Source organism: Streptomyces sp. NPDC026575, from assembly GCF_055567415.1.
Genome location: NZ_JBVHQM010000002.1, coordinates 1 through 55,064, shown reverse-complemented (window position 1 = coordinate 55,064; position 55,064 = coordinate 1). Strand labels below are relative to the sequence as shown.

54 protein-coding genes and 1 riboswitch (1 of these 55 running past the window's edge) are annotated in these 55,064 nt (G+C 73.3%); of the genes, 30 read left to right on the top strand and 24 right to left on the bottom strand.

Annotated features, from left to right (window positions below):
- On the top strand, positions 1-323 hold the final stretch of the coding sequence (locus tag ACZ4NB_RS02600; protein WP_467657819.1) for an alpha/beta hydrolase. 964 nt of this gene lie to the left of the window's left edge; 323 of the gene's 1,287 nt are visible here — the last part of the coding sequence; its start codon lies beyond the left edge, outside the window; the stop codon is at positions 321-323.
- Positions 324-443: 120 nt separating this feature from the next.
- Here the strand turns inward: ACZ4NB_RS02600 and ACZ4NB_RS02595 are convergent, their stop codons facing one another.
- Positions 444-1,259, bottom strand: a complete 816-nt coding sequence (locus ACZ4NB_RS02595) for a polysaccharide deacetylase family protein (protein ID WP_467657818.1) — start codon at positions 1,257-1,259, stop codon at positions 444-446.
- Positions 1,260-1,536: 277 nt separating this feature from the next.
- Between ACZ4NB_RS02595 and ACZ4NB_RS02590 the strand changes: the two genes are divergently transcribed.
- The 3 genes from ACZ4NB_RS02590 to ACZ4NB_RS02580 are packed head-to-tail and all read left to right on the top strand — an operon-like array spanning position 1,537 to position 3,904.
- The gene (locus tag ACZ4NB_RS02590; protein ID WP_467657816.1) at positions 1,537-2,286 is read left to right on the top strand and encodes an ABC transporter permease; all 750 of its coding nucleotides are present in this window, start codon (positions 1,537-1,539) and stop codon (positions 2,284-2,286) included.
- Positions 2,283-2,957 (top strand): ABC transporter permease, encoded by a 675-nt coding sequence (locus tag ACZ4NB_RS02585; RefSeq protein ID WP_467657815.1) that lies wholly within the window; start codon positions 2,283-2,285, stop codon positions 2,955-2,957. Before ACZ4NB_RS02590 ends, ACZ4NB_RS02585 begins: the two co-directional genes overlap by 4 nt.
- The gene (locus tag ACZ4NB_RS02580; RefSeq protein WP_467657814.1) at positions 2,954-3,904 is read left to right on the top strand and encodes an ABC transporter substrate-binding protein; all 951 of its coding nucleotides are present in this window, start codon (positions 2,954-2,956) and stop codon (positions 3,902-3,904) included. Before ACZ4NB_RS02585 ends, ACZ4NB_RS02580 begins: the two co-directional genes overlap by 4 nt.
- A 161-nt stretch (positions 3,905-4,065) precedes the next feature.
- Here the strand turns inward: ACZ4NB_RS02580 and ACZ4NB_RS02575 are convergent, their stop codons facing one another.
- Positions 4,066-5,223, bottom strand: coding sequence for an ABC transporter ATP-binding protein (locus tag ACZ4NB_RS02575; RefSeq protein ID WP_467657812.1), 1,158 nt, complete (start codon positions 5,221-5,223; stop codon positions 4,066-4,068).
- An 81-nt stretch (positions 5,224-5,304) separates the two neighbouring features.
- The gene (locus ACZ4NB_RS02570; protein ID WP_467657811.1) at positions 5,305-5,982 is read right to left on the bottom strand and encodes a response regulator transcription factor; all 678 of its coding nucleotides are present in this window, start codon (positions 5,980-5,982) and stop codon (positions 5,305-5,307) included.
- A 320-nt stretch (positions 5,983-6,302) separates the two neighbouring features.
- On the opposite strand from ACZ4NB_RS02570, the gene ACZ4NB_RS02565 reads away from it, so the two are divergent.
- The gene (locus ACZ4NB_RS02565; protein ID WP_467657810.1) at positions 6,303-7,244 is read left to right on the top strand and encodes an NADP-dependent oxidoreductase; all 942 of its coding nucleotides are present in this window, start codon (positions 6,303-6,305) and stop codon (positions 7,242-7,244) included.
- A gap of 7 nt (positions 7,245-7,251) precedes the next feature.
- Here ACZ4NB_RS02565 and ACZ4NB_RS02560 read toward each other — a convergent pair whose 3' ends face one another.
- The 3 genes from ACZ4NB_RS02560 to ACZ4NB_RS02550 all read right to left on the bottom strand — a co-directional run bounded on the left by ACZ4NB_RS02560 (position 7,252) and on the right by ACZ4NB_RS02550 (position 10,191).
- Positions 7,252-8,235: a hypothetical protein gene (locus ACZ4NB_RS02560; RefSeq protein WP_467657809.1), complete on the bottom strand. Its 984-nt coding sequence runs from the start codon at positions 8,233-8,235 to the stop codon at positions 7,252-7,254.
- Between the two features lie 196 nt (positions 8,236-8,431).
- Positions 8,432-9,037, bottom strand: coding sequence for a hypothetical protein (locus ACZ4NB_RS02555; protein ID WP_467657807.1), 606 nt, complete (start codon positions 9,035-9,037; stop codon positions 8,432-8,434).
- A gap of 110 nt (positions 9,038-9,147) precedes the next feature.
- Positions 9,148-10,191 (bottom strand): cation diffusion facilitator family transporter, encoded by a 1,044-nt coding sequence (locus tag ACZ4NB_RS02550; RefSeq protein WP_467657806.1) that lies wholly within the window; start codon positions 10,189-10,191, stop codon positions 9,148-9,150.
- 273 nt (positions 10,192-10,464) lie between these two features.
- Here ACZ4NB_RS02550 and cbiT point away from each other — a divergent pair, with 273 nt between their 5' ends.
- From cbiT to ACZ4NB_RS02535, 3 genes are all read left to right on the top strand, one after another.
- Entirely contained in the window at positions 10,465-11,790 is a 1,326-nt protein-coding gene (gene cbiT / locus ACZ4NB_RS02545) for a precorrin-6Y C5,15-methyltransferase (decarboxylating) subunit CbiT (RefSeq protein WP_467657805.1), read from the top strand.
- Between the two features lie 159 nt (positions 11,791-11,949).
- Positions 11,950-12,711 carry a precorrin-4 C(11)-methyltransferase gene (cobM, locus tag ACZ4NB_RS02540; protein WP_467657803.1) on the top strand — a complete coding sequence of 254 codons (762 nt, stop codon included), beginning with the start codon at positions 11,950-11,952 and terminating at the stop codon, positions 12,709-12,711.
- A 114-nt stretch (positions 12,712-12,825) separates the two neighbouring features.
- A complete protein-coding gene (locus ACZ4NB_RS02535) occupies positions 12,826-13,194 on the top strand; it encodes a hypothetical protein (RefSeq protein ID WP_467657802.1) in 369 nt (122 codons plus the stop codon).
- A 130-nt stretch (positions 13,195-13,324) separates the two neighbouring features.
- Here ACZ4NB_RS02535 and ACZ4NB_RS02530 read toward each other — a convergent pair whose 3' ends face one another.
- On the bottom strand, positions 13,325-14,590 hold the full coding sequence (locus ACZ4NB_RS02530; protein WP_467657801.1) for a cobalt-precorrin-5B (C(1))-methyltransferase: 1,266 nt from the start codon (positions 14,588-14,590) through the stop codon (positions 13,325-13,327).
- Positions 14,591-14,607: 17 nt separating this feature from the next.
- Here ACZ4NB_RS02530 and ACZ4NB_RS02525 point away from each other — a divergent pair, with 17 nt between their 5' ends.
- Entirely contained in the window at positions 14,608-15,405 is a 798-nt protein-coding gene (locus ACZ4NB_RS02525; RefSeq protein ID WP_467657799.1) for a cobalt-precorrin-6A reductase, read from the top strand.
- Positions 15,406-15,537: 132 nt separating this feature from the next.
- On the opposite strand, the gene ACZ4NB_RS02520 is transcribed toward ACZ4NB_RS02525, so the two are convergent.
- Complete coding sequence (locus tag ACZ4NB_RS02520; RefSeq protein WP_467657798.1) at positions 15,538-15,765, bottom strand: hypothetical protein; 228 nt, start codon at positions 15,763-15,765, stop codon at positions 15,538-15,540.
- A 130-nt stretch (positions 15,766-15,895) separates the two neighbouring features.
- On the opposite strand from ACZ4NB_RS02520, the gene ACZ4NB_RS02515 reads away from it, so the two are divergent.
- Together ACZ4NB_RS02515 and ACZ4NB_RS02510 are read left to right on the top strand one after the other, a co-directional pair.
- Positions 15,896-16,717, top strand: coding sequence for a helix-turn-helix domain-containing protein (locus ACZ4NB_RS02515; protein WP_467657796.1), 822 nt, complete (start codon positions 15,896-15,898; stop codon positions 16,715-16,717).
- Positions 16,714-17,046 (top strand): DUF397 domain-containing protein, encoded by a 333-nt coding sequence (locus ACZ4NB_RS02510; protein ID WP_467657795.1) that lies wholly within the window; start codon positions 16,714-16,716, stop codon positions 17,044-17,046. The genes ACZ4NB_RS02515 and ACZ4NB_RS02510 overlap by 4 nt, the downstream gene beginning before the upstream one ends.
- Positions 17,047-17,082: 36 nt before the next feature.
- Here ACZ4NB_RS02510 and ACZ4NB_RS02505 read toward each other — a convergent pair whose 3' ends face one another.
- The 3 genes from ACZ4NB_RS02505 to cobG are packed head-to-tail and all read right to left on the bottom strand — an operon-like array spanning position 17,083 to position 20,614.
- Positions 17,083-18,627: a precorrin-2 C(20)-methyltransferase gene (locus tag ACZ4NB_RS02505; protein ID WP_467657793.1), complete on the bottom strand. Its 1,545-nt coding sequence runs from the start codon at positions 18,625-18,627 to the stop codon at positions 17,083-17,085.
- Positions 18,628-18,629: 2 nt separating this feature from the next.
- Positions 18,630-19,262 (bottom strand): precorrin-8X methylmutase, encoded by a 633-nt coding sequence (locus tag ACZ4NB_RS02500; protein WP_467657792.1) that lies wholly within the window; start codon positions 19,260-19,262, stop codon positions 18,630-18,632.
- Positions 19,259-20,614, bottom strand: coding sequence for a precorrin-3B synthase (cobG, locus tag ACZ4NB_RS02495; protein WP_467657791.1), 1,356 nt, complete (start codon positions 20,612-20,614; stop codon positions 19,259-19,261). The genes ACZ4NB_RS02500 and cobG overlap by 4 nt, the downstream gene beginning before the upstream one ends.
- A 168-nt stretch (positions 20,615-20,782) precedes the next feature.
- Positions 20,783-20,931, top strand: a riboswitch (cobalamin riboswitch).
- Positions 20,932-20,965: 34 nt separating this feature from the next.
- Here cobG and cobN point away from each other — a divergent pair.
- The gene (cobN, locus tag ACZ4NB_RS02490) at positions 20,966-24,595 is read left to right on the top strand and encodes a cobaltochelatase subunit CobN (RefSeq protein ID WP_467657790.1); all 3,630 of its coding nucleotides are present in this window, start codon (positions 20,966-20,968) and stop codon (positions 24,593-24,595) included.
- Positions 24,596-24,711: 116 nt separating this feature from the next.
- Here the strand turns inward: cobN and ACZ4NB_RS02485 are convergent, their stop codons facing one another.
- A complete protein-coding gene (locus ACZ4NB_RS02485; RefSeq protein WP_467657789.1) occupies positions 24,712-25,452 on the bottom strand; it encodes a DUF4097 family beta strand repeat-containing protein in 741 nt (246 codons plus the stop codon).
- Positions 25,453-25,683: 231 nt separating this feature from the next.
- Here ACZ4NB_RS02485 and ACZ4NB_RS02480 point away from each other — a divergent pair, with 231 nt between their 5' ends.
- Positions 25,684-25,941, top strand: a complete 258-nt coding sequence (locus ACZ4NB_RS02480) for a DUF1876 domain-containing protein (RefSeq protein ID WP_467658211.1) — start codon at positions 25,684-25,686, stop codon at positions 25,939-25,941.
- Positions 25,942-26,036: 95 nt separating this feature from the next.
- Here ACZ4NB_RS02480 and ACZ4NB_RS02475 read toward each other — a convergent pair whose 3' ends face one another.
- The 4 genes from ACZ4NB_RS02475 to ACZ4NB_RS02460 form a co-directional block, all read right to left on the bottom strand.
- The gene (locus tag ACZ4NB_RS02475; protein ID WP_467657788.1) at positions 26,037-27,368 is read right to left on the bottom strand and encodes an LCP family protein; all 1,332 of its coding nucleotides are present in this window, start codon (positions 27,366-27,368) and stop codon (positions 26,037-26,039) included.
- A 357-nt stretch (positions 27,369-27,725) separates the two neighbouring features.
- Complete coding sequence (locus ACZ4NB_RS02470; protein WP_467657787.1) at positions 27,726-27,920, bottom strand: hypothetical protein; 195 nt, start codon at positions 27,918-27,920, stop codon at positions 27,726-27,728.
- A 271-nt stretch (positions 27,921-28,191) separates the two neighbouring features.
- The gene (locus ACZ4NB_RS02465) at positions 28,192-29,157 is read right to left on the bottom strand and encodes a M56 family metallopeptidase (RefSeq protein WP_467657786.1); all 966 of its coding nucleotides are present in this window, start codon (positions 29,155-29,157) and stop codon (positions 28,192-28,194) included.
- A gap of 3 nt (positions 29,158-29,160) precedes the next feature.
- Positions 29,161-29,652 (bottom strand): BlaI/MecI/CopY family transcriptional regulator, encoded by a 492-nt coding sequence (locus tag ACZ4NB_RS02460; RefSeq protein WP_467658209.1) that lies wholly within the window; start codon positions 29,650-29,652, stop codon positions 29,161-29,163.
- Positions 29,653-29,852: 200 nt separating this feature from the next.
- Here ACZ4NB_RS02460 and ACZ4NB_RS02455 point away from each other — a divergent pair, with 200 nt between their 5' ends.
- Positions 29,853-30,428, top strand: a complete 576-nt coding sequence (locus ACZ4NB_RS02455; protein ID WP_384424110.1) for a TerD family protein — start codon at positions 29,853-29,855, stop codon at positions 30,426-30,428.
- 152 nt (positions 30,429-30,580) lie between these two features.
- Here the strand turns inward: ACZ4NB_RS02455 and ACZ4NB_RS02450 are convergent, their stop codons facing one another.
- Positions 30,581-31,036 carry a tellurite resistance TerB family protein gene (locus tag ACZ4NB_RS02450; RefSeq protein ID WP_467658208.1) on the bottom strand — a complete coding sequence of 152 codons (456 nt, stop codon included), beginning with the start codon at positions 31,034-31,036 and terminating at the stop codon, positions 30,581-30,583.
- Between the two features lie 244 nt (positions 31,037-31,280).
- On the opposite strand from ACZ4NB_RS02450, the gene ACZ4NB_RS02445 reads away from it, so the two are divergent.
- The 4 genes from ACZ4NB_RS02445 (at position 31,281) to ACZ4NB_RS02430 (ending at position 33,873) form a co-directional block, all read left to right on the top strand.
- A complete protein-coding gene (locus ACZ4NB_RS02445; RefSeq protein ID WP_467657784.1) occupies positions 31,281-31,511 on the top strand; it encodes a hypothetical protein in 231 nt (76 codons plus the stop codon).
- Positions 31,508-32,494, top strand: coding sequence for an acyl-CoA desaturase (locus ACZ4NB_RS02440; RefSeq protein WP_467657783.1), 987 nt, complete (start codon positions 31,508-31,510; stop codon positions 32,492-32,494). The genes ACZ4NB_RS02445 and ACZ4NB_RS02440 overlap by 4 nt, the downstream gene beginning before the upstream one ends.
- Positions 32,491-32,925 (top strand): DUF5994 family protein, encoded by a 435-nt coding sequence (locus tag ACZ4NB_RS02435; protein ID WP_467657782.1) that lies wholly within the window; start codon positions 32,491-32,493, stop codon positions 32,923-32,925. The genes ACZ4NB_RS02440 and ACZ4NB_RS02435 overlap by 4 nt, the downstream gene beginning before the upstream one ends.
- Before the next feature lie 423 nt (positions 32,926-33,348).
- Positions 33,349-33,873 carry a DUF6344 domain-containing protein gene (locus ACZ4NB_RS02430; protein WP_467657780.1) on the top strand — a complete coding sequence of 175 codons (525 nt, stop codon included), beginning with the start codon at positions 33,349-33,351 and terminating at the stop codon, positions 33,871-33,873.
- Positions 33,874-34,085: 212 nt separating this feature from the next.
- Here the strand turns inward: ACZ4NB_RS02430 and ACZ4NB_RS02425 are convergent, their stop codons facing one another.
- The 3 genes from ACZ4NB_RS02425 to fabI are packed head-to-tail and all read right to left on the bottom strand — an operon-like array spanning position 34,086 to position 36,931.
- Positions 34,086-35,615 carry a class I adenylate-forming enzyme family protein gene (locus ACZ4NB_RS02425; protein WP_467657779.1) on the bottom strand — a complete coding sequence of 510 codons (1,530 nt, stop codon included), beginning with the start codon at positions 35,613-35,615 and terminating at the stop codon, positions 34,086-34,088.
- On the bottom strand, positions 35,612-36,154 hold the full coding sequence (locus ACZ4NB_RS02420; protein ID WP_467657778.1) for a MaoC family dehydratase: 543 nt from the start codon (positions 36,152-36,154) through the stop codon (positions 35,612-35,614). The genes ACZ4NB_RS02425 and ACZ4NB_RS02420 overlap by 4 nt, the downstream gene beginning before the upstream one ends.
- Positions 36,155-36,160: 6 nt before the next feature.
- On the bottom strand, positions 36,161-36,931 hold the full coding sequence (gene fabI, locus ACZ4NB_RS02415) for an enoyl-ACP reductase FabI (RefSeq protein ID WP_467657777.1): 771 nt from the start codon (positions 36,929-36,931) through the stop codon (positions 36,161-36,163).
- A 371-nt stretch (positions 36,932-37,302) separates the two neighbouring features.
- Here fabI and ACZ4NB_RS02410 point away from each other — a divergent pair, with 371 nt between their 5' ends.
- Entirely contained in the window at positions 37,303-37,557 is a 255-nt protein-coding gene (locus ACZ4NB_RS02410) for an acyl carrier protein (protein ID WP_467657776.1), read from the top strand.
- 684 nt (positions 37,558-38,241) lie between these two features.
- Positions 38,242-38,763, top strand: coding sequence for a 4'-phosphopantetheinyl transferase superfamily protein (locus ACZ4NB_RS02405; RefSeq protein ID WP_467657774.1), 522 nt, complete (start codon positions 38,242-38,244; stop codon positions 38,761-38,763).
- 39 nt (positions 38,764-38,802) lie between these two features.
- Here the strand turns inward: ACZ4NB_RS02405 and ACZ4NB_RS02400 are convergent, their stop codons facing one another.
- Positions 38,803-40,074 (bottom strand): helix-turn-helix domain-containing protein, encoded by a 1,272-nt coding sequence (locus tag ACZ4NB_RS02400; RefSeq protein WP_467657773.1) that lies wholly within the window; start codon positions 40,072-40,074, stop codon positions 38,803-38,805.
- Positions 40,075-40,460: 386 nt separating this feature from the next.
- On the opposite strand from ACZ4NB_RS02400, the gene ACZ4NB_RS02395 reads away from it, so the two are divergent.
- Together ACZ4NB_RS02395 and ACZ4NB_RS02390 are read left to right on the top strand one after the other, a co-directional pair.
- Positions 40,461-41,702 carry an aldehyde dehydrogenase family protein gene (locus tag ACZ4NB_RS02395; protein WP_467657772.1) on the top strand — a complete coding sequence of 414 codons (1,242 nt, stop codon included), beginning with the start codon at positions 40,461-40,463 and terminating at the stop codon, positions 41,700-41,702.
- Complete coding sequence (locus ACZ4NB_RS02390) at positions 41,699-43,423, top strand: thiamine pyrophosphate-binding protein (RefSeq protein WP_467657771.1); 1,725 nt, start codon at positions 41,699-41,701, stop codon at positions 43,421-43,423. Before ACZ4NB_RS02395 ends, ACZ4NB_RS02390 begins: the two co-directional genes overlap by 4 nt.
- 289 nt (positions 43,424-43,712) lie before the next feature.
- Here ACZ4NB_RS02390 and ACZ4NB_RS02385 read toward each other — a convergent pair whose 3' ends face one another.
- Positions 43,713-44,465 (bottom strand): ABC transporter permease, encoded by a 753-nt coding sequence (locus ACZ4NB_RS02385; RefSeq protein WP_467658207.1) that lies wholly within the window; start codon positions 44,463-44,465, stop codon positions 43,713-43,715.
- 92 nt (positions 44,466-44,557) lie between these two features.
- On the bottom strand, positions 44,558-45,226 hold the full coding sequence (locus ACZ4NB_RS02380) for a DUF1707 SHOCT-like domain-containing protein (RefSeq protein WP_467657769.1): 669 nt from the start codon (positions 45,224-45,226) through the stop codon (positions 44,558-44,560).
- 337 nt (positions 45,227-45,563) lie between these two features.
- Between ACZ4NB_RS02380 and ACZ4NB_RS02375 the strand changes: the two genes are divergently transcribed.
- Positions 45,564-46,811, top strand: a complete 1,248-nt coding sequence (locus tag ACZ4NB_RS02375; RefSeq protein WP_467657768.1) for a helix-turn-helix domain-containing protein — start codon at positions 45,564-45,566, stop codon at positions 46,809-46,811.
- 60 nt (positions 46,812-46,871) lie between these two features.
- Here ACZ4NB_RS02375 and ACZ4NB_RS02370 read toward each other — a convergent pair whose 3' ends face one another.
- Positions 46,872-47,051 (bottom strand): DUF5708 family protein, encoded by a 180-nt coding sequence (locus ACZ4NB_RS02370; RefSeq protein ID WP_393485512.1) that lies wholly within the window; start codon positions 47,049-47,051, stop codon positions 46,872-46,874.
- Positions 47,052-47,602: 551 nt separating this feature from the next.
- Between ACZ4NB_RS02370 and ACZ4NB_RS02365 the strand changes: the two genes are divergently transcribed.
- The 7 genes from ACZ4NB_RS02365 (at position 47,603) to ACZ4NB_RS02335 (ending at position 54,741) form a co-directional block, all read left to right on the top strand.
- Entirely contained in the window at positions 47,603-48,862 is a 1,260-nt protein-coding gene (locus ACZ4NB_RS02365) for a beta-ketoacyl-[acyl-carrier-protein] synthase family protein (protein ID WP_467657767.1), read from the top strand.
- Positions 48,863-48,955: 93 nt separating this feature from the next.
- On the top strand, positions 48,956-49,663 hold the full coding sequence (locus tag ACZ4NB_RS02360) for a GNAT family N-acetyltransferase (protein WP_467657765.1): 708 nt from the start codon (positions 48,956-48,958) through the stop codon (positions 49,661-49,663).
- Positions 49,660-52,317, top strand: a complete 2,658-nt coding sequence (gene lanKC, locus ACZ4NB_RS02355) for a class III lanthionine synthetase LanKC (protein ID WP_467657764.1) — start codon at positions 49,660-49,662, stop codon at positions 52,315-52,317. The genes ACZ4NB_RS02360 and lanKC overlap by 4 nt, the downstream gene beginning before the upstream one ends.
- Positions 52,318-52,404: a class III lanthipeptide gene (locus ACZ4NB_RS02350; RefSeq protein WP_199812551.1), complete on the top strand. Its 87-nt coding sequence runs from the start codon at positions 52,318-52,320 to the stop codon at positions 52,402-52,404. It abuts the gene before it with no gap.
- 118 nt (positions 52,405-52,522) lie between these two features.
- Entirely contained in the window at positions 52,523-52,618 is a 96-nt protein-coding gene (locus tag ACZ4NB_RS02345) for a class III lanthipeptide (RefSeq protein ID WP_393485503.1), read from the top strand.
- A gap of 67 nt (positions 52,619-52,685) precedes the next feature.
- On the top strand, positions 52,686-52,772 hold the full coding sequence (locus tag ACZ4NB_RS02340) for a class III lanthipeptide (RefSeq protein WP_199812551.1): 87 nt from the start codon (positions 52,686-52,688) through the stop codon (positions 52,770-52,772).
- 94 nt (positions 52,773-52,866) lie between these two features.
- Positions 52,867-54,741 carry an FAD/NAD(P)-binding protein gene (locus tag ACZ4NB_RS02335; RefSeq protein WP_467657763.1) on the top strand — a complete coding sequence of 625 codons (1,875 nt, stop codon included), beginning with the start codon at positions 52,867-52,869 and terminating at the stop codon, positions 54,739-54,741.
- Positions 54,742-55,064: the final 323 nt, after the last annotated feature.

Genomic DNA, 55,064 nt, shown 5'->3' with positions numbered 1-55,064 from the left:
TCTCCGCGCTGGTGGCCAGCAGCCGCAAGGGCGAGGCCAATTACGGCCCCACCATGAAGTTCCTCCATGCGGCCAAGTCGCCGATGACGGTCGACTCGATCATCCTGCCGCAGGGCAGCCACCAGTTCGCGACCTGGCGGCGCGAGGTCGTACCGGCCCTGGAGTGGCAGAGCCAGCAGCTGACGTTCCCGCAGGACACCGAGGCCGTCGTGCCGCCGCGCAAGCAGGGCGCCAAGCCGGGGCAGGGCGGATCGCCGGGCCAGGCGCCGACGTCCCAGGAGAGCGGCCGCCGCCGTGTGGAGGCCGAGCGCCCGCAGGGCTGACCGCCCCCCCCGCGAGGCCGCTCGCGACCGCCGGACGTTCCCGAGCCCGGCCCACGCCCCCGTGCGCGGGCCGGGCTCGCGCGTACCCGCACGCGGGCCCGGGAGCCGGTGGGCCTCCCGTCACTCCGGCCGGTAGACCATGCCCGGTTCCGGCTTCGCGGGGGAGAGCAGCTGGGAGACCGTGACGACCGTGTAGCCGCGCTTCTTCAGCTCCTTGAGGATGCCCGGGACGGCCGGCACGGTGCCCTTGTAGATGTCGTGCAGCAGGATGACGCCGTCCCGCTCGGTCTGTTCGAGGACCCGCTTGGTGATCAGGGCCGAGTCGTTGGTCTGGTAGTCCTTGGCGGTCACGCTCCACAGGACCTGGGCCAGGCCGAGGTCCTTGCTGATCTTGGAGACCTCCCCGTCGGTCCTGCCCTGCGGCGGGCGCATCAGCCGGGGCGCCTTGCCGGTGATCTTGCGGACCGCGTCCTGCAGGCGGGACAGCTCCCGCTTGGCCTCTTCGGGCTCGATCTCGGTCAGGATCTGGTGCGACCAGGTGTGGTTGGCCAGCTCATGGCCCTCGGCGTCGATCCGCTTCACCTCGGCCGGGCGCTTGGCGACGTGGTTCTTGCCGAGCATGAAGAAGGTCGCATGCACCTTCTCCTTCTTGAGGATGTCCAGCAGGCGGTCGGTGTTCTCGCTGGGGCCCGCGTCGAAGGTGAGCGCGACGCACTTGGCCTTGGCGCAGTCGACGTGTGCGTCGCCCCCGGCGCCCCCGTTCTCCGTCGCCTTTCCGTCGCCCGACTTCCCCTCCGCCGCCGAGGCGTCGGCGCGGGCGTCGGCCGGTGCGGTGACGTCGTACGTGGCGCAGCCGCTGAGGGCCAGGACCAGGGACGTGGCCGCCAGCAGCCCGGCTGTGGACAGGCTGCGGGCCGTGGACTTCTGCTTCGGCATGCGGGTCTCTCTTCGGGCGCGGATGGTCGGCAAGGGGCCCGTGACCTGCACTTTCGGGCATGGCGAGGCCGACGCGTACAGGGGCGTGCCCTGCCGCGCCGACCACCGGGTCGCACCGGGCCGACGGACTCCGGGGAACTATACATAGGCAGTACACACTGCATGTATACGTGGGGTGTCTACATCCGGTGCGGAGGTCTGGGAGGGGTGGGCGAAGGGGTGCCCGATCGGACGCGTCCGCCGCGACACCCCGCCCCCGCCGGGGTGGACTCGTACCGTGACCGCACCGCCGCCGGACGACTGCCTGGCCCGTAACGAATGGATCTGCGGCGACTACCTGAGCACCCGCCGGCAGATCCTGCTCGACGCGGTCGTCCAGCACATCCAGCTGACGGTGGTCTCGGTGGCGCTGGGGCTGGTGATCGCGGTCCCGCTGGCGGTGCTGGCCCGCCGCCGGCGGTGGACGGCCGGGCCGGTGCTCGGCATCACCACGGTCCTCTACACGATTCCGTCGCTGGCGATGTTCTCGCTGCTGCTGCCGGTCTACGGGCTCTCCGCCACGCTCGTCGTGGCCGGCCTCGCCCTCTACTCCCTCACCCTGCTCGTACGGAACATCCTGGCGGGGCTGAACGGCGTCCCGGCCGAGGCCAGGGAAGCCGCCCGCGGTATGGGGTACGGGCCGCTGCGCCAACTGCTGACCGTCGAGTTCCCGCTGGCCGTACCCGCCGCGATGGCCGGGCTGCGGATCGCCACGGTCTCGGCGGTCGCCCTCACCACGGTCGGCGCGATCGTCGGCTACGGCGGGCTGGGCAACCTCATCTACGCCGGGATGAACGGGTACTTCAAGGCGCAGGTGCTCACCGCGTCCGTGCTGTGCGTGCTCATCGCCGTCGTCTTCGATCTGCTGCTGCTCGGCGCGGAACGGCTGCTCACGCCCTGGCGGCGGGCCGGCCGGCGGGCGCGGGTGCGGATCCGGGCCACCGCGGGGACCCAGCGGCCGGTCGCGGCTCCCGGGCGGCGGGCGTGAACACCCTCTTCGAGGTCTGGGCCTGGCTGACCACCGGCGCCAACTGGTCCGGTGAGAACGGCGTCTGGCACCGCCTCGCACAGCACCTGGTCCTCACCTTCGCCTGCCTGGTCATCAGCGCCCTGATCGCGCTGCCGATCGCGCTGACCCTCGGCCACCTCGGACGCGGCGGCGCGCTGGCGGTCAACCTCGCCAACGTCGGGCGCGCGGTGCCGACCTTCGCCGTACTCGTCCTGCTGCTGCTCACCCCCCTCGGGCGGCACGGGCAGTGGCCGACGATCATCGCGCTGGTGCTGTTCGCCATCCCTCCGCTGCTGACCAACGCCTACGTCGGGATGCGCGAGGTGGACCGGAGCGTGGTGCGGGCCGCGCGGGGCATGGGGATGACCGGGTGGCAGCTGGTGTGGCGGGTGGAGGCGCCGCTGGCCTTTCCGCTGGTGCTGACCGGCGTACGGATCGCCGCGGTCCAGCTCGTGGCCACCGCCACGCTCGCCGCACTGGTCGGCGGCGGGGGCCTCGGCCGGATCATCACCGCGGGGTTCAACCTGGCCAGTACCCCGCAGGTGGTCGCCGGTGCGGTGCTGGTCGCGGTGTTCGCGCTGCTGATGGAGGCCGGTTTCGAGCTCGTGGAGCGGTTCGCGCCGGGGTGGGCGCGCGGGCGGGCCGGGTGAGGGCCGCCGGCGCGGCCGTCGCGGCCCTGGCGGCCCTCGGGCTCACCGGGTGCGCCACCGGCCCTTCCCTGGAGACCCGCTCCGCGATCACCGCCTCGCCCGGGGACAGCAGCGAACTGGCCATCGGCTCGGCCGGCTTCACCGAGAGCGAGCTGCTCGCCCGGATGTATGCGGCGCTGCTCGACCACGCCGGCTACCGGACCCATGTCCTGACCGTCGGCAACCGCGAGTTGTACGAACCCGCGCTGGAGGCCGGGCAGATCGATGTCGTCCCCGAGTACGCCGCGACCTTCGCGGACTGGCTCAACGCCAAGAACGAGGGATCCAAGGCGCCTCCCGTCGCCTCGCCCGACCTCGGCGCCACTGTGGCCGTCCTGCGCCGGCTCGCCGCTCGCCGCGGTCTGACCGTGCTCCCGCCCGGCCGGGCCGTCGACCAGAACGCCTTCGCGGTCAGCGCCGCATACGCCCGCAAGCACCACCTCAAGACGCTCAGCGACCTGGGCCGCGCCAAGCTGCCGGTGCGGCTCGCGGCGGGCGACGAGTGCGTTCAACGGCCCTTCTGCGCGCCGGGGTTGCGCAAGCGGTACGGGATCAACGTCACCGCCATCGACCCGAAGGGGGTCGGCACCACGCCCGCCAAGCAGGCCGTGCAGAACGGACAGGACCAGATGGTGCTGACCACCAGCACGGACGCCACCCTCGACCAGTTCGGGCTGGTGCTGCTCGCCGACGACAAGAAGCTGCAGAACGCCGACTACGTCCTCCCCGTCGTCAACCGCGCCCGTGCGGGCGGCCCGCGCCCCGCCGCGGCGCTCAAGCGCCTCAACACGGTCCTGACCACCGCCGATCTGGCGCACCTCAACGAACAGGTGGACAGCTGGCGACGGCTCCCGGCGGACGTGGCACGCAACTACCTCATGGCGAAGGGGCTGCTGCCGAAGGGCTGAGCCGCGCCATGTCCGCTGGGCGGGCCGGTGTTGCACGGGGATCGGCGTACCCGCGAACGGGCCGCTGTTTCACGTGAAACACCGCGCGGGCAGGCACAGCGGACGTTTCACGTGAAACACGCGCAGGGCCCCTTCGCGCGCGGCGCCTCCTGCGCTCCCCCTCACTCCGTAGGCACCGAGTCCACCTGCGCCCGCTCCCGCGGCACCCCCCGCTCGTCCGAGTCGATGGCGCGGCGGAGCGCCTCATGGAGCCTGGTCGGGGTGAGGACGCCGAGGAACCGCCCGCCGTCCAGGACCGCGACCCAGCCGGCATCGTGCTTGAGCATCTCGCTGAAGGCGGACTTGAGGGTGCCGGTGACCGGTACCCACGCCTCCATGCGGCGGGCGTGTCCGGCGACCGTGCCGGCGGCACCGGCCAGCTCCTCCGCGCCCACCCAGCCGTGCAGTTCGCCGTCCTCGTCCAGCACCACCGCCCAGCGGGCCCCCTCGGCCCGCAGCCGTCCCGCCGCCTGCGCGGCCGGCTCGCCGAGCCGGGCGAACGGCGGGCGTTCGAGGTCGCCGCGGTCGATACCGGTCACCGAGAGCTGCTTCAAGGCCCGGTCGGTGCCGACGAATTCGGCGACGTACGGCGTGGCCGGGGCGCCGAGGACGCTCGCGGGGGTGTCGTACTGCTCGATGCGCCCGGCCCCGTAGACCGCGATCCGGTCGCCGAGCCGGATGGCCTCCTCGATGTCATGGGTGACCAGCAGCACCGTCTTGTGGAGGGTGGACTGCAGCCGCAGGAACTCCTTCTGCAGCCGGTCGCGCACGACCGGGTCGACCGCGCCGAACGGCTCGTCCATCAGCAGCACGGGCGGATCGGCGGCGAGCGCACGGGCCACCCCGACGCGCTGGCGCTGGCCGCCGGAGAGCTGCTCGGGATAGCGCGCGCCGTAGACGGCAGGGTCCAGCCCGACCAGGTCCAGGAGTTCGGCTGCCCGCTCGCGTGCCGCGGCCTTCTTCCAGCCGGTCAGAAAGGGCACGGTGGCCGTGTTGTCCAGGACCGTGCGGTGCGGGAAGAGGCCGGTCTGCTGGATGACATAGCCGATACGGCGGCGCAGCCGGACCGGGTCGACGCCGGCGATGTCCGCACCGTCGACGTAGATCCGCCCCCGAGTGGGGTCGATGAGCCGGTTGACCATCATCATCGTGGTCGTCTTGCCGCAGCCGGACGGTCCGACGAGGGTGACCAACTCCCCCTCGCCGACCTCGAAGGAGAGGTCGTCGACGGCGGTGGTCCCGTCGGGGTAGCGCTTGGTGACCGACTCGAACCGGATCATTGGGTCATTGAATCCCGCCGCCCGCGACCGGTCCCGTCATGCGGGCAATCGGGTGTGCGGTGCCCCTCGGGCGGGCACCGTTCACCGGCGCCCGCCCGGCGCGTCGCTCATGCGGTATCCGGCGCCGGGCACGGTCTCGATCACCGGTGGGTCGCCGAGTTTGGCGCGCAGCGTGCCGAGCGTGACGCGGACGGCGTTGGTGCGGTAGCTGGTGTGCTCCTCCCACACTTCCTCGATCAGGTCGTCGCCGCTGACCACCGCCCCCTGGGCGCGCAGCAGGACCTCCAGCACCCCGAACTCCTGGCGCGTCAGGGCCAGGGGACGGCCGCCGCGGACCGCCAGCCGGCGCGCGGTGTCGACGGTGACGCCGGCCCGTTCGATGACCGGCGGCAGGGCGGGCCGGGCCCGCCGGCCCAGCGCCAGGACCCGGGCGAGCAACTCCTCGTACGCGAACGGCTTGGCCAGACAGTCGTCGGCGCCCGGCCCGGGACCGGCCGCCCGGTCGTGGACCGTGCCGGACGCGGTGAGCATCAGCACCCGCGTCGGCAGCCCCTGCTCCACCACGTGCCGGCACACCTCGTCGGCGTGCGGCCCGGGCAGCTCACGGTCCAGGACGAGCACGTCGTAGCCGCCGAGCCGCAGCTTGGCCAGCGCCTCGCGGCCGTCGTGCGCGATGTCCACCGCGAGCGCGTCGCGGCGCAGCCCCGCGCCGATCATGTCCGCGAGGAACTCCTCGCCCTCCACCACCAGCACACGCATGCGGTCATGTGTACCCGAGGGCCGCCCTTCCACGACGTAAAGCGCTTCCGCCGCGACGCCCCGGACCAGGGAATTCACCACGCTGGAGCCGGACGCCGCCGAGCGGCCGGAGAAACGGGGGGCGGCCCCGGGCTCCGGCGCCACCGGCGACTCACCACGGTGGTGCCGCGCCCCGGGGCGGGGACGACTTTTCCGTCCGACCCGGGGGGCCGTACGAGTTGCTTCCGCCGCACCGCCTTTGCACCTGCCGCGTCCGGCCGCACCGGCGTGCTTACGATCCACTTCGGCCACCGGTCGGAAGGGTGGAAGGGAACGCCACGATGAGAGCCGTAGCAGTCAACGCATTCGGCGCACAGCCGCAGCTCATGGAGCTGCCGCAGCCCGATCCAGGGCCTGGTGAGGTCCTGGTGCGGCTGTCCGCCGCCGGACTCAACCCCATCGACTGGAAGCTCGCCGACGGGATGTTCGGGGACGCCGTCCCGGCCTCCTTCCCCCTGGTCCTGGGCTCGGACGGGGCCGGCGAGGTGCTCGCCATCGGCACCGGCGTACGGCGGTTCACCGTCGGCGACGCGGTGTTCGGCCAGTTCCAGCGCCCGGAGCAGGGCGGGGGCTCGTACTGCGAACTGGCCATCGCCGACGAGGACCGCATCGCGCACGCCGCCCGCAGCGTCACCTACGCGACCTCCGCGGCGCTGCCGACGGCCGGTATGACCGCGTACAACCTCGTCGAGGAGACCCGGATCGCCGACGGCAAGCGCGTGCTGATCGTGGGCGCGACCGGCGGCGTCGGCACCTTCGCCACCCAGCTCGCGGCCGGCCGCGGCGCCGAGGTGATCGCCACCGCCCGCCCGGCCATGGCGGAGCTGATGCGGAACCTGGGCGCGGCGGAGGCCGTCGACCACACCGCGGGCCCGCTCGCCGACCAGGTCCTGGCGGCGCATCCGGACGGGGTGGACGTGCTGATCGACATGATCAGCGGCCCCGCGGAGTTCGGTGAGCTGACCCGGACCGTGCGCGACGGGGGCACGGCCGTCTCGCTGATCGGCTCGGCGGACGCGGACGAGCTGACCGAGCACAACCTGCGCGGCTTCAACTTCGTCAACCGGCCCTCCCCGCAGCTCCTGGAGATCCTGGCCGGCCATGTCGACGCGGGCCGCCTGACCGTCCTCGTGGGCCGCGAGGTCGCCCTGGAAGAGGCCCCGGAGGCGCTGGCGGCCAGCCGCACCGGCCGGGCGCAGGGCAAGACGGTCCTGGCGATCTGACCGGTCCTCAGCCCGGGCCGGCGGCCCGCCGCGTGCGCCAGGCCCGGACCGCCGGCGGCCCCGCCGCGGCCAGTACCGCGGTCAGCGTCCCCGCGCCGACGAGGAGCCAGACGCCGGTCCGCAGCGGACCGGTCAGCGCGTCGGCGTACGCGTCGGCGGCGGGCCGGGAGACCATCGCGGGCAGCGCGTCCAGGGTGCGGCCGCGGACCAGCGCGAGCGCCACGGCCAGCAGGGCGGCGGCCGCCGCGCAGCCCACCCCGGTGCAGATCAGCGCCCGTCGCCGACGCCGCGCCAGCAGCAGCCCGCCTGACAGGCACAGCGCCGCGGTCGGCGGCAGCAGCAGCGCCCCGTCGCGTGCGACGTCGTGGACGGCCCGGATCCGCGGGACGTCGGGGGCCTTCAGCAGCACGATCTCCACGCCGGAGCGCGGCACCCGGCGGACGAGGTCCAGCCCCATGCCGTTGTCCGACAGCTGGTGCTTGACCCGCTCCAGGACCGGGGTGAGGTCGAGCGTGACGGCTGCGTCGCCGGACGCGGCGAGGGTGCCGTCGAGGGTCCGGTGGGCGGTGCGGTGCACCCCGTTCCACATGGCCGGAAAGCCGCGGTCGGTGACGACCTGGCGCACCTGCTTGGCCACGAACTCACGGATGCCGCTGGTGAAGCGCCGCCGGACGGCCGGACGCTCCGCGCGCGGCACGGCCTTCACCAGACCGTCGAGCCGCACATGCGCCATCACCCCGTCCGTCACATCGTCGACGACGGCCTGCTGGACGGCGGCGTTCCCGGCCAGCGGCGCCACCGCCGCCACATAGCTGTCGGTCTCGGTCAGCGCGGTGCGCGCCCAACTGGCCGCCATGCTCAGCGGCAGCAGCAGCACCCCCACCACCAGCAGCACTCCGCCGGCCACCGCCCGTACGCGCCGCCGCCGTCCCGGCGGCCCGCCCTCCTCCGGCACCCGCCCGCCGGGGCGTACGGGTGCGCTCGCTGACATCGCGTCGTCCTTCCTGCACGGCGGACCGGACGCGTCCATGCGGGGACCGACCGGATCGGCCGGTCCGGGTGAGGGGTACGGCGCGCCCTACGGCCACCTTCCAGGCAAGCCCGCCCGAGCGCCGCCCGCGAGCGGAGCCGGTGCCAACGGGTGACCGGGGCGCGGTGCCCGCCGGGCCGCGGTGCGGCGGCCGTCCTCAGCCCGCTGCCGCCGCCCGCCGCCGGCGCGCCGTCCGCACCACCCCGGGCACCAGTAGCGCCGCGGCCGCGGCGGCCACCGCCCACCACCCCCAGCCGTCGTCGCCGTCGCCCGCCGGGCCCGTCGGCGGCAGGTCGTCGAGATCGCCCGAGCAGGCCACCGGGGCGTAGGAGCCGCCCACGTAGACGCAGGCCGTGGCGGCGGCGCGCAGGGTGCCTGGGGCGGCGGTGGCGGTGCGGTCCGGGCGGTTGCCGAGTACGGCGGTGGCGGTGAACACCTGGATGTCGTGCGCGGGCAGATCGGCGCGCCAGGTGACCTTCTGGCCGCCCGTCCCGTGGCCCTGGACGGTGCCGCCGGGTGCGGTGGCGGAGGTCGTGGTGGCCGGCATCCGCTGTTCGACCCGGGCCCCGTGGACCGCGTCGGCGCCCAGGTTGTGCACGGTGACGCGGTAGTCGAGCCGTCTGCCGGTCTCGGTGTCGTCGGCGCCGTCGGTCACCGCGACCGACACCGAGACGGCGGGCGGAGCCTGCGGGGCGGGTACGGCGGCGATCAGGCCGGGGGAGGCGGCGGCGCACAGCAGCGCGCGGACAGCGGCGGTTCTCATGCCGTCATCCGAGCACCGCGGCGCCCGCCACCGGCGGCACGCGGCCCCTGGCCCGGGCCGGGTTCACCCGAGGGGCGGCGCCCTGGGGGCGGTCGGCGCCCCCGCGGCGCTCAGTGCCGATGCGGCCCCGGCCGGTGCACCGGACCGTGCGCGTTCTCGCAGTGGTCGGGGGCGGGCTCCGGGGCGGTCCCGGGAGCGGGGCGCGGCCCCAGCGTCAGCACCTCGTCGGCGTCGCCCTGTTCGCCGACGTGATCGACCTGGAGCGTGGCGTGGGTGATGCCGTACTCCCCGCTCAGCAGCTCCTGGAGGTTCCGGCGGACCTTGTGGCAGTCGCCGCCCGGAGCCACCAGGATGTGCGCGGACAGCGCGGGGTGCCCGGAGGTGATCAGCCAGATGTGCAGATCGTGGATCTCGACGACCTCGTCCTCGGCGACCAGGTGGTCGCCCAGCGCGTCCGGGTCGATCCCGGCCGGCGCGGCCTCCATGAAGATCCGCCCGGACTCGCGCACCAGCCCCGTACCGGCCCGCAGCATCAGCGCGACGACCACCAGCGTGGCGATCGCATCGGCCTGGGCGAAGCCCGTCAGCAGCACGACCAGGCCGGAGACGGCGGTGGCCACGAACCCGAAGAGGTCGGTGAGGATGTGCTGGTAGGCGCCCTCGACGTTGAGGCTGGAGCGGTTGGCCTTGGACAGCAGCCAGGTGCAGATCAGGTTCACCACGATCCCGGACAGCGCGGTGATCAGCACCAGCCCGCCGGTCACGTCCGGCGGCGAGATCAGCCGCTGGACCGCCTCGTAGGCCAGCCAGACCGACAGCAGCAGCAGGGTGATGCCGTTGGCCTGCGCGGAGAGGATCTCGGCGCGCTTGAGCCCGTAGGTGTAGCCGCCGCGCGCCGGCCGCGCGGACAGCCGCATGGCGATCAGCGCCAGCACGATCGAGACCGCGTCGGTGAGCATATGGGCGGCGTCGGAGATCAGCGCCAGCGACTGCGCCACCACGCCGATGACGACCTCGACCGCCATGTACGCGGTGAGCAGGATGAGGGCGGCGCGCAGCCAGCGCCGGTCGGCGTCCGGGGAGACCCCGTGGCTGTGGCTGTGGCTGTGGCTGTGGCTGTGGCTGTGCCCGTGGCTGTGGGCGTGCTCGGACATGGGCGCGCTCCTTCCTGGCTCCTGGCTGCGAAGCAAACCGCACTTCGGCCAAAGATCCAAAGGCTGCACCGGTGACCGTTGTCATTACCGTCGAACGGCCCATCGTGCCTGGTCAGAGCGGTGCCAAGAGACCGGCGCCGCGGCGCGCAAACGGAGGCCGCCTGTCCGGTCGCCGGGGCCGCGGGGCCGTCCCCGGTCGCCGGCCCCACCCGACCGGTCAGTAGAGTTCGGCTCCCGCCACCGACCCCCATCCGAGGTAAGAGGTAACCGGCAGTGAGCCCCGCACCATCCGCCCCGGCCGCTCCTGAACCCCTCTGCGTCGTCGGCATCGGAGCCGACGGCTGGGACGGACTGCCCGCCGCCTCCCAGGAGGCCCTGCGCACGGCCGAGGTGCTGATCGGCGGCGCCCGCCAGCTGGCGCTGCTGCCCGCGGACGTCCCGGGCGAGCGCGTCCCGTGGCCCTCGCCGCTGCGCCCCGCCGTCCCCGGGCTGCTCGCCGCGCATGCCGGGCGCCGGGTGTGCGTGCTGGCCAGCGGCGACCCGATGTTCTACGGGATCGGGCGGACGCTGACCGAGGTACTGGCGGAGCAGGAGGCGCAGGCGGCGGGGGAGGCGCACGGCACGGCCGCGCCCGACGGCCACCGGCCGCCCGCCGCGCGGCCCCGGCTCCGCGTCCTCCCGCACCCCTCCGCCGTCTCCCACGCCTGCGCGCGCCTGGGCTGGCCGGTCGAGGACACCGAGGTCGTCACGCTCGTCGGACGGCCCACCGACAACCTGGCCCGCGCGCTGTACGACGGCCACCGCCTGCTGGTGCTGTCCGCCGGCGCCGGCACCCCCGCCGAGGTCGCCGCCCTGCTGCGGGCCCGCGGATTCGGCCCGACCCGGATGCGCGTACTGGAGCAACTCGGCGGCGCGCGCGAGCGGATGGTGCCGGGGGCGGCCGCCGACTGGGACGCGCCGCCCGCCGACCCGCTCAACGTCATCGCCCTCGACTGCGTCCGCGCGCCCGGCACCCCGGCCCTGGCCACCGTCCCCGGCCTGCCCGACACCGCCTACGAACACGACGGCCAGCTCACCAAGCGCCATGTCCGCGCCGCCACGCTCGCCGCGCTGGCCCCCGCCCCCGGTGAACTGCTGTGGGACATCGGCGGCGGCTCCGGCTCCATCGCCATCGAATGGCTGCGGGCGCACCGCGGCTGCCGCGCCGTCAGCGTCGAGCGCGACCCGGTACGGGCCGAGCGGATCGGCCGCAACGCGGGCGCGCTCGGCGTACCGGCGCTGCGCGTCGTGCACGGCGCCGCGCCCGCAGCGCTGGCGGGCCTGCCGGCACCGGACGCGGTGTTCATCGGCGGCGGCCTGACCGCCCCCGGTCTGCTGGCCGCCTGCTGGGAGGCGCTGCCCCCGGGCGGCCGGATCGTCGCGAACACCGTGACGCTGGAGTCCGAGGCGCTGCTCGCCGAGTGGTACCGGCGGCACGGCGGCGAACTGATCCGCCTCGCGGTCTCCCACGCGGTGCCGGTCGGCGGCTTCACGGGCTGGCGGCAGGCGATGCCGGTCACGCAGTGGGCGGCCGTCAAACCCGTGACGGGGCGGCCGTGATGCCCACGGCGCGGCGGACGTAGGGCCGGCGCCCGAGCGGTGCGGTGCGCCGCCGCCCCGGCCGGGCAGTCCGCCGCCCCGCCCTCGCCCCGCCCTCGCCCCGTTCCGTCCGCCCCCGTCCGATCTCCGTGTCCGCCCTCCCCCAGGAGTCCACCCACCATGACCGTCCACTTCATCGGCGCGGGTCCCGGCGCCGCCGACCTGATCACCGTGCGCGGCGCCCGTACGCTCGCCTCCTGCCAGGTCTGCCTCTACGCCGGCAGCCTGGTGCCGCGGGAGCTGCTCGCCGAGTGCCCGCCCGGCGCCCGGCTGATCGACACCGCGCAGCTGGACCTCGACACCATCACCGCCGAGATGGTCCGCGCCCATGAGGAGGGCCACGACGTGGCCCGGCTGCACTCCGGCGACCCGTCCGTCTTCAGCGCGGTCGCCGAGCAGATGCGCCGGCTGGACGCGGCCGGAGTGCCCTACGACGTGGTGCCCGGCGTCCCCGCGTTCGCCGCCGCGGCTGCCGCCCTCAAGCGCGAACTGACCGTGCCCACCGTCGGCCAGACCGTCATCCTCACCCGCGTCGCCCAGCGCGCCACCCCGATGCCCGAGGGCGAGGACCTGGCCACCCTCGGCCGCAGCGGCGCGCTGCTGGTGCTGCATCTGGCCGCGATGTACGTCGACCGGGTCGTCGCCGGGCTGCTGCCGCACTACGGCGTCGACTGCCCGGCCGCCGTCGTCGCCATGGCCTCCCGGCCCGACGAACTCGTCCTGCGGGGCACGCTGTCCGACATCGCCGAGCAGGTGAAGGCCGCGGGCGTGGTCCGTACGGCCGTCATCATGGTCGGCCGCACCCTGGGCGCCGAGCAGTTCCGCGACAGCCATCTGTACTCGGCGGACCGGGAGCGGCCGCACGGATCCTGCGGCGTCTGACTGATCATATGACCGCATCGGGGTGAATATCCGTTATCTGCCCTCCGGATGCCGGTAGGGACGGTGCACACCTACGGGGAACCCGCGTTACCCGAGTCAAAGGAGTACGCCACGATGCGCACCAGACTGGCCGCCGGATCGGTGGCCGCCGCAGCCCTGCTGACCCTCTTCGGCACCACCTCGGCCGGCGCCGACGACACCACCAGCCACGCCCGCCCGAAGGCCGCCGCCGCGCCGGCGGGCGACCAGGCGCGCTCGATGCACGACGACCCGGAGCGCAGGCACCACGGCAAGCGGCACGACGGCCGCGAGGAGCACCCCGAGCTGCGCGACAGCCCGGTACGGCTGACGGCCTGCGCCCTCGGCACGGCGCTGGGTTCACTGACCGGACTGGACAACTCCTGCGTGCACGAGCGGCTCGGCCTGAACTACCCGCCCTTCTCCAGAGAGGGACATGACAGGACCGCCGAGTACCGCAGATGAGGAACCGGCGCTCCGGGAACGGCCGGTAGGCGGAGCCGAGACGGCAACGGCCGGTGAGCGGGTCCGTGACGGCAACGGCCGGTGAGCGGGGCCGGGACCGGAACGGCCGGTGAGGGGAGAGGGGAAGCCCTCACCGGCCCCGAGGCCGCCCGGCCACCCGGCCGCCCGGCCGATCACCGGCCCACGGATCAGCCGCGGGGGCCGCCGTCCCCCGCGGCTCCGCCTGTCCCACCACCATCCCGGCCCGGTCGATGCAGATCACATCGACCGCGACCGGCGCGCCCCGCAGCACGGCCAGCGCCTCGTCCCGTGCCACCGCCGCCACCAGATCGCCCAGCGGAACGCCGGCCGCCGCGCACAACTGCAGCGCCGCCAGCCCGGTGTTGGCCTCGGCCACCGCCGCCGCCAGCGCCTCGTCCGCCCCGCCCCGCCGGGCCAGCTCTGCGAGGAACCCCTTGTCCACCTGCGACCGCGCCGAGTGCAGATCCAGGTGCCCCGCCGCCAGTTTGGACAGCTTGGCGAACCCGCCGCAGATGGTGAGCCGGTCCACCGGGTGGCGTCGGAGGTACTTCAGCACCGCGCCCGCGAAGTCCCCCATGTCCAGCAGCGCGTCCTCGGGGAGGCGGTGCAGCGCCACGGCGACCTTCTCCGACGTCGACCCCGTGCACCCGGCCACATGCGTCCGTCCCGCCGCACGCGCCACGTCCACCCCGCGCCGGATGGAGTCGATCCACGCCGAGCAGGAGTACGGCACCACGATCCCGGTGGTCCCCAGGATCGACAGCCCGCCCAGAATGCCCAGCCGCGGATTCCAGGTGCTGCGCGCGATCTCCTCACCGTGATCGACCGACACCTCCACCTCGACGTCGGCCGCCGCCCCCGGACCGCCGTGCCGCCGCGCCACCTCCGCCAGGTGCTCCCGCATCATCTGCCGCGGCACCGGGTTGATCGCCGGCTCCCCGACGTCCAGGGGCAGCCCCGGCCGGGTCACCGTCCCGACCCCCGGACCGGCCTTGAAGCGCACCCCGGACCCGGCCGGCAGGGCCCGCACCCTGGCCCGGATCAGCGCACCGTGCGTCACATCCGGATCATCACCCGCATCCTTCACCACACCCGCCAGCGCGCTGCCGCCCTCGGCGGCCAGCTCCTCCACCGCCAGCGCGAAGGACGGCGTCTGCCCTTTCGGCAAGGTGATCGTCACCGGGTCGGGGAACTCACCGCTCAGCAGCGCCGTGTACGCGGCCGTGCTCGCCGCCGTCGCACACGCACCGGTCGTCCAGCCGTGCCGCAGCCCGGTGTGCGCGAGCTGCGCGCTGCGCCCGCCCGCGGCCGCGCCCTTGCCCGGCCCGGCACCCCGCGGCTGCCCTCCCGTACCCTTCGTTTGCTCTTCAGCCACGGAGGAACCCACATCCCATGCCCGACGCAGCCCGCCCGCCACGCCACGTACTGATCCTCGGCGGTACGACGGAGGCCCGCCGCCTGGCCGCCGCCCTGGCACCGGAGCCGGCCCTGCGCGTGACGACCTCGCTCGCGGGGCGGGTCGCCGCGCCCCGCCTGCCCGACGGAGAGGTCCGCATCGGCGGGTTCGGCGGCCCCGAGGGCCTCGCCCGCTGGCTGCACGAGCACGCGGTGGACGCGCTCATCGACGCCACCCATCCTTTCGCCGGCACGATCAGTCACCACGCGGCCCTGGCCGCGGTCACCGCCCATGTTCCCCTGCTGGCCCTCCGCCGCCCCGGCTGGGTACCGGAACCCGGCGACACCTGGCACCAGGTCACCTCCCTGGCCGACGCGGCCGCCGCCCTCCCGGCCCTCGGCACCCGCGTCTTCCTCACCACCGGCCGTATGGGCCTGTCCTCCTTCGCCCACCTCACCGACCCGTGGTTCCTGGTCCGCTCCGTCGACCCGCCCGAGGCCCCGCACCCGCCCCGTATGACGGTGCTGCTCGACCGGGGCCCCTTCACCCTGGAAGGCGAGCGCGAACTGCTGCGCACCCACCGCATCGACGTCCTGGTGACCAAGGACAGCGGCGCCGCGGCCACGGCCCCCAAACTGACCGCCGCCCGCGAGGCCAACATCCCCGTCGTCCTCGTCCGCCGCCCCGCGTCCCCCCAAGGCGTACCGGAGACACCGACCCCTGGGGGCGCGGCCACCTGGCTGCGAAACCTCTTCCCCGGCCTCGACCTCACCGAGGCCGACAGCACGAACTGAACCAATTCGCTTCCCGCACCCGCTCCTGCAATTCCGTACGGCGGCGCTGGGCGATGTCGGCCGGGGCCTCCCGGTCATCCCCCGCATTCCTGTTCCTGCCGTCCGATGGCGATTCCGCCTCCTCCTCGTCGTTCATGGCGCGGCCTTTCGCAACGCCTCGGCGATCCGCCGGGCGAGTTCGGGCGTGCAGCGCCCCAGACTCACCAGCGGCCGCGGAAAGTCCCCGGCCAGCGAGACCCCGTCGAGCGACAGCGACGGCAACGTGATTCCCGCGCCCTTCAGAGCCCTCCGCAGCTCGTCCCGCGCCTCCTCGGCGTCCAGGATCCGCTCGGCCGCCGGGTTGCGTTCCACATTTCCCATTCCTTCTCTTCTCCGTTCGAGTCCTGGCTGGGCTGCCAATTGCCCTGTGCAGCCCTAGAGTTGTCGCTCCGACGCCGCTCGCGAAAGGGAGTCGGCGTTGTCGCGGGAAAGGGCAACAAGGGGCTCGAAGATGGTCGAAAAGAATTCCGATACCGAGGATTCCGCGCGCTGGGTCCTCGCCTGCGAACTCCGCCGGTTACGCGAGGCGTCCGGCAGATCGCTGGCCCAGCTGGCCGAGGAGACCAATTACGACCGCACCTACCTCCACCGCCTGGAGACCGGCGAACGCCTCTCCAAACTCCCGGTCATGGAGGCACTGGACCGGGTGTACGGCACAGGCGAACTACTGGTGCGGCTGTGGCGGCTGGCCAGGCTGGATGCGTTCAAGGACCGGTATCGGGCCTTCATGCAGTACGAGGCAAGAGCCACGATCCTGCACACGTACGTGACGGTGGTTCCTGGCCTCCTGCAGACCGAGGACTTCGCCCGGGTGGTGCTGTCGTCGGGGCCGAGGCCGATAAGCCCGGAAGAACTCGAAGAGGCCGTCGCTGCACGTATGGGCAGGCAGGAACTGCTGCAGCGCGATCGACCGCCGAACATCCGGGTCATCCTGGACGAGTCGGCCCTGCGTCGTCCGGCACCCGATCCCAGGGTCTGGCACGCTCAACTGGCTCGTCTTTCTGAGGCCGCCGAGGCCGCGCACATGGCCATCCAGGTGCTTCCGCTCACCGCCCCGGTGCATAACCTGATGGGTGGTTCACTCTGGCTCTTGTGGATGGCGGATGGTGGCGCTGTTGCCTACCTGGAAGGCAACAACTCGGGCAACCTGATCGAAGAGCCGGGAGACGTCGAGCACTACCGCCTCTCCTACGATCAACTTCGCGACGCGGCACTGTCGCCGCGCGATTCAGCAGCATTTATCCGGCAGTTGGTGGAGGACAGTAGACCATGACGAGAGCGCGCGAACTGGTCGACGTCGTGTGGCGCAAGAGCAGCTACAGCGACGGGGGAGCCGACAACTGTGTGGAGGTCGCGGAGGGGCTGGTCACCGTCATCCCTCTCCGCGACAGCAAGGACTCCGCATGGCGCAAGAGCAGCTACAGCGATGGCGGGGAGGACAACTGCATCGAGGTCGCCGACGGGCTCCCCACCACCGTCCCCGTCCGCGACAGCAAGAACCCCGCCGGTCCGGTGCTGCTCTTCCCGGCCGGTGCCTGGTCGGCCTTCATCGACGCCGTGAAGGCCGACCGGCACGAGATCGGCCGGATATCGGGCTGCTGAGCGGACCCGATCGATCCGCTCGATCCGCTACCCCGGCTACGCCTCCGGGTACCTCCGTGGTGTCCACACCACGTCCTCGTTCCGTCCGTCGGTGCGCCGCACCACCTCTGTCTGCGATGAGCCGACGATGAGGAGGGTCCGCATGTCGACCTGGGTGGGGTCGAGGTCGGTGAGGGCAACCGTGCGGACGGATTCCTCGGGGCCGCCGATGTCGCGGGCGAGGATGACCGGGGTGTCCGGGGCGCGGTGTTCCAGGAGGAGTTCGCGGGCCTTGGCGACCTGCCAGGTGCGGCTGCGGGAGCCGGGGTTGTACAGGGCGAGGGCCAGGTCGGCGCCCGCGGCGGCGCGGAGGCGGGCGGCGATGACCTCCCAGGGCTTGAGGCGGTCGGAGAGGGAGATGACCGCGTAGTCGTGGCCGAGCGGGGCGCCGGCGCGGGCGGCGGCGGCGTTGGCGGCGGTGACGCCGGGCAGGACGCGTACCGGCACGGAGCGGTAGGGGTCCTGGGAGGCGACTTCGAGGACGGCGGTGGCCATGGCGAAGACGCCCGGGTCGCCGCCGGAGACCACGGCCACCCGCCGGCCGCGGCGGGCCAGATCGAGGGCGAGTTCGGCGCGTTCGGACTCGACCTTGTTGTCGGAGCCGTGGCGGCGCTGGCCGGGGCGTACCGGGACGCGGTCGAGGTAGGTGGTGTAGCCGACGAGGTCCTGCGCGGCGGCGAGGGCGCCGCGGGACTCCGGGGTGAGCCAGAGCGGGCCGGCCGGTCCGGTGCCGACGACCACGACCTCACCGGGGCCGGAGGGCTCGGCGGCGGGGTCCGGCGCCGCCTCGGGGGCCTGGTAGGACTGCTCCGCGACGCGGCTGGCGACGACCGAGACGGAGAAGTAGGGGACGGTGTCGGAGTCGATGTCGGCCAGATTGTCCGTGCGTTCGCCGGACATGGTGGCGCGCTCGACATAGTGGGCCTCGGCGAGGCGGCCGGAACGTTCCATCGCCCGGCGGACGGTGGGGAAGGTGCGCCCCAGTTTCATCACGACCGCGGTGTCGGTCGAGGCCAGGCGGGCCGTCAGCTCCTCCTCCGGGAGGGTGCCGGGCAGGATCGTCAGGACCTCGTCGGCCTCGGCGAGCGGTTTGCCCAGGCGGGCCGCGGCGGCGCTGATCGAGGTGACCCCGGGGATCACCTCGGTCGGGTAACGGTGCGCCAGCCGCTTGTGCATGTGCTGGTAGGAGCCGTAGAAGAGCGGGTCGCCCTCGGAGATGACGGCGACCGTGCGGCCGGCGTCGAGGTGGACGGCGAGGCGGGCCGCGGCCTCTTCGTAGAACTCGTCGAGCGCGCCGCGGTAGCCGCCGGGGTGGTCGGTGGACTCGGTGGTGACCGGGTAGACCAGCGGCTCTTCGATGTGGTCGGCGCGCAGATGCTCGGCGGCTATCGCGCGCGCGATGGACCGTCCGTGCCGGGCGCTGTGGTACGCGATGACGTCGGCCGCGGCGATGACCTGGACGGCACGCACGGTCATCAGGGACGGGTCACCGGGGCCGAGGCCCACGCCGTAGAGGCGACCGGTCAGCTGCTGCTCGCTCACGCTTACTCTTCCTCGCTTGCCAGGGCGTTGATCGCGGCCGCGGCCATGGCGCTGCCGCCCCGGCGTCCGCGCACCACGATGTGGTCCAGCTTCGACGGGTGGGCGATCAGCGCGTCCTTGGACTCCGCCGCGCCGATGAAGCCGACGGGTATGCCGAGGACGGCGGCGGGCCGGGGCGCCCCCTCCTCGATCATTTCCAGCAGGCGGAAGAGCGCGGTGGGGGCGTTGCCGACGGCCACCACGGCGCCCTCCATGCGGTCGCGCCACAGCTCCAGCGCGGCGGCGCTGCGGGTGGTGCCCATCCGGGCGGCCAGGTCCGGCACCGACGGGTCGGCGAGCGTGCACAGCACCTCGTTGTCGGCCGGCAGCCGCTTGCGGGTGACGCCGCTGGCGACCATGTTGGCGTCGCACAGGATCGGCGCACCGGCGCGCAGCGCCTTGCGGGCGTTGGCCACCACCTCGGGGGTGAACGCCAGATCGCGTACGAGGTCGACCATGCCGCAGGCGTGGATCATCCGGACCGCCACCCGGCTGACGTCGGCGGGCAGCCCGGCGAGGTCCGCCTCGGCGCGGATCGTGGCGAAGGACTGGCGGTAGATCGCCGCACCGTCCTTCTCGTAGTCGAAGGCGGTCACTGTGGCCTCGTTTCTTGCGTTGCTGGTGGTGCATCCGGCCGTACGACCGATATCTGGTAGCCGTCCGCCGTTGCCAGGACGTCGACCCAGGTGCCGTGAGGGTGGCCGCAGCGGCGCTCGCAGCCGGACCAGTGGACGGGCGTGCCGCCCGCGGGGACGGCCGGGCCGCCGTCCGGCGTCCGCGCGCCCGCGGCGACCGCGTCCGCGGCGTCCGCGCGGACGTCCGTAAGGGACTTGGCGCAGCCGGGGCGGCCGGTGCACGCGCCGAGGCGGTGCCAGGGGGAGGACGGGTCGGTGACCAGGCCGGCGGCGGACAGCTCGGCCGACCGGGCGGCGGCCGCGGCGGGCGCCAGACCGGGCAGGACGATTCCGCGCCAGGGCGTCAGGCGCAGTGCGCCGGAGCCGTCCTGGGCGGCGACGGCGGTGAGCAGGCGCCACTGGGCGGTGCTCAGCCGGCCCAGCGGGGCCAGCACGCACAGGGCGCGGCGGCCGTCGGCGCCCTCGACCACACCTGGAGCGGAGGAGTCGGGGAACTCCTCGGCGCGCGCGGTCGCCGAGCGCAGAGCCGCTGCCCCGTCCGTCACCCGCTCCGCCGTGATGCCCGCCGCCTGGAGCCGCTCGGCGACGTGCCGGGTCGTCAGCGTGTGCCCTTCGGGCAGTTCGCGGATCCGCCAGGCGCCGCTGCCGCTCGCCGCGGCGGCGTCCAGGAACGTCAGGGCGGCGGTGAGCGCGGCGCGCGGTGCGTCCGGGCCGGCGATCCGCAGCGCCGCCGGATCGTCACCGACCCGCAGCAGCGCCGTGCCACCGGCGCCGGTCCGGTCGGCCGCCACGGAGGGTTCTGCGACCAAGCTCACATCCCCGCCCAGCGCCGCCACATCGCCCCGCCCGTCGTCCAGGACGAAGAGGAAACGGCCGGACAGCGCGGTCGCCGACCGGCTCGCGCAGAGCGAAGAGTCCAGGTCACGGGCCCACAACCGCACGTCAGCAGGGGTGTGCCGGTCCAGCCCGGCCAGCGGGGAGGCGAGGATGTTGCGGAGGCGTTCGTGGTGCTCGGAGGGGAGCAGACCGGCGTCGCGCAGCAGCGCGGCGAGCCGGCCGCCGCAGCCCTCGGCGAGGCCGCGCAGTTCCACGTTCCCCCGGGACGTCAGGGAGAGCCGGCCGTCCCCGAGAGCGTCCGCGGCGTCGGCCAGCGCTTCGGCCTGACGCACCGTCAAGTCGCCTGCGGGCACCCGCACTCGGGCCAGCCCGCCGTCGGCCGCCGGGTGCAGTCGCAGCGCCCCCGGGCAGGCGTCACCGCGGTCCCGCAGGGGCGGTTCGGACCCCAGGGGCCGGATCGAGGGGGAGGGCGGCATGGCGGCGAGCATACCCACGACGCCGGGCGGCCGATCCGGGGCGGATCCGGCCACGGACCAGGCGCGGACCGGCCACCCACGCGGCCGCGGCCCCGGCCGGGGCGGAGCACGGCGGTCCCCGGCGGCCGGCCCCCGGGCCCGCTTACCTCGGCCGTCCGCAGCCCTTACTATGCAGGTCGGTGGGTCGGCTGGCCCACCGGACGCCAGCGACGGCGCCCAAGGGAGGAAGCCCGGTGAGAATCCGGCGCGGTCCCGCCACTGTGAACCCGGCCAGCGCCGGGTGAGCCAGGAACTCCCGCCGTCCATACGACCACCCGGGGCGCGGACACCCCGAGGAAGGCCTGCGCTCGCATGATTCTGCTGCTGTCGACCTCCGACACCGACCTGCTCAGCGCCCGCGCGGCCACGGGCCCGGTGCCGTACCGCCTCGCCAACCCCGCCCGCCTCGACGTGGCCGAGCTGCCCGCGCTGCTGGAGGGCACCGACCTCGTCGTCGTACGCCTCCTCGGCGGCATCCGCGCCTGGCAGGAGGGCCTGGACCTGCTGCTCGCCGAGGACCAGCACCGGCCGGTCGTCGTGCTCACCGGTGAACAGGCCCCCGACGCCCAGCTCATGGAGCAGTCCACGGTCCCCGTCGGCATCGCGGCCGAGGCGCACGCCTACCTCGCGCACGGCGGCCCCGCCAACCTCGACCAGCTCGCCCGCTTCCTCTCCGACACCGTCCTGCTGACCGGCCACGGCTTCGAGCCGCCGGCGCCCGCGCCCACCTGGGGCCCCCTCGACCGGGAGAGCCGCAACGACAGCGGCCCGCTGGTCGCCGTGCTCTACTACCGCGCCCACCACATGAGCGGCAACACCGCCTTCGTGCGGACCCTGTGCGAGCAGATCGAGGCGGCCGGCGGCCGCGCCCGCCCGCTCTTCGTCGCCTCGCTGCGCGCGCCCGAGCCGGAGCTGATCGACGCCCTCCGCCCGGCCGACGCGATCGTCACCACCGTCCTGGCCGCCGGCGGCACCAAGCCCGCCGAGGCATCCGCCGGCGGCGACGACGAGTCCTGGGACGCGGGGGCGCTCGCCGCGCTCGACGTGCCGATCCTCCAGGCCCTGTGCCTGACCGGATCGCGCAGCGCCTGGGAGGAGAACGACGAGGGGCTGTCCCCGCTGGACGCCGCCAGCCAGATCGCCGTCCCCGAGTTCGACGGGCGCCTGATCACCGTTCCGTTCTCCTTCAAGGAGGTCGACGAGGACGGCCTGCCGGTGTACGTCGCCGACCCCGAGCGCGCCGCCCGCGTCGCCGGTATCGCCGTGCGCCACGCCCGGCTGCGCCACATCCCGGCCGGCGACAAGCGCCTGGCGCTGGTGCTCTCCGCCTACCCGACCAAGCACTCCCGCATCGGCAACGCCGTCGGCCTGGACACCCCGGCCAGCGCGGTCGCCCTGCTGCGCCGCCTGCGGGCGGAGGGCTACGACTTCGGCGACGAGACCGCCGAGCCCGTCCCCGGTCTGGAGTCCGGCGACGGCGACGAGCTGATCTACGCCCTCATCGAGGCCGGCGGCCACGACCAGGAGTGGCTCACCGAGGAGCAGTTGTCCCGCAACCCGGTCCGCATCCCGGCCGCGGACTACCGGCGCTGGTACGCCACGCTGCCGCAGGAGCTGCGCGACGCCGTCGAGGAGCACTGGGGCCCGGCGCCGGGCGAGATGTTCCTCGACCGCAGCCACGCGGGCGAACCGGGCCGCGACCCCGACGGCGACATCGTCCTGGCCGCGCTGCGCCGCGGCAACCTCCTGATCATCATCCAGCCGCCGCGCGGCTTCGGCGAGAACCCGATCGCGATCTACCACGACCCCGATCTGCCCCCCTCGCACCACTACTTGGCGGCCTACCGCTGGATCGCGGCCTCCCAGGAGGACGGCGGCTTCGGCGCCGACGCCATGGTCCACCTGGGCAAGCACGGCAACCTGGAGTGGCTGCCCGGCAAGAACGCGGGCCTGTCCGCCGCCTGCGGCCCGGACGCCGCGCTCGGCGACCTCCCGCTCGTCTACCCCTTCCTGGTCAACGACCCGGGCGAGGGCACCCAGGCCAAGCGCCGGGTCCACGCCACCCTCGTCGACCACCTCGTCCCGCCGATGGCCCGCGCCGAGTCCTACGGCGACATCGCGCGCCTGGAGCAGCTCCTCGACGAGTACGCGGCGATCTCCTCCATGGACCCGGCCAAGCTGCCCGCGATCCGCTCCCAGATCTGGACGCTGATCCAGGCCGCCAAGCTCGACCACGACCTGGGGATGGACGAACGCCCCGACGACGAGGGCTTCGACGACTTCCTGCTGCATGTCGACGGCTGGCTGTGCGAGGTCAAGGACGCCCAGATCCGCGACGGTCTGCACGTCCTGGGCGGCGCCCCCACCGGCGAGGCCCGCGTCAACCTCGTGCTCGCCATCCTGCGGGCCCGGCAGATCTGGGGCGGCACACAGGCCCTGCCCGGTCTGCGCGAGGCGCTCGGCCTCGACGAGTCCGCCGCGACCCGCACGACCGCCGACGAGGCCGAGGAGACGGCCCGCGCCCTGGTCCAGGCGATGGAGGACGCGGACTGGGACCCGGCCGCGGTGGCCCGCATCGCCGACGGCCACCCGGACGCGGTCGCCGACATCCTCGACTTCGCCGCCCGCCAGGTCGTGCCGCGCCTCGCCGCCACCACCGACGAGATCGACCACGCCGTCCACGCGCTCAACGGCGGCTTCGTCCCGGCCGGCCCCTCCGGCTCCCCGCTGCGCGGACTGGTCAACGTCCTGCCGACGGGCCGCAACTTCTACTCCGTCGACCCCAAGGCCGTCCCCTCCCGGCTCGCCTGGGAGACCGGCCAGGCACTCGCCGACTCCCTCCTGACGCGCTACCGCACCGACAACGGCGAATGGCCGCAGTCCGTCGGCCTCTCCCTCTGGGGCACCAGCGCGATGCGCACCAGCGGCGACGACGTGGCCGAGGCCCTCGCGCTGCTGGGCATCCGCCCCGTCTGGGACGACGCCTCGCGCCGCGTAACGGGCCTGGAGCCGATCGCGCTCACCGAGCTGGGCCGCCCCCGTATCGACGTCACCTTGCGCATCTCGGGCTTCTTCCGGGACGCCTTCCCGCACGTCATCGGCCTGCTGGACGACGCCGTACGGCTGGCCGCCTCGCTCGACGAGCCCGCCTCCGAGAACTTCGTACGGGCTCACGCCCAGGCGGACCTGGCCGCGCACGGCGATGAACGCCGCGCCACCACCCGGATCTTCGGCTCCCGCCCCGGGACCTACGGCGCGGGCCTGCTCCAGCTGATCGACTCCCGCGACTGGCGCACGGACGCCGACCTCGCCGAGGTCTACACCGTCTGGGGCGGCTACGCCTACGGCCGCGGGCTGGAGGGCCGCCCGGCCCGGGACGAGATGGAGACCGCCTACAAGCGGATCGCGGTCGCGGCCAAGAACACCGACACCCGCGAACACGACATCGCCGACTCCGACGACTACTTCCAGTACCACGGAGGCATGGTCGCCACCGTCAAGGCGCTCAAGGGCAAGGCCCCCGAGGCGTACATCGGCGACTCCACCCGGCCCGAGACGGTCCGCACCCGCACCCTCGTCGAGGAGACCTCCCGGGTCTTCCGCGCCCGGGTGGTCAACCCCCGCTGGATCGAGGCGATGCGCCGCCACGGCTACAAGGGCGCCTTCGAACTCGCCGCGACCGTGGACTACTTGTTCGGCTACGACGCCACCACGGGCGTGGTCGCCGACTGGATGTACGACAAGCTCGCCCAGACCTACGTCCTGGACCCCGAGAACCGCGCCTTCCTCCAGGAGGCCAACCCCTGGGCCCTGCACGGCATCGCCGAACGCCTTCTGGAGGCCGAGTCCCGCGGTATGTGGGAGAAGCCGGACGCCGAGACGCTGGCGGCCCTGCGCGAGGCATTCCTGGAGACGGAAGGGGAGCTGGAGGGCGAGGACTGAGCACCGGCGGCCCGTGCGGCGGCGGCGACGGCAGGGACCGGGCGGACGCGCCGGCACCTGCCGGGCGCGCACCCGCCGGGCGGGCCCTGCCGGTCGGTCCCGGGCCGCCCCGTTGACTAGCCGGCCTGGGCCGGCTCCGCGGTGATGTCCCCGTTGCTGGTGATGAGGTCCAGCCGGTAACGCGCCGCCGGATCGCTCGCCACGTCGATGTCCTTGTCGCCGCTGCTGGTCTGTGCGGATATTCGGTAGGGGCCCTTGGGCACCCGCACCGTGACGGAGCCGTTGGACGTCTTCGCCCGGATGTTCTGCGCGGTGGTGGGGGACAGCTCGATGCTTCCGTTGGAAGTCTCGGCGTCGATATGCCGGCCCGACAGGCCGCGTCCGGTGATCTGGCCGTTGGAGGTCCGTACGTGGACCGCTCCGGTGGCGCCGTCCAGCTCGACCTCCCCGGAGCTGGTGGTCACCTCCACCGCGCCCACCTTGCTCAGGCTCACCGAGCCGTTCGAGGTCTCCCCGCTCACCGGGATGCCCGCCGGCGCCTCGATCGTGTAGTCCACCGAGCACTCGTCGCCGCAGTCACCGAGCACCAGCACGCCGTCCTCGACGCGGTACGTCCTGCCCTCGGGCCGGTCGCCGTGGTAGGTGACGGCGCGGTGCACCGACACCGCGCCGCCGCCCTTGCCGCCGTGCACCGTGAGCCCGCCGGAGTCGCCGTCGATCCGGATGGCGGTGATCTTCTTCGACACCGCGGCGTCGTCCTTGAAGGTCTTGGCCGGCAGCAGCCCGCAGGCGCCGAGGCCCCACGCCCCGACGCAGACCATCGCGACGGTCCCGATGACGCGGACGCGCTTGCTCATGAAGTCCCCCGGTGTGCTGGAAAGTTGCTGAGGTGAGCGGCCCGGTCCCCACTCCGGCGCCACGAACCTCAGGCTAGGTCGCCCGCCGCCTCCCCCACCATGGGGAAAACCCCACACCTGAGGTGCGGTGATCCCCAGGTGCGGCCCGTCGTCGGTGGTGCGACGATTTTGGTGGGGGCAGGTCCTGTGCTGCGTATGGGGCGTATGAGGAGGCTTCCAGTGACCACGAAGATGTGGAATGCCGAGATCACGATCATGGAGACCGACAGCGAGGTCAGGGCCGAGGCCAGGCTGCGCGGTAAGGAAGGAGGGCAGATGGTCGGCCAGGGGACGGCTCGCTGCAACCCTGCCGATGAGAACGTCCCGGCCATCGGGGACGAGTTGGCGGTGGCCCGGGCGATGTCGGACCTCAGCCATCAGCTGGTGCAGCGGGCCGCGCACGACATCGAGGTGCACACGGCCCGGCCGGTGGAGCACCTGCGGGTCTGACGTGGAGCAGCTGCGGGTCCGACGGCCCCGGCGATGCGAGGTGACGACGTGCGGCGGCGGGATGCCGCCGCACAGCCTTGTGCGCCCGGACCGCCCTACCCGCCGAACTTCGCCGCGAAGTCCGGCCCGATCGTGAGCGTCACCGCGCCCGGTGCCGCGCCGGCCGACTCGGTCGCCTTGGCGCCGGACAGATGGGCGGCGAGCACCTCGCTCTGGACCTTGAGCCCGGCGGGGTAGGTGAGGGCGGTCTTGTCGGTCGCCGGGGCGTTGCCGGTGGCGATCACCGTGAAGCCGAGCCTGCGCAGCTGCTCGGCGGCGGAGGCGGCCTGGCCGGGGGTGCCGGTGCCGTTGAGGACGCGGACCTGGACGGAGTGCGCGGTGACGGGGTTCTTGGCGGCCTCGGCGAGCCTCTTCTTGCCGGCGGCGCCGATCTCGCGGTCATGGGCGACGTCGCTGAACAGCTGGCCGGCCTGCGGATACTGCCAGACCACATTGGCCTTGTCGGTGGGGACGTCGGCCTCGCGGTAGTAGTTGGGCACGGTCACGAACGTGAGGCGGTCGCTGGGGATGTCCTTGACCGTCGAGGCGAGGTCGGTGAGCGCGTCGATGCCGTCCAGATCCCTGTCGGTGGTCACGGACTTGGTCGCGGAGTCGAGGAAGTCGTAGAGCGCCCCGGGGCTGGTCAGCTTCTCCTGTGCCTTCTTGCCCAGCGCCTTCATGAACTCCTGCTGGCGGCCGATGCGGCCCAGGTCGGAGCCGTCGCCGACGCTGTAGCGGGTACGCACGTACCCGAGCGCCTTCTCGTCCCGTACGGTCTGGCAGCCCGCCTCCAGGTCGAGGTGGGCCTTCTTGTCGTGGATCGCGTGCTTGGGGCAGACCTCTATGCCGTCCAGGGCGTTGACCATGCCCTTGAAGCCCTGGAAGTCGATCGAGGCGAAGTTGTCGATGCGCAGTCCGGTGTTCTGCTCGACGGTCTTGATGGTGCAGGCCGCCGCCTTGGAGATGTCGCCGCCGTCGCCGCCGATCGAGAACGCCTCGTTGATCTTGAAGTGGTGCGGGGCCGACTTCGTGCCGTTGCCGCGGGTGCAGGCGGGGATCTGCACCCAGGAGTCGCGAGGGAAGGACAGCGCGGTGGCCCACTCGTGGTCGGCGGAGATGTGCAGCACCATCAGCGTGTCCGACTGCATGGTGGTCAGGTCCCTGCCGTACTTGGCGTTGGCGCCCGCGCGGCTGTCGGAGCCGACCAGCAGGATGTTCTTGGAACCGGGGCTGAGGTTGGTCGGCCGCTTGCCGTCGACGCTGATGTCCGCGCCGCGGATGTTGCCGTCCAGCTGGATATAGGCCCAGACGCCGACACCCGCCGCGCCGAGCAGCAGGACGCCGAGCACGCCGCCGGTCCAGGCGACGATGCGCCCGCGGCGGGTCATCCGCACCTTGCCGGTGCCGCCCGCCCGCCGGGACCTGCCGGCCGCGCGGGAGGGACCGTCGGCCGTGCGGGAGGAGCCGTCGGGCCTACGGCGGGACCCGCCGCCGCCCGCCCGGGAGCCGTTGCCGCGGGGACGTGAGTCATCGCCGGAACGCGACGAGTCGGGTGCTCCGCCGCCCCGTCGGGCCGTCTTCTGGTGCGTCTGCCTGTCATGCACGCCGATGGCCCTTCTGGTCCTTCTGCTGCTGGTGATGCGAGCGGTGCGGGGAGTACGAGTGGAGCTGTGCGGGGGACGGCACGGTTTCACGTGAAACCGCGCCCGAGGCCGGCCCCAGCGGAAACCGGCGGAGGCGGCCGGTCAGATGCCGGTGCTGGGCAGGAGCCGGATGGCGTCGGGGTCGTAGCGATGCCACTGCGGACCCGTGCCGCCGGGAAGGGTGCGCAGCCGGCACCACAGCTCTCCCGCGTCGTCGGTCCACCAGGCGCTGATCCGGCCCAACTCCCATGTGCCGTCCGGGTATTGGACCTCCACGGGCTGATAGACCCATCGCACCTCCGCCTCTGGAGGCGGGCAGTCCCAGCTCAGGAGTCCGCACCTCGTCGCCATCTCCCCCTCCGGACGCGCCTGTTGCGCATATGTCCGCGCAACTCTACCGGTGTGTCTACAAGCTTGTAGAAGTTGCCGGTTATGCGACCGCTCACAGCGGTCTGCGGGCGGGTCCCGGTGAGGGTCAGGGATCAGTGTGCCGCGAGAGCGCGCCGACCGCCCCGGGAACGGCGAACCGGGCGCACTCCGGCGTGTCCGGCCCGGTCCGCCGACGGCGTCAGAGCGGTGTCGCCGCCTTGAGGACGAGGAACAGCGCCACCGCCGCATTGAGCGCGGAGAGCGCGGAGGCGGCCGTGCCCGCGGCGGCCATCAGCGCCGCCAGGCCCGCCGGGGTCAGTGCCGGCGGCCAGTGCCGGGCCGGCGGCACGGGCCCGAGCAGCGCCGCCACCCGGCGCGGCACCGGTCCCGGCGCGGGCGCCGCGAAGTGGGCCAGCTCCGGAGCCGGCCCCGGGCGCGAGATCAGCGCGGCCCGGCCCACGGCGCGCGCGGTCAGCCGCCGGTCGCCGACCACCCGCGCCGCCTCCTCGTCCGCCCAGCGCTCGGTGGCGAAGGCGACCGCGGAGCGCAGCGGCAGCAGCAGCGGATTGACGCAGCCGGCCAGGCGCACGGCGAGCAGATAGCGGTGGTGGTGGCAGCGCAGATGCGCCTGTTCATGGGCGAACAGCGCGCGCCGCTCGTCGCCGTCCAGGCTGCCCAGCATGCCGCGGGAGACCGCGATCCGGCCGGGCCTGGCGGGGCGGCCGGGGCGGCCCGGGGTGCCGGGCACGGCGTAGGCGTACGGATCGTCGTCGGGCAGCACCGCGGGGTCGGCACCGGCCGGCAGGACGTCCAGCGCGCGGTGCGTACGGGCCCGGATCCGGCGGTGTCGGCGCAGTGCGGCGGCGCAGACGGTGAGCGCGGCGGCCAGCAGCGGGATCGCGGCGGCGCCGGCCACCTCGGCGTACGGGACCGCGGCCCGCACCTCGGGGTCCGACCAGCCGTCGGGCAGCGGATTGCCGGGCAGCTGGGCGGTGCCGACGACCATCAGCAGCGCCAGGCACAGGGTGCTGCACACGCCCAGGACCGTGGCGAGCAGCGTCAGCAGGCGGGTGGTGACGCGCGGGTGGAGGTGCTGCTCCGCGAGCCGGGCGATCGGCAGCGCGGTGAGCGGCAGGACGAGGGGCAGGAACACGAAGACGCCCACCGGTCAGCCTCCGCGCGCTTCGTCCGAGGGGTGGTGCCGGGCGGGGGCCGCGGGGGCTTCCGCGGCCGGGGCCGGTGCGTCGGCCGGGTCGCCGACGCCGGTCGTGGCACGGTCGAGGAGGGTGCGCAGCAGCTGCTCGTCGTGCGCCGAGAGTGCGGAGACGAAGCTGGTCAGTACGGCATCGCGGTCCGGTTCGCCGTCCAGGACGCGGCGCATCCGCAGCGCGGCGAGCCCGGCCTCGTCGGCGGCCGGAGTCCACAGATAGGCGCGGCCGGACCGCTCGCGGGTGACGGCCTGCTTGGCGTGCAGCCGGGACAGGATCGTCATCACCGTCGTGTACGCGAGGTCGCCGCCGAGCCGTTCCTGCACCCAGGCGGCGGAGGCCGGGCCCGGTGCGTGGTGCAGTGCGGCCAGTACCTGGGCCTCCAGCTCGCCCTGTCCGCGCCGGCGGGCACCCCCAGCGCCGGGCGCCTTCCCGAAGGGCTTGCCGCCCATGCCGTCGCCTCCCATCACGCCGGGTGTCCCGTCCACCGGGACATCGGGGCATTTTACGGCGTGGCCGGTCGTCGAGTGGCTGGATCCGGGCGCTCGGACACCGGCCTGTCGCCCGGCGCCGCAGACTCGCCCCCCCCTGCTTCTACACTCCTGTAGATTTTGGCCGATCCCGGAACGCAGGCAACAACCTGGAGGAAGCCATGGGAGTCTCGCTGGCCAAGGGCGGCAACGTCTCTTTGTCGAAGGAAGCGCCCGGACTGACCGCGGTCACGGTCGGCCTCGGCTGGGACGTGCGGACGACGACGGGCGCCGACTACGACCTGGACGCCAGCGCGCTGCTGTGCACCGAGGCGGGCAAGGTCGCCTCGGACGCGCACTTCGTCTTCTACAACAACCTCACCAGCCCCGACGGCTCGGTGGAGCACACCGGCGACAACCTGACCGGCGAGGGCGAGGGGGACGACGAGTCCCTCAACGTCAACCTGTCGGCCGTGCCCGCCGACATCGCGAAGATCGTCTTCCCGGTGTCGATCCACGACGCGGAGAGCCGTGGGCAGAGTTTCGGCCAGGTCCGCAACGCCTTCATCCGCGTCGTCAACCAGGCGGACGGGGCCGAGCTGGCCCGCTACGACCTGAGCGAGGACGCCTCGACCGAGACCGCGATGGTCTTCGGCGAGCTCTACCGGCACGGTGCGGAGTGGAAGTTCCGCGCGGTGGGCCAGGGGTACGCGTCCGGTCTGGCGGGCATCGCCGCGGACTTCGGCGTCAACGTCTGAGCGTCGGCGCCCGAGCGTCCCGTCCGGGGCGGGCGGGAGCGGAGCGGCCGCCGCTGGGCGCCGTACCTCTCCCGCCCGCCCCGGAGGCCGGTACCGCACCCGCCCGCCCGTAGGCCGTACGGCGCGCGTGCGCGGGAACCGGACCGCGTCGGTCAGAGATCGAACTCGGCCGGCGCGATGCCCAGCGCGAAGCACACCTCGCGCACCAGCGCCTGCTCCGTCTTGTCGAAGTCCCCGTCCGCGCCGCCGATGACGATGCCGATCTGGATGACCGCGCGCGCCTCGGTCGGCTTCTTCTTCACCTTGCCGACCTCCTGGAGCACGCTGACCTTGCCGAAGTCGAAGTCGGCGGTCAGCTTGTCGAGGTAGCCGTCGAAGCGGCGCTGGAGATCGTCCGCGGCGAAGTTCTGCAGCACCTCGTTGGACGCGATGAGCTGGGCGACCCGCCGGCGTTCGGTCGGGTCGACGGTGCCGTCGGCGGCGGCCACCAGGGCGCACATCGCCATGCTCGCGTCCCGGAAGGCGCCGCTCTTGAGGTCGTTCTTCTTGGCGACGAGCTGGGTCTGCATCGTCTGGGCGGAATCCTTGATCCGGTCCCACAGCGCCATGAGGGTCTCCTCCATGTGTGAAGCGATGGTCACGCGTGATGGTCATGCGTAAGTAAAATCTACAGTCTTGTAGAAGTTGCCGCGCCACGACCCCCGGCGCGGGGTGCACCGGGAGCCCGCGGGGTATCACCACCCATAAGGGGATGTACCGGGCTGCCGAGGGGTACCTTGGAGGCAAACCGGCACACCGAACGGCCCCCCGGGACGCCCAGGGACCACCCAGGGATTCGGTGAGGTGAGCACCATGCAGACTCTGTTGACCGTGGTCGTGCTGCTGGCGCTGGTCGCGCTGGGGGCGCTGTTCATCGCCCGGGTCAATGCCCAGCAGGCCGGACGGATGGCCACCCACCGGTACGCGGACTGGAAGCAGTCGGTGCGGCACCGGATGCACAGGCGGCCGCGTGGTGGCGGCCGCGCCGGACCACGGGTGGCCGGCAGCCCGCCGCCCTCCGGTAAGGCGGGTAGCGACCTGTGACCTCGACCGCCCGCACCTTCCCGTCGGCGCGGGACTACGACGGGACCTCGCCGTTCCCCGACAGCGGCGCGGACCCTCCGCCGAGCGGCGGCCGGCGGATGTACGTCACGGTTACCGGCATCATCGTCGTCGCCCCCTTCGTCGGCCTGGGCGTCGCCATCCCCCTGCTGTGGGGCAGCGTCGTCCACCTCACCGATCTCGTCCTGCTGGCCGTCTTCTACGTCGTCTCCGGCCTGGGCGTCACCATCGGCTTCCACCGCGGCCTGACCCACGGCAGCTACACCGCCGCCCCCGCGCTGCGCATCGCGCTCGCCCTCGCCGGCTCGCTCAGCTTCCAGGGCGATGTCATCGACTGGGTCGCCACCCACCGCCGCCACCACGCCTACACCGACCGCCCCGGCGATCCGCACTCCCCCTACCGCTACGGCACCAGCCTGCGCGGCCAGCTGCGCGGGCTCGTCCACTCCCACATCGGCTGGCTCTTCCGCAACGACCCCACCTCGCACCGGCGCTTCGCGCCCGATCTGCTCGCCGACCGCGGGATCCGCGCCGTGGACCGCGCCTTCCCCGCGCTGTGCCTGCTCACCCTCGGGCTGCCGTTCGCGCTGGGCTTCGCGCTCGGCGGCAGCTGGGTCACCGCACTGACCGCCCTGCTGTGGGCGGGGTTCATCCGGATCGCGCTGCTGCACCACGTCACCTGGAGCGTCAACTCGCTCTGCCATGTCATCGGTGAGCGGCCGTTCCGCACCCGGCGCCACGACCGGGCGACCAACCTGTGGCCGCTGGCCCTGCTGTCGTTCGGCGAGAGCTGGCACAACCTCCACCACGCCGATCCGACCTGCGCCCGGCACGGCGTCGACCGCGGTCAGATCGATGTGTCGGCGGCCGTCATCCGGCTCTTCGAACGCCTCGGCTGGGTCTGGAACGTGCGCTGGCCCGACCCCGCCCGGGTCGCCGCCCGTCGCATCAGGAGCACCGCATGACCACCGACTCCGGGGGCCCTGCGCACTCGGCGCACCCCGGGCACCACGCCCCACCGCCCGTCGCCCGCCTGACCATCGCGCCGCACGCCGCCACGGTGCGGCGCATCGACGGTGTCTGGTGGCCGCACTCCACCGACCTGCTGGCCGAACTCCCCGAGCTGCTGATCGCGTTGCCCTTCGACTGGCCGCGGATCACCCACGCCACGGTGAACGGCGCGGGCTGGCCCGCCCTGCCCACCCACACCCTCGTCGACGGCCATGTCGTCCGCCTCCGCAGGACCACCGGACGCCCCGGCCCGGACACCATCTGCCTGGTCTCCCCCGGCCACGGCCGCTGGGACCTGCTGATCATCCCGCCCGACACCCCCGAACCCGAGGCCGTCCGCATCATGGCCGAGATGGCCCGCACGGGGGAGCCGGCACCGGCCTGAGCCGGGAGGCCCGCCGCCATATCCCAGGAGTCCGCCGCGCGCATCCGCGGCGCCTCGTCCCGTGCGTGCGAGGAGGCCGCGGCCGGTCGCCCGAGCGGCCGGCGACCCGCCGCCGACCTGCGCCCGAGGGCGGCGGCTACTGCGTACGGGTGGTGTTCATCCGAAGAACGCCGATCCGGGGGCGTCGGTCCGTGAATCCTCCCATTGCGTACTCATCATAAGAAAACGCAACAGAAGCGGCGCAACGTAAGCGATGCGACCGGAGCTCCGCAACTGCAGCGGCGCAGCAGAAGTACGCGCACCACGCAGCACCCGCACGACGAAGTACCCGCACGACGAAGTACCCGCACCACGAAGACGCGCACAACAAGGAAGTAGCGGCAACGGATCTCACGGGGAGATCCAGATCGAAAGCGAGGGACCATGGCTGCGACCAAGGTCATGAAGTTCTGGGCGGTGTGCCTGGCGATGCTCGGCAAGCTGCTGGCGTCACTGGGCGTCTCCGCGGCGGCGTCGGCGGCGCGCCGGGATGCCGCGCTGTACGAGCGGACCCTGGGCGACGCGAACGGCGGCTCCGACACCCCGGGCGACGAGACGCCCAAGGCGGTGCACCGCGTCGAACCGGACCAGGACCCGGGAACGGGTGCCCGCAAGGTGCCCGCTGCCAGAGCCGTGCCCACCGTGCCAGGACCGCGCGCCGTACCGGGGCTCGGCCACACCTCGTCCGGCCTGCGGATGTTCGCCCGGCCGGAGCTGCCGCCGACGATCAAGCAGCGGATCAGCGCCGAGGCACACGGAGCCTCGCCCGGCCTGCGCAGCCGCTGCATCCGCGGTATGGACCCGCTGCCCGCCGCCACGGCCGACGCCGCGCTGCACGCCGACGTGGACGCGCGCTCCGCGGTCATCCCGGCGGCCCGTCGCCACACGCACATCAGCCGCAGCATCTGAGCCGGTCAGCGGCGGCTTTTGAGGCATACCCGCCGGGCCGGAGCAGGCCCGGACCCAGAGCCGGCACAGCGTCGGCACAGCGCCGGTCACAGAACCGGCACAGTCCCGGTGAAGGCGCCGAGATGTTTCACGTGAAACGCCCGCAGAGCCGGTCACGCTCACGCGGCAGCGGACACCCACCGACCTGAACGACCCCCACAGCGCCCGGAGTTCTAGCGGCCGCCCCCCTGCCGGGGCACCGGTTCCGGACCCACTCCCAGCTCCAGCCCCAGCTGAGCACGCAACGCGCGTGTGTCCGGCTTGCCGTTGGCCGTGAGCGGGAAGTGGCCCACGACATGAACGGCGTTGGGCTGTTCGTACTCCGCGAGGTGCTCGGCGAGCCGCCGGCGCCAGGTGAGCGGAGCCTCGCCCTCGGGGTCCGCGACCACGAAGTGCAGGGCGCTGCCGCGGCGTTGGTCCGCGACCGCCAGCACCTTGACCGGGCGCCCGCATGCCTCGGCACGACGCTCCAGGCTCTCGGGGTAGAGCGTGAAGCCCAGCCGGTGCACGGCCTGATTGCGACCCACCACCCGTACGGTGCCGTCGGTGTCGACGCTGCCCAGATCGGCCGTCGGGTACCAGGCGTCCGGATCGACGGGTGTGAGCGAGCCGTCCTCCTGGAGGTAGCCGGCCATCAGCCCGGGGGAGCGCACCTCGATGACGCCCAGCTCGCCGGGGTCGGCAGCGGTGCCGTCGGGGCGCAGCACGCGCAGCCGCACGCCGGGCAGCGGACGCCCGCAGCCGTGCGGTGCGTGGGGGGTGGCCAGTGCGACGTTGCCGAGTTCCGTCAGGCCGTAGCCGTCCAGCAACGGGCGGCCCATCGTCGTGCGGAAGGACTCCGCCAGCGGGGCGGGCAGCGGTGCCCCGCCCACGCCCCAGACGCGGACGCCGGCGAGCCCGGCGCGTACCTCGGGCCGGCGCCGCACCACGCCCAGGAGCGAGTGGTAGGTCGACGGCGCGGCGTCCACGGCGGTGGCGCCGTGCGCGGCGGCCTGGGTGACGGCCGCGTCGAGCCGCTGGTAGGGCGTGACCAGCAGGGTGCAGCGGGCCAGCCACCACAGCAGGATCACGGAGAGCCCGTACTGGTGGGAGAACGGCAGCAGCGGGGCGAGGACGTCGTCCGCGCGGTAGCCCATCGCCTCGATGGTGCGCAGTGAGTTGTCGAGGACCGCGTGGCCGGGCTTGACGATGCCCTTGGGGCGGCCGGTGGTGCCCGAGGACCACAGGACGAGCGCGTCGGGGCGGCGGAACCAGGGCGTCAGATCGACCTCGGACGGGGGCGGCGGCGGGGCGTCGGCGGCCAGCCCTGGGTAGTGGATGACGCGGCGGTCGGGGATGCCGGGGAACGCGGTGGCGTGGTCGGCGGCGGTGACCAGCCAGCGGGCGTGGGCCTGGCGGGCGGCCGCGGTGGCGTCGGCGGCGGAGAGCCGGTGGTCGACCGGGATCAGCGAGGTGTCCAGCCGCATCAGGGCCAGCAGCGTCACGACGTAGTCGATGCTGTTGTCGCCCTGGACCAGGACCCGGTCGCCGGTGCGGACACCGAGGCGGGCGAGGGCGTGGGCGGTGGTCTGCACCCGGCGGGTGAGCGCCGGTCCGTCGAGCCGGCCGGTGCCGCCGAGCGCGGGCGCGGTGCCGTCCAGCGGGGGCGCGGTGCCGTCGACGAGCCGGGCGGCGGCGACCGGAGGGGCGATGGTGTCGGTCATGGGTGCTCCGTTCCCGTGGGGTCGAGGGGGCGTCGGGCGCGGGGCCGCCTGCTGCCCGGCCTGGGCTGAGCGGGAGGCTCACGGGGGGCGACGCGGCACAGCAGTGCGGAGGTGGTGGTGGCCACCCACAGCCCGGCCGCGTCATGGAACTCGCAGTCCAGAGTGAGCAGTTCGCAGCCCGCGAGGGCGCTGACCCCGGTGAGGCGGACGGTGGCGTGGAGGGTGTCCCCGGCGTGTGCGGGGCGGGCGTGGCGCAGCGACTGGGAGCGGTGCACGGCGCCGTCGAGGCTGGTGATCTGGGGCCGGGCGCTGAGCAGGGCGTCCTCGGCGCGTGCGGCGAGGGTGACGAGGTAGGTCGGCGGGGCGATGGTGTCCGGGTGGCCCAGGGCGCGGGCGGCGGCCGGGTCGGTGTACGCGGGGTGGGGGTCGCCGAGCGCGGCGGCGAAGACGGCGATCCGCTCCCGGTCGATGGTGTACGGACCGCAGCGCAGGCTGGTGGGCGGTGCGGGGGCGGCGGGGCGCGGGGGTGCGGGCGTCATCGGCCGTCAGTCGCCGATCATGTGGCGGCCGCCGTCGGCGTGCACGATCTCGCCGGTGGTGGCGGGTAACCAGTCCGACAGCAGGGCCACGCAGGTACGGGCGACCGGGTTCGCGTCCTCGGGGTCCCAGCCCAGTGGCGCGCGGGTCGCCCAGCTCTTCTCGAAGGACGGTCCGTCGCCGCCGATGCCCCGTGCGGCCAGGGTGCGCAGCGGTCCGGCCGCGACGAGGTTGGCCCGTATGCCCTGTCCGCCGAGGTCCCGCGCCAGATAGCGCGAGCATGCCTCAAGTCCCGCCTTGGCGACGCCCATCCAGTCGTAGCCCGGCCAGGCGCGGGAGGCGTCGAAGTCCACCCCGACGACCGAGGCGCCGGGGCGCAGCAGCGGCCGGCAGGCCATGGTGAGCGCCACCAGGGAGTAGGTCGAGGTGTGCAGCGCGGCGGAGACCTCGCGCCACGGTGCGGTCAGAAAGCCGCCGTCCAGACAGGCCGCGGGGGCGTTGGCGACGGAGTGCAGCACGCCGTCGAGCCCGTCGAGGTGGGCGCCGACCCGGGCGGCGAGCGTGGCGAGCTGTGCCTCGTCGGTGACGTCCAGCTCCACGACGGGGGGCTCCTCCGGGAGCCGCCGGGCGAGCCGGGCCACCAGACTCGGCCGCCCGTACGCGGTGAGGACGATCTTGGCGCCCTGTTCCTGAGCGAGCCGGGCCACCGCGTAGGCGATGGAGCGTTCGGTGATCACACCGGTGACAACCAGCCGCTTTCCGTCGAGCAGACCGCCCATGCGGTTCCTCCGTCTGACTCGTCATGACTTCAGAGTCACTGAAGGTAACTCAGAAGTATTGTCTTGGCGTGGTCTTGATAGGTCGTCATTGACAACCTATCGGACCTCCAGTTGACTAGAACTGTCAAGTGCAGTCAAAGGAATGACTCTGATGTCACGCCTTCCGGCCGGTGGTATAGGCGCAGGTCTCGAACCAGCGCCGGAGCGCACCGGACCGCGCCGGGCCGCACAGGCCCCGGCCACCCCGGCCACCCCGGCCACCCCGTCCGCCCCGGCCGCCGTGCGCCGCAGGCCCTCACCACCCCGTACGGCCCCCGGGCCCCGCGGCCGACCGGTGACGCACTCCCCCATTCCGCAGAGAGGTGACCGCCGTGACCATCCCGACCCGCGAAGACATCGTTGCCCAACTCGCCGAGATCCTGCACGAGGTGGCCGGTGTCCTGCCGGCCGAGGTGACCGAGGAGAAGTCCCTGGTCGAGGAGTTGGACGTGGACTCCCTGGCGATGGCGGAGGTCATCGTCGTCGCCGAGGAGCGATTCGGGATCGCTCTGCCCGAAGAGGAGATGAAGGACATGCGTAGAGTTTTGGACATAGTGCTACGAGTCGAGAAGCAGCTGGCGTCCTGATCCCGGCGGCGCCGCGTACGCCGTCCGACACCCGATCGGCGCGCTCCTGCCGGACCGTCCGTCCGGCAGGAGCGCCTTTGCCCATGGCGCATGAATAAAAGTCAGTTACCCCGTTCGCCCCTGGTGCAACGGCGGCGAGCCACCGATCACCCCCTGGAAAGGCCGCAGTTCACCCGGCGCTCCCGCCGTCGCGGACCCGGAGAACGCGGCGCCCCGGCGAAGGCCCAGCACGGCGAAATCTGGTAATGCCCGCCGGTAAACCGAAGTTGATTTCCGGTCGTCGCTTGTTGACGCAGGCATAGACCAGGGTTACCTTGAGGATCTCCGGAGGGAAAACCAAATCGACTCACTGCACTGCTTTCCCGGATACGACGGTCCGCGGAAAGGAGACATGGTGCGAGGGGATCTATGCGGGGGGACCAGTCTTTCCATGGCGTGCATTCACTCAACCATGAGACCGGCCGCGACGGCGGCCGCGCAAGCGGCCCAAGCGGTCGCGCCGACGGCCCGCACGGTACGGACAACTCACCTCACTGGTACGGAAGTTGGGACCCCGCCCGCTCCCCCGAATTAGCCGACGGCGGTTTACATATCTTCTCGCCCGCGACCGGCGATATTCGAGAGAACGACTGCTTGGCGGCCTTTCTCGGGCGAATACTGCATTGTTCCCCGCGCGATATTCCGGTGATCCGGGACGGCTTCGGCCGGCCGGCGTTCGCCGAACCCCCCGCCGGCACCGGCTGGCCCCCGGGCGCCCGCCTTTGCCTCGGCGTCACGGCCGACCCCGGACGGCAACTCCTCGCCCTGATGCGGGACCTCCCGGTGGCCCTGTCCGTGCACACCGTTCCGCCCGGCCCCGTCCGCGAACTGCTGCTCCCCTTCACCGCGTCGGAGCGCCGGCACATCCAGGAGGTGCCCGCCGACCGGCGGGCGCACCGGCTGGCCCAGCTGTGGACCCGCAAGGAAGCGGCCCTGCGGCTGACCGGTCCGGGCGGGCTGGCCACCGTCGACGAGATCGACGCGCTGAGCGAGGCGCGGGACGGCAAGGTCGTGATCCCGGCGTCCCGCGCCCACCCCGGCGGCGTCGCCTACGTCCACGATCTGCCCGGCGGACCGCAGACGGTGGCCTGCGCGGCCACCACCGCTCCCGCACCCGGCGTGCGCATGTGGCAGCCCGACAGCCCCGAGGCGCGGCCGAAGACCTGACGCCGTACGCCGACTGCCCGGCTCCCGCCGGGACACGCCCTACGGCATCAGCACCGCATGCGGATCCGGCCCCTCGCCCGTGCGGCCGCCGGCGCTCAGCTCGCGCCAGCTCTCCAGCGCCAGCCGGAAGGCGCCGGCCTGCTCGTACCCCTCGGCGGCCTGCTTGAAGTCGTCCTTCGCGGCCTCCTCGGAGCGGTCCGCGCGATGGGCGCGCGCCAGATGGAGCAGGCAGCGGGCGCGGTCCAGGGGCGGGAGTTCACCGGCGCCGAGGTCGATCGAGGCGGCGTGCCCGGCGGCCGCCAGGGCGTCGCCGTGGCGCAGCGCCGCGGCCGTCTCCAGTAGGGCCAACCAGGTCCCGCCGGACGGGGTGTCGACCAGCGCCGCGGCCTGCCGGGCGCGCGCCATCAGGGCGTCCGCCTCGTCGTCCGGCCCCGCCGCGAGCGCCAGCAGCGTACGGGCCCGGGCCAGCCGCAGCCGGAGCCGTACGCCGTCCGTCGCGGCCAGCTGCTGCTCCGCCTCGGCGAGCAGCTCCAGCGCACGGTCCGCGTGCCCGCCCAGATACCGCGCACCGGCCACCGCCCACAGGGCGCTCGCCCGCAGCTCGCCGGCCGGCAGCGGTGCGATCTCCTCGCCCAGTTCCGCCCCGAGCTGCTCGGCGCGGTTCCACTCCCCGCTGTCGACGGAAGCGGACAGCAGCGCCACCTTGGCCTGCGCCCGCTCCGGACGGCCGGACTCCAGCTCGCCGGTGACCCGCACCGCCTCCTCCGCGAAGCGCACGCCGTCCGAGAGGCGGCCCGCGCAGCGCAGCAGTTGGGAGAGCTCGACCGCGACCCGGGCGTGCAGCACGGGGGCGGAGCGGGTGAGCGGGTCGTCGAGCAGCCGGCGCAGGGCGGCCTCGTGGCGCTCCGTTTCGTCGAGCCGGCCCAGGACCGTGGCCAGCTCCCAGTGCGCCTCCCAGCGCACCTCGTCCTGCTCGGCCCCGGCCTGCTCCACCACCGACTCCAGCTGGCGCCGCGCCGCGGGCCAGTCGCCGGCCAGCGCGCTGGCGCGGGCGGCCACCAACTGGCCCACCAGGCCCAGGCGCTGGGCGAGCCGGTCCCCGACGTCCTCGGCGGCGCTGAGCGCCTCGACCGAAGTGCCGAGCCGTTCGGCGATGGACCGGGCGATCTTGGCACTCGGGATTCTGCGGCCGTTCTCGACCAGCGAGACATAGCTGGGGGAGAGATCGTCCCCGGCGAGGTCTCCCTGGGACAGACCCTGAGCGCGCCGGACCTCCCGCACTCGCTTCCCGAAAGCAGGCTGCTCAATCACCAAGAAAATCGCTCGCAGTTGAGTTGGGGGGACGGACAGTGACGGTCTGCGGACGGCCCCGTACGGATGGGAGCCAGATGACGGGGAGTCTACTCATCGGGCGCCTGCGCGGGGGTGTGCGAGGGCGACCTTCCCCCGGCCGAGGAGTCACTTTTTGTCATGTTCGGAGGTCGTCATTCCCCTTGCCTCGGTGCGGGTGTTGCGACAGATGAGAGGCCAGTTCGAGGTTCCCGTGCAGGAAGATCGGGGGAGTGGTGGGCGCCGCGCGGCAGCCAGGGGTGGCGCCAGTTGTCACATGGGCTGGTCGAGCGCATTGACTTTGCTTGACAATAAATGACAATTGGCTGACGCTGGCCCTCCATGGACTACGCCCCGAGGAGGGACATATGAGCTCCGCTCCCGCATGGCCGACCGTGGCCGCCGAGCCGGAGGGCAGCATCGAGCGCCGACGTGCGGCGGCCGTGCACCGGGTCCGGGACTTCCTGGTGAACGACGCCGGCACCGTGCACGACCTGCTGTGCGAGATCTCCACCCACCGCGCCGCGCGCTACGAGATCGAGTCGACCGTCGCCACCCTCGACGGGGCCCTGGACGAGGTGGCCGCCCACCGGCCCGGCCGGGTCCCCCGCCTGGCCGCCTTCATGCCGTCGAACGTCATCCTCTACTCCTACGCCCTCTACCTCCTGGTACCCGCCCTCTACACCGACCACCTGGTCTTCCGCCCCTCCAGCCGGGTCAAGGACCAGATGCGCCGGCTGCACACCCTGCTCGCCGAACAGCACGGCCTGCCGATCACCCTCACCGGCGCCAGCCAGCGCGAGTTCCTGCACGACCACGTACTCCCCGCCGACGTCGTGGTCTTCACCGGCGCCTACGCCAACGCCGAGCAGATCCGCGCCCGGCTCACCCCTGGCCAGCTGTTCGTCTTCCTCGGCTCCGGCGTCAACCCGTTCGTGGTCGCCCCCGGGGCCGACCCCGAGCGGGCGGCCCGCGACGCGATCGCCATCCGGGTCCTCAACACCGGCCAGGACTGCCTGGGCCCCGACCTCTTCAGCGTCCACGAGTCGCTGCTCGACCCGTTCGTCGACACCCTGGTCAGCGAACTCAAGGGCCTGCGCTACGGCCCGTACACCGACCCGGACGCCGACTTCGGGCCGATCTTCTACGACAGCGCGCTGGCGGACGGCGCGCAGTTCCTCGCCGGCAACCGCGGCGAGATCGTGCACGGCGGACACGTCGACTTCCGCGCCCGCCGCCTCGACCCCACCGTCGTCGTCGGCACGGAGGTCACCCCGCGCACCCACGTACCGGAGTTCTTCGCCCCGATCTTCAACGTCGCCGGCTACCGCGACGAGGACGCCCTCGCCGCCACCCTCACCACCGGCATGTTCACCGAACGCGCCCTGGGCTCCAGCGTCTACGGCCACGCCCCCCGCCTGGTCGAGGCGCTGCGCCGGCGCACCACCGTCACCCTCGACACCACCCTGATGTCCATCGACGACGGCAACGCCCCCTTCGGCGGCTACGGCCGGATGGCCAACTACATCTCCGACGGCCGGGAATTACGCGCCGAGCCCGTCCTGCTCTCCAAGGCCGTCGCCGCCCACCGCCCGGGAGGCGGCCGATGACCGCAGTGACCACCCACCCCACCGCCTGGGCCGCGATCGCCGATCACCTCCGCCACCTCGGCACCACGGCGGTCTTCGGGCTGCCCGGCGACGATATGGCGCTGCTCGGCGAGCTGGAGCGGTCCGACACCGCCGTGGTGCTCTGCCGCGACCAGCGCAACGCCGTGTTCATGGCGACCGGTTACGCGCTCGCCGCGGGCCGCCCCGGGGTCTGTGTGATCGGCAAGGGCCCGGCGCTGACCAACGCGCTCACCGGCGTGCTGGAGGCGCGCTCGGCCGCCGCACCGCTGATCCTGATCGCCGACGGCACCCGGCTCGACCGGCTGGGCACCGGCGCCTTCCAGGAGCTGGACCAGCTCACCGCGATCCGCCCGTACGTGAAGTGGGCGACCCGCGTCGACCACGCCGACCGGCTGCCGGCCGCCCTGGAGAAGGCCGCCGCCCTCGCCGTCAACGGCACCCCGGGCCCCGTCTACCTGGAGCTCGCCGAGCAGATCGCGGCGGAACCGGTCACCCGCAGCGGGCCCTGGCGCCCGGTCGCGCCGCAGCGGCCGGCCCCCGATCCGGCCGCGCTGGCCGCCACCGCGGAGCGGATCGCCGCCGCCGAACGGCCGCTGCTGCTGGTCGGCGGCGGCGCCCGGCACCGCAACACCGGCCGCCGCATCGAGCGGCTCGCCGAGCGGCTCGGCGCGGGCATCTTCACCACCGCCTCCGGCCGCGGCACCGTCGCCGAGGACCACCCCCTCTACTGCGGCGTCAGCGGCCTGTACACCGTCGCGCCGATGGACGCCCTGTGGCGCGAGGCCGGCCTGGTCATCGCGCTGGGCAGCCGCCTGGAGGAGACCGCCACCTTCGGCTGGCCCGACGATGCGTCCCAACTCCCGGTCATCCAGGCCGTGTTGGGTGAGGAGAGTCTGGTCATGGAGCGGCCCGGGGCGTATGTCCTCGGGGACGCCGGACGGATCGTGGACGGCTGGACGGAGTCGCTGGCCGGCCACCGGCCCGGTGGCGACTGGCCGGAGCGGGTCCGCACCGCGAGGGCCGCGCTGGCGCGGCGCGCCGCCGACCGGGCCGAGGAGGCCGCGAAGGCGGCGCCCGAGGGCGCCGTGCCCGTCGCCCAGGTGCTCGCGGCCCTCGACCGCGCCGTCCCCGCCGACCGGGTCCTGGTCCAGGAGAACGGCCTGCAGGACATGTGGTCGTACTTCTTCCCGCACTACGCGCTCGGCGCCGGCGGCGGCTCCGTTGTGCCCAGCGAGCAGACGCCGCTGGGCTTCGGCGCGGCCGCCGCCGTCGGCGTACGGTTGGCCGAGCCGGCCGGGCGGCCGGTGGTCGCGGTGGTCGGCGACGGCGCGTTCAACCTGTTCCGCGGCGAACTGCCCACCGTCGCCGACGCGGGCGCCGCCGTGCTCTACGTCGTCCTCGACAACGGCGGCTACGGCTGGCTCCAGTCCAACCTCGACCGCGTCTCCGGCCCCACCTCGCGCTTCGCCTTCACCACGTCCCGCCCCACCGGCACCGAGGGCCTGGCCGGCGCGTACGGCCTGGGCCACCGCCGGGTGACGACCGCCGACGAACTGCCCGCCGCGCTGGCGGACGCCTGGCGCCGGGTCGCCGCGGGGACCACCGCGGTGGTCGAGGTGGCGGTCGCGCTGACCGACACCCCACCGGGGATGACCGGTTCGGCGGGCGACTTCCCGGAGCGGGAGGGCGGGGAACCCTAGGGGGTTCCCTCAGGGGCCGGGGGCCGGGGCTGGGGTCGGCTGAGGGGCGGGGGCCGGGGTGCCCTAGGGCGAAGGGGAACAGAACCCGTAGGGGACGCGAGGGCCCCCTGCGGGGCCACAACGTGTGGGGGCAGGGGCGGTATTCCCCGGTACCCGGCGGAAGTTCGCGTGACCCGGCTCCCTCTGGCCCGGGGGTGGCCGGGAGGGGGCCGGGTCACGGCTTCTTCGTACGGCGGGTGCCACGCCTGGGGCGTGCACGGGGATGCACTCCGTTCCGTACGGATCGGTGTCAGGTCTTGGTGCGGAACTTGGCGACGGCCAGCGGCGCGGTGACCGCCGTGAGGCCCAGCGACCACACCAGCGTCCAGGTCACCGGGCCGGCCACCGGGCCCTCGCCCAGGGCGAGTCCGCGGGCCGCGTCGGCCATATGGGTCAGGGGGTTGATACGGGTGAACGTCTGCAGCCAGTCCGGCATGGTGGCCGGCGAGACGAAGATCGAGGAACCGAACTGCAGCGGCGTCAGCACCAGCACCGACAGGCCCTGGATCGCCTGTGCGGTGCGCAGTGTCAGGCCCAGCAGCATGAAGGTCCAGATCAGCGAGGTGCCGAAGACGGTGGTCAGGCCGATCGCGGCCAGTACGCCCGGCCAGCGGCCGCCGAAGTCGAAGCCGAGCGCCGCGGTGACGGCCAGCAGGACCGCGATGGCGACCAGCATCCGGCCGGTCTCCACCACCACCTTGGCCAGCAGCACCGAGGAGCGGGCGATGGGCATCGAACGGAACCGGTCCATCACGCCCGTACGGAAGTCGTCGTTGACGCCGAGGCCGACGGCCATCGCGGTGGTCATCCCGAGGAGGACCATCAGCCCCGGCATCAGAAAGGCGGTGTACTGCGCGCGGGAGCCGCCGATCGAGCTGCCGAAGACGAAGACGAACAGCACCGTCAGCACGATCGGCATCAGCAGGGCGTCGGTCATCGACCCCGGGTTCTGCCGGATCTGCAGGAGGTTGCGGCGGACCAGCGCGCCGGTGTGCCGGGCCATGGCCCGCAGGCCGATCCGGCCCTCGTCGGCGAGGGCCACGGGTGGGCCGGTGCGGGGCAAGGCCCGATACGCGGTCACGTCGTCCCCTCCGGTCAGGCCGCGCGGCCGCGGCGCTCGTCGAGCCACTTCTGCCAGTACGTGCGCCGGTCGGAGCTGGGGTGGGCGACGATGATGTCGCCGAGGACGGCGGAGCCGGTGATGCGCACGCGCGGAGTGACGGCCTCCGGGCCGGAGTGCGCCCGGGTCAGATCACGCACATCGCCGAAGACGTTGCCGCAGTTCATCTCGACCCGGACGCCCTCGGGGAGGAGCAGATGCACATCGCCGATCAACGCACGGGCCATGATGGTCAGTTCGCCGGTCGGCGGCGCCGGGGAGGCGCACAGGTCGAGGGTGACGTCACCGAAGACCGCGGTGGCCTCGATGCCGTGCTCCAGGGCGGGGCTGTGGTGGACGACGTCGCCGAACAGAGCGCGGAAGCTGCGCTGTCCGGTCGCGGAGCCGGCCGACTCCGGGGGCGTCACATGCGGCAGGTCCTCGCCGATGGACAGCAACTCCTCGCGGGTGCGGGCCAGATACGCCGCCTCGGACCGCTCGGCCAGTTCCTCCAGGGTTAACCGGCCCTCGGCCGTGGCCTCCCTGAGCCGTTCGACCATGTCCTCGCGCTCGGCGTCCGAGGCAAGTACCGAACGCGACGAGGTGCCGGCGGCGGGCGGGGAGGCCGGATCCTTGTGCAGATCAGGGCGTTGGGGCTGCGTCATGGATGGTGCCTCCGCAGGGTCCGGCGGTGAAGGGGTGGTGAGGACTTCATCCGACCACGTCAGGGCGGGGCCGGACATCGGCGTGGGGTAGTACATCGAAAGGTTGACACCGGGATCCGGCGCACACAGTTCGGTGTACTGGACGGCCGGTTTTTCGGTCCCGGGTCTACTCGGCGAAATGATCTCCCGTAGGCCGGGTGAAGACCGGTGAAGGAATCAAAACATCGGTCGACTTCTTCTTGACTGGTTGGTAAAGTGCCCAGCACTCATTGTGACTCGCCGATTTGGTGCAGCCGGCAGGAGTCATCCACCGTTTGAAATCCGGAGGGTTTGTCGAATGCCTGAGCTGGCGGACACCGGGCGGCGAATCAAAGAGCTTCGGGTCAGCGCGGGAATGACGCAGCACGACCTTGCCGGGTCCGAAATGTCGTCCAGCTACATCTCGCTCGTCGAACGCGGTAAGCGCATTCCCAGCGGCCGGGCACTCAAGATCCTGGCGGCCCGCCTCGGGGTCGGCGTCGACGAAATATCCGCGCCCGGCGCGCCGGTGGAAAGCCCCGGCCGGGTGCGCAGGCTCGACCTGGTCGGACGATTGGTGGCGGCCCGCCGGCAATGGGAGGGCGGCGACGCCGAGGGTGCGCTGTCGGAATTCCGCGAACTGGCCGAGAGCGATCCGGCCGGCCGGCAGGACGACGTATTCACCGAGGCGCAGCTGGCCATTGCCGAAATACTGGGCACCCTCGGCCGCGCCGACGAGGGCGCCGAGGTCCTGCTGCGGATGCTGGACGCGCTCGCCCCCGCGCCGTACGCCGAGGCCCGGCTGCGGGCCCTGATCGCGCTCGCGGACCTGCTGGAGTCGGCCGGCCGGGTCCAGGACGGGCTGCGCTATGCGCTCACCGGCTCGCTCGAATGCGCCGACCGGCACCCCGGTACCGGATTCCACTCGCTGCTCGTCCTCGATGTGCTCACCCGCTGCGCCTATTGGAGCGGCTGCCCCGACTGGGCGCCCGACACCGACCACGGCCGGCCGCCGGCGGACGGCGTGTTCCCGGGGCCGCGGGCCGTCATCGATCTGCACCGGGCGCTCGACCTGCGCGACCGGGGCGAGGTGGAGCGCGCCGCGGCGCTGCTGGGGGAGTGCGCCCGCCGGGTCACCCCGGCCGCCGGCTTCCCGCTCTGGGAGAAGATCAACGGGCATTACGCCCTGCTGCTCCTGGACCGCGGTGAGGCGGCGGCGGCCCGCGGCCTCGTCGAACGCGGCCTGGTCGTCGCCTCGGTGGCGCAGGAGCCGGACTTCCCGCTGTGGCTGAGGACCGCGGAGGCGGTGTGCGCGGCGGCGGCCGGCGACCGGGGCCGACTGGTGGAGCTGGGCGAGGAGGTGGCCGCGCTGCCCGACACCGGCCGCAGCCATGAGAAGGCCGCCGCGCTCCTGGAGATCGCGGCGGCGTGTGAGCGGGCGGGGGACCGGGAAAGGGCGGCCGGGCACTTCCGGTATTCCGCGGAGCTGTTCCGCCGGGCCCAGGCGTACCGGCACGCCGAGCGAGCCCGGGAACGGCTGGCGGACCTCCTCGAAAAACGGGGCTGACGCCCGCCCGGCCCAACGTGCCCAGGCGGCGCGGATGCCGTTATTGCGCGCAATGCGCAATTACTTATTGGCCTTCTTTCCCAGCCCCAGTAGCGCGAACAGAGCTTCCGCGCCACCGACGATCGCCAGCACCAGCCCGACCTTGGAAAGCGAGACGTACGGCGTCTCCACTTCCTTTGTGGTCAGCCACATGATCAGGCCGACGATCGCCAGGAGAATACCTACCGCAATACCCTTCATCGGTTCCCTCGTCCCTTGAGGCGGAGCCCCGCGCAAGCGGGCGGGGCACGGTTGTCGGGACCAGCGTCCCGGTCGGCCCGGGCATTCGGATCATCCGCAGGTAGGCACTTTCCACCCCGCCGTCTGTCACTTTCTATGTACACCAGGTCCTGCTGGGGGCCACGAGGGTCGCTGGGGGCGGGTGGCGCCCGATGGGGCCTGGCGAGGCTCGGCGCGGGGCCTGGATGCCGGCCGCCACCGGCCGCCGCCGGCGCCCATCAGCGGCCACCCGGGCGGCACTTGGGGCGGCACTTGGGCGGCCAGTCGCACCCCCCGGCACGCGCTCCGCGCGCCCCGCGTAGTCAATTTTCATGACTCAACAAGTCACGCTCCTGAGAGCGTTTTCGCTGGTGCGGGGCCTACTGACTCCTGGTGTCACGCCTTCGTTGAGAGCGCTCACCTGACTCTCTGTCGGGCGACCTGTTGACAACCCAATGACTCCCCTGTCATGTTTCTGGTCATGAGGACGCCCCGGGCGCAACAACGGGGCTGAAAATCAGGAGGCGGGTTTCATGGAGTTACGCACGGATCGGCGGCGCGTTGTCGTCACCGGCTGCGGCGTGGTGTCCCCCGTGGGAAACACCACCGCGGACTTCTGGGCCGCTCTGCTCGCCGGCCGCAGCGGGGTACGCGCCCTTTCCCGCTTCGACGCCTCCGGCCTCCCGGTCCGTATCGGCGGTGACCTCACCGGATTCGACACGACCGGCCACCTCACCCCGCAGGAGGCCCGGCGCAGCGACGCCTTCACCCAGTACGCGGTCGTCGCCGCGGCCCAGGCGCTGCGCGCCGCCGGCCTCGAACCGCCGGCCGGTATCGACCCGTACCGCTTCGCCGCGGTCATCGGCTCCGGCTACGGCGCCGCCCCCGCGATCCAGCAGCAGTACGACGTACTGAAGGAGCACGGCCCGCGCCGGGTCTCCCCGTACCACTCGGTCCTCACCGCCATCGACCATCCGACGAGCCTGCTGTCCATCAAGTACGGGATCGCCGGCCCCAGTCACGCGGTCTCCGCGGCCTGCGCCACCGGAGCGGTGGCCATCGGCGAGGCGGCCGCCCTGATCCGCAGCGGCCGCGCCGACCTCGCGCTGGCCGGCGGCACGGACGATTCGCTCACCGCCGTCGACCTGGCCGGTACGGCCAACGCCCGGGCCCTGTCCCGCCGCAACGACGACCCCGAAGGCGCCAGCCGGCCCTTCGACCGGGACCGCGACGGCTTCGTGATGTCCGTCGGCGCCACCGTCCTGGCCCTGGAAGAGGCCGGGCACGCCGAACGCCGCGGCGCACCGATCCTCGCCGAGGTGGCCGGCTACGCCGCCACCACCGACGCCCACCACGCCACCGCCCCCGACCCCACCGGAGCCGGCGCCGTCCGCGCGATGCGCGGCGCACTCGCCGACGCCGGCTGCGCCCCCGAGGACGTCGGACAGATCAGCGCGCACGGCACCGGCACCGTCCTCAACGACCGTATCGAGGCGGCCGCCCTGCGCGAGGTGTTCGGCTCCGACCACCTGCGCCGTACGCCGGTCACCGCCGTCAAGAGCATGACCGGGCACATGCTCGGCGCGTCCGGTGCCGCCGAGGCCGCCGCCGCGGTGCTCTCGCTGCGGGACGGCCGGATCCCACCGATCCGCAACTGCGACCACCCCGACGAGGAAGACCTCGATCTGGTCGTCAAGGGCGCCCGCGACTGGGACGGCGACGTGGTGCTGAGCAACTCGTTCGGATTCGGCGGCCACAACGCCGTCCTCGTACTCAAGCGCCACGCCGCATGAGGCACCCGCCTCCCGCCGCACCGCACCCCAGCTCCATGACACCCAGCTCCACGACACCGAGCTCCACGACACCACCGAGGAGGTAGACGCACCGTGCAGGGACGACTGGTGACCTTGGAATGGCCCGGCGACGACGACTGGGCCGCGATCGCCTCCTGGCTGCGGCCCGGTTCGCCGGCGGCCGTGCTCAGCGGCGACTGGGAACTGCTGGGCGCCGCCGAGGTCGAGCAGGCCAACCGCTCGGGGCGGGTCCACCACCTGGTGATCCGCACGAAGGACGGCGACCGCATCGGCACCGTCAGCTACCAACGCTCCGGCCGGATCGGCGGGTTCACCGTCGGCGGCGCGATCGGCTCCCCCGAGCTGTGGCGCCGCGGCTACGGGGCGGAGGCCGTGGTGCTGCTCGTCGACTACCTCTTCCACCAGCTCGACGCGCACCGGGTGCAGGTCACCACCGCCGGCTACAACAAGGGCATCATCCGGCTGATGACCAAGACCCCGTTCACGGTCGAGGGCATCCTGCGCGACCACTGCTACCTCGACGGCCAGTACCACGACGCGATCGTGTGGGGCCTGCTGCGCGACGAGCACTACGCCTCGCTCAAGCCCAGCGACGACAACCGCGTACTGAACGTCGGGCTCGACGACTTCGTCTCCGACGACGACAAGACCCAGGCCCGCGCCATCCTGGCCGAGCATCTGTCGACGGCCGGCCGCCGCACCGCGCTGACCGCCTACCTGGACGAGCACACCGCGTCCGCATCGGCCGACGGCCCCGCATCCGCCCGAGGTGCCGCATGAGAGACGGCGCCGAGAGCTTTGCCCTGGCCGACCGCACCTTCTTCGACTGGCCCGGCAACTGGGACCTGGAAGCCACCCGCTTCCCCGTCCCGCCCCTCCCCGACGGCTGGACGCACGACGAGAACGAGGCATGGGCCTTTTGCCGCCCGCCCCAGGACCGGCTCCCCGACCAGGGCTGGAAGATCCACGTCAGCGCGGCCCCCGAGGACGCCCACCGCACCATCGCCGACGTCGCCGCCTACTGCACCCGGCACGGCCTGACCTTCAAGTACCTCAAGAGCGCCAACGTCCTGCGCGCCCTGAGCCGCAAGTACGCCCAGCGCTCCTCCGCCGGCAAGCTGCTGACCGTCTACCCGGCCGACGAGGCCGAGCTGGCCCGCACCCTCGAAGGGCTGGACGCGCTCGTCGGCGGCCGCCCCGGCCCGTACGTCCTGACCGATCTGCGCTTCCGCCAGGGTCCGCTCTACGTACGCTACGGAGGCTTCCGCACCTTCTACATGGAGGACGCCGACGGCGACCTGGTCACCGCCCTGCGCCGCCCGGACGGTTCGCTGGAGCCGGACCGCCGCACCCCCGTCTTCCACACCCCGGACTGGGTCGCGATCCCCGACATCCTCAAGGACTCGCTGGCCGCCCGCCAGACCGTGGACGACTTCCCGTACCGGATCACCGGGGCGCTGCACTTCTCGCACGGCGGCGGCGTCTACCGCGCCGAGCCGGTCGGCGACCAGGCGCTCGGCGCCGGGCAGCGCAGCGTCGTCCTCAAGGAGGGCCGCCCCTACTCCGGCACGGACGGCGTCGGCCGGGACGCGGTCAGCCGGCTCGCCCACGAGCACCGCATCCTGACGAAACTGGCCGGACTGCCCGGCATCCCGCGCACCTTCGGCACCCTCCAGGTCCGCGACCACCTGTTCCTGGTCCTGGAGGACATCGAGGGACAGGACTTCCAGTCCTGGCTGGCCGGTCTCTACCCGCTGACCGTCCCCGAGCCCGACGAGGCGGCCGTGGCCGCCCACCGGGACCGCGCGCTGGCCCTGTTCGGCCGGATCGAGGCGCTGATCGCCTCGGTGCACGGACGCGGCGTGCGCATCGGCGATCTGCACCCGGGCAACTTCATCATCCAGCCCGGCGACATCCCCGTCCTCCTGGACTTCGAGGTGGCCGACGCCCTCGACCGGGCCACCCCCAGCAGCCTCGGCGCCCCGGGCTTCCATCGGGCCGACGCCACCGGCGCGGACGGCGACCACTACGCGCTGGCCGCCATCGCACTGTGGCTGTTCCTGCCGCTCGCCGCGCTCGGCGGCCTGGCCCCCGACAAGGCGTCGGCGCTGCTCGACACCGCGGCACGGCGGTTCGGCCTCCCCGGCCACCTGGTGTCCCGGCTGGCCCCGCAGCTCGCCCCCAACGACAACGCCACCGCCAAGATCCGCAGCGTCCAAGGACCGTTCCCGCCGCCCGACGTGCTGGCCTCGATCGGCCGCGGGCTGCGCGAGAGCGCCACCCCGCACCGCACCGACCGGCTCTACCCCGGCGACTTCGCACAGTTCGCCGAGGGCGGCGCGGGCTTCGCACACGGCGCGGCCGGTGTCCTGTGGGCCCGGCACACCGCCCTCGGGGAGCGCGACGAACAGGGAGCGGCCTGGCTGCGCGCCGCCGTCGACCGGATCCCCGCCGAGCGCATCGGCTTCTACGACGGACTCCACGGAGTGGCCTACGTCTTACGGCAGTTGGGCGACGACGAAGCGGCCCTCGGCGCCCTGGACCGAGCCGCCGACCGGCTCCCCGTACGCCACTGCCCCAGCCTCTACCGCGGTCTGTCCGGCGTCGGCCTGAACCTCCTGCACTTCGCCGACGCCCTGGACGACGATGCTTTGCGCCGCCAGGCCCTCGGCCTCGCCGACCGCGTCACCGAGCGGCTCACCGCGGCCCGCCGCGAACCCGTCGAGCGCAAGCGCCGACGCGGTTCCACCCACGCCGCCGGGCTGATGTACGGCTGGTCGGGACCGGCGCTGTTCCTGCTCCGAGCCCACCAGGCCACCGGCGACCCGGCCCTCCTGGACGAAGCGCTCCGCGCCGTCCACCGCGACCTGGACCGCTGCGCGCCGGGCCCGCAGGACACCCTCCACGTGGACGAGGGATTCCGTCTGCTGCCCTACCTGGACAACGGCAGCGCGGGCATCGCCCTGGTGGCGGCCCAACTCCTGCGCCACCGCGACGACGCGCGGCTCCGCGAGGCCCTGCCGGGCCTGCTGCGGGCCTGCTCCTGCGACTTCACCATCGAGTCGGGACTGTGGGGCGGCCGCGCCGGACTGATCGGCGCCCTGGCCACCCTGCGCGAGCACGTACCGCTGCCCCCGGCCACCGCCGAGCGGCATCTGCGCCGCCACCTGACCAATCTCCACCAGCACGCCATGACGCTGAACGGCGCGACGGTCTTCCCCTGTGACGGCCGGGCCCGGATCTCCATGGACGTGGCCACCGGCGGGGCCGGCGTACTGCTGGCCCTCGCCGCCGCCGAACGGGGCACCGAGCTGCTCCCGTTCCTCACCGACCCGCGGTCCGCCGCGGCCGTTCACTCGGCCGTCCCGGAGCGCGCCACCACCGCCCCGTCCGGGGCGGCGGCCACTGCGGACGACGGAAGGGAGGTGTCGTAAATGACCATCATGGACCTGCAGGGCCTGGAGGTGCCGGGCGAGCGTGAGGCCCAGGCGCTCGGCTCCACCGTCAGCACCGGCTGCTGACGCGGCGCCCGGTGGCCCGTACACCGCTGTGCACGGGCCCGGGGCTCCAGGTGTCCCGCAACGGCACCTGGTACGTCAGTACCGCTGTCCACCGTCACTGCCACACCACCGGAGGGAGGTGTCGTCAATGACCATCATGGATCTTCAGGGTCTGGAGGTGCCGGGCGAGCGTGACGCTCAGGCGCTCGGCTCCACCGTCAGCGGCGGCTGCTGACACCGAGTTCGGTGTCCAGTACGCACGGTACACATCAGGACCGGACAACGGAAGGGAGGTGTCGTCGATGACCATCATGGACCTTCAGGGCCTGGAGGTGCCGGGCGAGCGTGAGGCCCAGGCGCTCGGCTCCACCGTCAGCACCGGCTGCTGACCCGGCGCCCGGTGGTCCCGCGCCTCGGCGCGGGCCACCGGGCCCTTTGTTGTCCAGGGACGGAGGACCCAAGAGCCATACGGACGGAGGCCAGTTGAACACCCGACGGTCGAACAGCTCCCCGGGTCGACCCCCTTCCCCGACGCGCTCCCCCGCCCGCTCCCTCTGCGTCATCGGCTGCGGCCCCCGCGGCGCCTCCATCGTCGAGCGGATCCTCGCCAACGTGCCCGCCCTGTACGGCGACCGGCCCCTGGACCTGCACATCGTCGACCCGTACCCACCGGGCGCCGGCCGCACCTGGCGCACCGACCAGCCCGGCCTGCTGTGGATGAACTCCGCCGCCGAGCACGTCACCATGTACCCCGACGAGAGCGTCCTCTGCGCCGGCCCGCCGCGCCCCGGCCCGACCACCGCCGGCTGGCTCGACGCCCCGCTGCACGACGGCGCCTACGCCGCCCGCCGCGACCAGGGCCGCTATCTGCGCCACTTCTTCGAAACGGTGACCCGCGACCGGCCCCCGTCCGTCCGGCTGTTCCTCCACCGGGCACGGGCGGTCGACCTACGACGGACCGATACGGACACCGATGTGGACGGGAACTCGCCCTCCGGACGCCGCCAGCGGGTGATCCTCGACTCCGGCCACCCGCCGCTCCTCGCCGACCGGGTGGTACTCGCCCAAGGACACACCGGGGCCCGCGCCGAACCCGCCCCGCCGGGCCTGACCCGCATCGGCCCCGGCCCCGCCGACCCCGACGCGCTGGAGCGGATACCGCCCGGCGCACCGGTCCTCGTCCGCGGCCTGGGCCTGGTCTTCATCGACTGCCTGGCACTGCTGACCGAGGGCCGCGGCGGCCGCTACGACCGCACCCCCGACGGCCGCCTGCGCTATCTGCCCTCCGGCCGCGAGCCCCACCTCCACGCGGGCTCCCGCCGAGGCGTCCCACTCCCCCCGAAGCCGTCGCTCCCTCCGGCCTCTTCAGCCCCATCAGCCGCTCCGGCCTTGCGCTTCGCCACCGTCGACGCCTGCCGCGCCCTGCTCGCCCGCCCCGGCGCCTCCTTCACCCGCGACGTATGGCCACTGATCCTGGCCGAACTGGCCTGGTGCCACTACCGCGCCCTCTTCGCCGAACGGCCCGACCGCACCCGTATGACCTGGGACGACTTCGACGCCCAGTACGCGCTGCTGCTCACCGACGCCGACCGCCTGGCCAAACTCGCCCGCGAGGCGGTCCCCGACCCGGCCGACCGCCTCGACCTGGACAGCCTGACCGCCCCCCTCGACGGCCTGACCTTCTCCGGCGCCGACGCCCTCCAGCACCACCTGCGCGCCCACCTCACCGCGGTCCTGCGCGGCCGGACGGGACCCGCGCGCGGCGTCGCCACCGCCCTGGTCGACGCGCTCGCCCGACTCGGCACGGTCATCGAGGACCTGTGGCGCTCCGGCGACCTCCCACCCGACCAAGTAGGCGAGGCGCTGGGCAAGTTCACCCTCGGCACCTACCTCAGCTCGGGCCCGCCGCCCCTGCGCGCCGAACAAGTCCTGGCCCTCGCCGAGGCGGGCGTGGTGACGTTCGTGGGCCCCGACATGCGCGTGGAGGTCGCGGAGGCGGGCCCCACGGGGGAGTCGGGGGTTTTCCGTGCGAGCAGCCCCGCCCTCCCCGCCACCACCCACGAGGCGACGATCCTCCTCGACGCGCGCCTGGCGGCCCCCGACCCCGCCCAGCCCGCCGACCCACTGCTCCGGGCCCTCACCACCCGCGGCGAACTCGTCCCGGAACGCGACGCGGACGGCCACGCGACCGGCCAGCTCCACCTCTCCGGCACGGGCCTCCACCCGGTCGACGCGCACGGCACCGAGCACACGGACCGCGTCATCGCCGGCCCGGCCCAGTTCCCCCGCCCCGGCACCAACGCCGTGTACTTCCGCCAGAACGACGCGATAGCGCGGAGCTTGCTCGCGGACGACTGAGGGTCATGGCGGAGTTCGGGGTGCTGCACAATCAGCGTCTTTCCCACGATCGCCTGAAATCATCAGCTCACCCCAACTCGCCCCATTTGTTTTCCCGTGCCACGCCAGGTATTTGAAATGGAAAAGAACCGGCGGCCGGTTTTCGCTCCGAGTGTCCCCGGCGCATTGTCAGTGCCGTATGCCAAAGTGGGTGGCGCAGTTGAACGGGGTATCGAGTTTTATCGGGCATCGGGGGAGGGGCCGGACCGCCATGTCATTGGCCGAAGAGGTAGCGGCAATTCACGCGGGACGACCGGATCCAGCGGCGTTGGTGGGCGAATTCC

Excerpts from the sequence above, each read along its gene's own strand:
- ACZ4NB_RS02595 (WP_467657818.1), bottom strand. The coding sequence starts at position 1,259 with ATGCCGAAGCAGAAGTCCACGGCCCGCAGCCTGTCCACAGCCGGGCTG.
- ACZ4NB_RS02575 (WP_467657812.1), bottom strand. The coding sequence starts at position 5,223 with ATGATCCGGTTCGAGTCGGTCACCAAGCGCTACCCCGACGGGACCACC.
- ACZ4NB_RS02570 (WP_467657811.1), bottom strand. The coding sequence starts at position 5,982 with ATGCGTGTGCTGGTGGTGGAGGGCGAGGAGTTCCTCGCGGACATGATC.
- ACZ4NB_RS02565 (WP_467657810.1), top strand. The coding sequence starts at position 6,303 with ATGAGAGCCGTAGCAGTCAACGCATTCGGCGCACAGCCGCAGCTCATG.
- ACZ4NB_RS02560 (WP_467657809.1), bottom strand. The coding sequence starts at position 8,235 with ATGTCAGCGAGCGCACCCGTACGCCCCGGCGGGCGGGTGCCGGAGGAG.
- ACZ4NB_RS02555 (WP_467657807.1), bottom strand. The coding sequence starts at position 9,037 with ATGAGAACCGCCGCTGTCCGCGCGCTGCTGTGCGCCGCCGCCTCCCCC.
- ACZ4NB_RS02550 (WP_467657806.1), bottom strand. The coding sequence starts at position 10,191 with ATGTCCGAGCACGCCCACAGCCACGGGCACAGCCACAGCCACAGCCAC.
- cobM (WP_467657803.1), top strand. The coding sequence starts at position 11,950 with ATGACCGTCCACTTCATCGGCGCGGGTCCCGGCGCCGCCGACCTGATC.
- ACZ4NB_RS02535 (WP_467657802.1), top strand. The coding sequence starts at position 12,826 with ATGCGCACCAGACTGGCCGCCGGATCGGTGGCCGCCGCAGCCCTGCTG.
- ACZ4NB_RS02525 (WP_467657799.1), top strand. The coding sequence starts at position 14,608 with ATGCCCGACGCAGCCCGCCCGCCACGCCACGTACTGATCCTCGGCGGT.
- ACZ4NB_RS02520 (WP_467657798.1), bottom strand. The coding sequence starts at position 15,765 with ATGGGAAATGTGGAACGCAACCCGGCGGCCGAGCGGATCCTGGACGCC.
- ACZ4NB_RS02515 (WP_467657796.1), top strand. The coding sequence starts at position 15,896 with ATGGTCGAAAAGAATTCCGATACCGAGGATTCCGCGCGCTGGGTCCTC.
- ACZ4NB_RS02510 (WP_467657795.1), top strand. The coding sequence starts at position 16,714 with ATGACGAGAGCGCGCGAACTGGTCGACGTCGTGTGGCGCAAGAGCAGC.
- cobG (WP_467657791.1), bottom strand. The coding sequence starts at position 20,614 with ATGCCGCCCTCCCCCTCGATCCGGCCCCTGGGGTCCGAACCGCCCCTG.
- cobN (WP_467657790.1), top strand. The coding sequence starts at position 20,966 with ATGATTCTGCTGCTGTCGACCTCCGACACCGACCTGCTCAGCGCCCGC.
- ACZ4NB_RS02485 (WP_467657789.1), bottom strand. The coding sequence starts at position 25,452 with ATGAGCAAGCGCGTCCGCGTCATCGGGACCGTCGCGATGGTCTGCGTC.
- ACZ4NB_RS02480 (WP_467658211.1), top strand. The coding sequence starts at position 25,684 with ATGTGGAATGCCGAGATCACGATCATGGAGACCGACAGCGAGGTCAGG.
- ACZ4NB_RS02475 (WP_467657788.1), bottom strand. The coding sequence starts at position 27,368 with ATGACCCGCCGCGGGCGCATCGTCGCCTGGACCGGCGGCGTGCTCGGC.
- ACZ4NB_RS02460 (WP_467658209.1), bottom strand. The coding sequence starts at position 29,652 with ATGGGCGGCAAGCCCTTCGGGAAGGCGCCCGGCGCTGGGGGTGCCCGC.
- ACZ4NB_RS02455 (WP_384424110.1), top strand. The coding sequence starts at position 29,853 with ATGGGAGTCTCGCTGGCCAAGGGCGGCAACGTCTCTTTGTCGAAGGAA.
- ACZ4NB_RS02450 (WP_467658208.1), bottom strand. The coding sequence starts at position 31,036 with ATGGCGCTGTGGGACCGGATCAAGGATTCCGCCCAGACGATGCAGACC.
- ACZ4NB_RS02445 (WP_467657784.1), top strand. The coding sequence starts at position 31,281 with ATGCAGACTCTGTTGACCGTGGTCGTGCTGCTGGCGCTGGTCGCGCTG.
- ACZ4NB_RS02435 (WP_467657782.1), top strand. The coding sequence starts at position 32,491 with ATGACCACCGACTCCGGGGGCCCTGCGCACTCGGCGCACCCCGGGCAC.
- ACZ4NB_RS02430 (WP_467657780.1), top strand. The coding sequence starts at position 33,349 with ATGGCTGCGACCAAGGTCATGAAGTTCTGGGCGGTGTGCCTGGCGATG.
- ACZ4NB_RS02425 (WP_467657779.1), bottom strand. The coding sequence starts at position 35,615 with ATGACCGACACCATCGCCCCTCCGGTCGCCGCCGCCCGGCTCGTCGAC.
- ACZ4NB_RS02420 (WP_467657778.1), bottom strand. The coding sequence starts at position 36,154 with ATGACGCCCGCACCCCCGCGCCCCGCCGCCCCCGCACCGCCCACCAGC.
- fabI (WP_467657777.1), bottom strand. The coding sequence starts at position 36,931 with ATGGGCGGTCTGCTCGACGGAAAGCGGCTGGTTGTCACCGGTGTGATC.
- ACZ4NB_RS02395 (WP_467657772.1), top strand. The coding sequence starts at position 40,461 with ATGAGCTCCGCTCCCGCATGGCCGACCGTGGCCGCCGAGCCGGAGGGC.
- ACZ4NB_RS02390 (WP_467657771.1), top strand. The coding sequence starts at position 41,699 with ATGACCGCAGTGACCACCCACCCCACCGCCTGGGCCGCGATCGCCGAT.
- ACZ4NB_RS02385 (WP_467658207.1), bottom strand. The coding sequence starts at position 44,465 with ATGGCCCGGCACACCGGCGCGCTGGTCCGCCGCAACCTCCTGCAGATC.
- ACZ4NB_RS02380 (WP_467657769.1), bottom strand. The coding sequence starts at position 45,226 with ATGACGCAGCCCCAACGCCCTGATCTGCACAAGGATCCGGCCTCCCCG.
- ACZ4NB_RS02375 (WP_467657768.1), top strand. The coding sequence starts at position 45,564 with ATGCCTGAGCTGGCGGACACCGGGCGGCGAATCAAAGAGCTTCGGGTC.
- ACZ4NB_RS02370 (WP_393485512.1), bottom strand. The coding sequence starts at position 47,051 with ATGAAGGGTATTGCGGTAGGTATTCTCCTGGCGATCGTCGGCCTGATC.
- ACZ4NB_RS02365 (WP_467657767.1), top strand. The coding sequence starts at position 47,603 with ATGGAGTTACGCACGGATCGGCGGCGCGTTGTCGTCACCGGCTGCGGC.
- lanKC (WP_467657764.1), top strand. The coding sequence starts at position 49,660 with ATGAGAGACGGCGCCGAGAGCTTTGCCCTGGCCGACCGCACCTTCTTC.
- ACZ4NB_RS02350 (WP_199812551.1), top strand. The coding sequence starts at position 52,318 with ATGACCATCATGGACCTGCAGGGCCTGGAGGTGCCGGGCGAGCGTGAG.
- ACZ4NB_RS02340 (WP_199812551.1), top strand. The coding sequence starts at position 52,686 with ATGACCATCATGGACCTTCAGGGCCTGGAGGTGCCGGGCGAGCGTGAG.